The organism is Rhodobacter flavimaris, assembly GCF_021378075.1.
In the GTDB taxonomy this organism is placed as follows: Bacteria; Pseudomonadota; Alphaproteobacteria; order Rhodobacterales; family Rhodobacteraceae; genus Rhodobacter; species Rhodobacter flavimaris.
Genome location: NZ_JAJUOS010000008.1, coordinates 56,234 through 112,058 on the forward strand (window position 1 = coordinate 56,234; position 55,825 = coordinate 112,058).

Here is a 55,825-nt window from a genome sequence, read left to right on the forward strand (position 1 = left end):
ATCTGCTATCCACACCCTCGGTCGCGCAATGGGTGCTCTTTCGTCTCGATGGCGGGATCGACCATATCCTCGTAGATGAGGCGCAGGACACCAGCCCCGAGCAATGGATCGTCATCGAGCGCCTGACCGACGAATTTACCGCTGGCGAAGGCGCGCGCGGCGTGCAGCGCACGATCTTCGTGGTCGGCGATCGCAAACAGTCGATCTATTCGTTCCAGGGTGCGGATTTGCGGCGTTTTGAGGCGATGCAGAGCCACTTTTCGGCGAAATTCGCAGCCGTCTCGCGCCCCTTGCAGGAAACCGCGCTGCTGCATTCGTTCCGCTCTTCCGAGGCGGTTCTTCGGCTGACCGACCTGACCTTTGAGGGCGCCGCCGCGCAGGGCCTTGGTGGCGCACCCGAGCATATCGCCTTCCACAACCTGCTGCCCGGGCGCGTCGATCTGTGGCCGCCCGTCGAGAAGCCCGAAAAGCCCGAGGACGGGCATTGGGAAGACCCGGTGGATCAGCGCGGCGCCAGCGATGCGCCGCTGGTGCTGGCGCGCGCCATTGCGGCCGAGATCCGCGCGATGATCGACTCAGGCACGCAGATCCCCGGCAGCCCTGCGCCCCGCCCGGTACATGAGGGCGATTTCCTGATCCTGGTGCAGCGCCGCTCGGCGCTCTTTGCCGAGATCATCCGCGCCTGCAAGGCCGCCAAACTGGCGGTTGCGGGGGTCGATCGGCTCAAGCTTGGCGCGGAACTTGCGGTCAAGGATATCCGCGCGACGCTGGCCTTCCTGGCCACGCCCGAAGACGATCTTGCGCTGGCGGAGGCTCTGAAATCGCCGCTTTTCGGCTGGGGTGAGGCGATGCTTTACCGCCTCGCGCAGCCCCGCAAGGGCTACCTGTGGGAAGCACTGCGCAACAGCGACATCGCCCCGCACACCGTCGAAGTGCTGCAAGACCTGCGCGACAACACCGACTTCCTGCGCCCCTTCGACCTGATCGAGCGCCTGCTGACCCGCCATGGCGGCCGCCAGCGGCTGATCGCGCGGCTGGGGATCGAGGCGGAGGACGGCATCGACGAGCTGATCTCGCAGGCGCTGGCCTTCGAACAGATGGAGGTGCCAAGCCTCACCGGCTTCCTCGGCTGGCTCGATGCCGAGGATATCGAGGTCAAGCGCCAGCTTGAGGGCGGCGGTCGCGCGATTCGGGTGATGACCGTGCATGGCGCCAAGGGCCTTGAGGCGCCGATCGTCATCCTGCCCGACACAGCCAAGCGCAAGCCGCCGCAGGGCTCAGAGATCTTCCGCCTCAACGACCGGATCGGCGTCTGGAGCACGGCGAAGGCGGAAATGCCCGATGCGCTGGCACAAGCGCAGGCTGATGAGGTCGCCCGCGCCGAGGAAGAACGCATGCGTCTGCTTTACGTGGCGCTGACGCGGGCCGAGAAATGGCTGATCGTTGCCGCGGCGGGCGAGGTCGGCGCCGGGGGCGACAGCTGGTATTCGCTGGTGGCCGAGGGCCTTGCGCGGGTGGGTGCGCAGGAAAGTCAGGCAATCTCGCCGCAGGTGCGCGATCTGGGGGCGATCCGCAGGCTCAGCCATGGCGACTGGCCCGAGGCGGGCACGCCCGCCAACGCGACCGCCACGCAGGCACCCGACATTCCGGCTTGGGCCACCGACTCCGCCCCGCGGCCCGAGCGCGCGGTGCGGGCGCTCTCGCCCTCGGATCTGGGGGGCGCCAAGGCGCTGCCGGGCGATGCGGCCCTGCCCGAGGAAGAGGCCAAACGCTACGGACGCCAGCTTCACAGCCTGCTGGAGCACCTGCCCGGCTGGCCCGAGGATCGCTGGTCCGAGATCGCGCACAGCCTGCTTTCAACGGGCGAGGATGCGGCGGATTATGCCAAAATAGACACTATTCTGGCCGCGGCCAGGCATGTCTTGCTGCTGCCCGCGATGGCCCCGTTCCTCGCGCCCGATGCTTTCGCCGAGGTTGAACTGACCGCGAGCCTGCCGGAACTGGATGGCCAGCAAATCCACGGCATCGTCGATCGGCTGGTGATCACAGCGAATTGCGTGCGGGTGCTCGACTACAAGTCGAACGCCGTCGTGCCGGGCAGCCCCGAGAACGTGCCGCTTGGCATCCTGCGCCAGATGGCGGCCTATCGCGCCGCGCTGCGTCAGATCTACCCCGCGCATCGGATCGAGTGCCTGATCCTCTGGACACGCAGCGGGCAGCTGATGCCGCTGCCCCCCGCACAGTTAGATGCGGCATTGCGCACAGCCACCGCATCTTGACGGGCTGCGGGGTGGGCCCTACCTTCCCCCGCAACCGACCTTTCAGGAGAAGCCCCATGACCACCGCAGTCACCGATGCGACCTTCGATCAGGAAGTTCGCAAGTCCGATATTCCCGTCGTCGTCGATTTCTGGGCCGAATGGTGTGGCCCCTGCCGCCAGATCGGTCCCTCGCTTGAGGAGCTGTCCAAGGAACTGGCCGGCAAGGTAAAAATCGTGAAGGTCAACGTGGACGAGAACCCCGACAGCCCGGCGATGCTGGGTGTTCGCGGCATTCCGGCGCTGTTCCTGTTCAAGGACGGCCAGGTCGTTTCGAACAAGGTTGGCGCCGCGCCGAAGGCCGCGCTTCAGTCCTGGATCGAATCGTCGATCTGAGTCGACACCGACAATTTGCAAAACGGGCGCCTTCGGGCGCCCTTTTCATATCGGCCAGCCGCGCTTGCGCAGATGGTCCAGCAGCGCTGCTTCAAACTCGGGGCGGCCCGCGTTCAGTGCGCGCTTTTGCAGGAACCAGAAGAGATAGCTGTCGAATTCGGGGCGGGTCTTGAGGCTGGCGAAGGCCACGTCGATCCCGTCGCGCGGCACCGAGCCCGCGATATGGTGAAAGTCGATCCGCGCAAACAGGACTGCGGGCTTGTGGTGGAAATAGCCCTCGAAGGCGAGGCTGCTGTTTTGCGTGACGACAAAGCGGCAACCGCGCAGCGCCGCGTCCGAGCCGCCCTTTTGCACGCTCAGACGCGGATGGCGCGCGACCAATGTATCCAGCGCCGCGATTTCCTCGGCCGTGTAGCTCTCCCTCGGGTGCAGGGTCGCCATGACTGGCAGGTCAGTGCGCGCCAGGGTTTCCTCGAGCATCTTGACCGGACTCATTGCCTGAAAGCTGCGGGTTTCCAGCAGGCGTCCTTGCAGCGGGAGGAAGCAAAACCCCTCGTCTGAAGATGGCTTTCCACTGGAATAGAGCCTTTTTCGCCAGTCATCGGTAAAGCGCGTGGCCTCTGTGGCATCGACCGTCTCGGGCTGGAACTGCGCCTTGGCTACGGGCCAATCCCACCGGGTGGCAACGCGCTCGATCCGCCAGAAGGCGCCTACATAGGCCCGCCGACAGGTCAGCGCGCGATCATAGGTGGGCTCCTCCATGTGATACAGCGCATAGCCCTCGCGCCCCGGCGCGGCCAGCCGCTCGGCCAGTGAGCTTTCGCGCAGGTTCACCTGCCAGCCCGCGCCCTCAACCGCGCCAATCAGGCGACCAAAGAAATTGTGCTGACCCGCCCTGACCCGATCCAGTGTCGGCGCGTCGAGATAGATCCAGAGGAGGGGCGCGGTGCTCATGCCGGCAGGTTATCGCCGCCGCGATCTGGCCCGCAAGGCTTGCATGGCCCGCCCGCGCCCCTCATATCTGCACCAACACGGAGGAACACATGGCCGAAGACAAATTTCCGGGCTGGCACGGCACCACGATCATCGGTGTGCGCAAGGGCGGCAAGGTTGTGGTCGCGGGCGACGGGCAGGTCAGCCTGGGCCAGACCGTCATCAAGGGCACCGCGCGCAAGGTGCGCCGGCTCAGCCCCGGCGGGCGTGACGTGGTGGCGGGCTTTGCCGGTTCGACCGCCGACGCCTTCACCCTGCTTGAGCGGCTTGAGAAAAAGCTTGAGGCCGCTCCGGGGCAACTTGCCCGCGCCTGTGTCGATCTGGCCAAGGACTGGCGCATGGACAAATACCTTCGCAACCTCGAAGCCATGCTGATTGTCACCGACGGCGCCGATCTTTACGTCATCACCGGTGCAGGCGACGTGCTGGAGCCCGAGCATGACGTGGCCGCCATCGGGTCGGGCGGGAATTACGCCTTGGCCGCCGCGCGCGGGCTGATGGAAAGCGACCTTGATGCCGAGACCGTCGCGCGCAAGGCCATGGCGATCGCCGCCGACATCTGTGTCTATACCAACGGAAATCTGACGGTGGAGAGCATCTCGAAATGACCAATCTCACCCCGCGCGAAATCGTCTCGGAGCTTGACCGCTTCATCATCGGCCAGCAGGACGCCAAGCGCGCCGTGGCCGTCGCCCTGCGCAACCGCTGGCGCCGCAAACAACTGGCTGCCGACCTGCGCGAAGAGGTTTACCCCAAGAACATCCTGATGATCGGCCCGACCGGCGTCGGCAAGACCGAGATCTCGCGCCGCCTAGCCAAGCTTGCGAAAGCGCCGTTCCTCAAGGTAGAGGCCACCAAATTCACCGAGGTCGGCTATGTCGGGCGCGATGTCGAGCAGATCATCCGCGATCTGACCGATGCCGCCATGATCGAAACGCGCGAGCGGATGCGCGAGGATGTGAAGGCCCGCGCCCACAAGGCCGCCGAGGACCGCGTGATCGAGGCACTGGCGGGCACCGACGCGCGCGAGGCCACGCGCGAGATGTTCCGCCGCAAGCTGCGCGATGGCGAACTGGACGACAAGGTGATCGAACTTGAGATCGCTGATGCCTCGGGCGGGATGCCGCTTGGCGTCATGAGCGGCCAGCCCGGCATGGAAATGCAGATGCAGGGGCTGCAAGACCTGTTCAAGGCCTTTGGCGGCGCGCGGCGCACCCGGCGCAAGCTGACCGTCTCGGAAAGCTACGAGATTCTGATCTCGGAAGAGGCTGACAAGCTTCTGGATGACGAGGCGGTCAAGACTGCCGCGCTTGAGGCCGTGCAGGAATCGGGCATCGTCTTCATCGACGAGATCGACAAGGTCGCCGCCCGAGCTGAAACCCGCGGGGCTGATGTCTCGCGCGAGGGCGTTCAGCGCGACCTGCTGCCGCTGATCGAGGGCACGACCGTCAGCACCAAATATGGCCCGGTCAAGACCGACCATATCCTGTTCATCGCCTCGGGGGCGTTCCACATCGCCAAACCCTCGGACCTGCTGCCCGAATTGCAGGGCCGCCTGCCGATCCGGGTTGAGTTGCGCGCCCTGACCGAAGCCGATTTCACCCGCATCCTGACCGAGACCGACAACGCCCTGACCCGCCAGTACAAGGCGCTCCTGGCGACCGAGGAAGTCACCGTCACCTTCACCGAAGACGGCATCGCCGCCCTTGCCCGCATCGCCGCCGAGGTCAACCAGTCGGTCGAAAATATCGGCGCGAGAAGGCTCTATACCGTCATGGAACGGGTCTTTGAGGAGATCTCGTTCAGCGCGCCTGACCGCGCGGGCGAGACGCTGACAGTCGATGGCGCCTTCGTCGAGAAGAACCTCGGCGATCTGGCACGCTCGACCGATCTGAGCCGCTACGTCCTCTGAGGCCACTGGACGCCCCTTGGCGCTTTGCTATCTTGCCGCAAACGCCGGGGGGTCGATGCGCGCGCTTGTCATCATCGCATTAGTCGTCCTGTCCGCCTGCGCCCCGCGCGGGCGGCTGGACTATCACCCCGACCGCGAGGCCCCGGCGCGCGCAATCTTCGTGGGCAGCACGCGCGCCGATCTGCGCCACCCCGAAAGCCCCGAGGCCTTTGGCCGCAGCGAGGCGTTGCAACTGGGGCGCTTCGACGTCTCGGTGCCGCCGATGCATCAGCCGGGCGAGATCACCTACCCTTCGGCGCATGAGGCGCCCGATCCGCAGACCGATTTCCTCGTCTCGCGCGCCGCGATCTATTCCCAACCCACGGCCTTCCGCGCCGATCTGCGCCGGGAGCTTGCGCGCAATGGCGGCGAGGCGATCGTTTTCGTCCATGGCTACAACACGACCTTTGTCGAGGGGCTCTATCGCCTGGCGCAACTTGGCAAGGATTTCGAACTGCCGGGGGTGCTGTTGCATTACTCCTGGCCCTCGCGCGGGCATGTGATGGGCTATGCCTATGACCGCGACTCCGCGCTTTTCGCCCGCGACGGGTTTGAGGAGTTCCTGCGCGAGTTGCGCGCCGCCGGGGCGCGCCGGATCCTGATCGTGGGTCATTCCATGGGCGCCGCGCTGACCATGGAGACCCTGCGCCAAATGGCGATTGCCGGTGAAACAGAGACGATTTCGCGCCTTGCCGGGGTCGTCCTGATCTCGCCCGATATCGACGTCGACGTCTTCCGCGCGCAGGCCCGCCGGATTGGCAAACTGCCGCAGCCCTTCTTGATCTTTACCTCGCAGCGCGACAAGGCGCTTGGCCTGTCCTCGCGTATCAGCGGCGAGCAGACCCGGCTTGGCAACCTGCAAGACGTCTCGGCCGTGGCAGATCTGAAGCTGACGATCGTGGATGTCGGCGCGTTCAATACCGGCGAGGGACATTTCAACGTGGCGACCTCGCCGGCGCTGATCGCGCTTCTGGGCGAGACTGGGCGCGTGGCAGCCGTGCTGGAGGGCGAGCAGTCCGAGCACCGCAACCTGTTCTCGGGCGTGGTTCTGTCGGTGCAGAACGTCACGCAGATCGTCCTCGCCCCGGTCGAGGCGCTGGCGAACTAGCGGTTGCGGCGCAGATAGACGTAATAGGCGCCCGAGCCGCCGTGCTTCAGATGCGCCTCGCTGACCTGCATGACGGCCGCGCCAAGCGGCGGCAAGCGCAGCCATTGCGGCACCTGGTGGCGCAATACGCCCTGCCGCTGCGGAATCGGGCCTTCATCCAGACCGCGTTTGCCCTTGCCGGTAATCACCAGCACTAGGCGGCAGCCGCGATCCTGCGCATTCAACACAAAGCGGATCAGTTCGGGATGCGCCTCGGCCATGGTCATGCCGTGCAGGTCGATTTTGGCCTCGGGTTCCAGCTTGCCGCGCGTCATGGCGCGATGCGCCTTGCGATCCATCACCACCGGCTGACGTGCCAGATGCTCGGAGATCGAGGGCGCGAGATCATGCCGGAAGGCGAAATCCGGGGCCGACTGGCCGATGCGGAAATCCTTCACATCAGGGCGCGGCTTCTTGGGCGGAGGCGTAGGCTTACTCTCAAAAACAGGCTCTGTTTCAGCAGAAAATGGCTTTTTCGGGCGAAAGGCCTTGGCCGTTGCGGCTACGCGCGACCATAGCTCGCGCTCTTCCGGGGAAAGCTTGCGGCGGCGGCTCATGCGACCCTCCGCAGCACGATCATCGCGCCATGCGCATTTACCGCGCCCGCAGCCAGCCCCGCCTCGGGGCCGGAGCCAAGAAAGATATCGCCCCGCCCGGCACCCCGAATGGCCGAGCCGATATCCTGTGCCACGGTCAGGCGTGGCGCGAGGCCGGGGCAACTGACCCAGACCGGGCTGCCAAGCGCCACGATCTCGGGGTCAACGGCCAGGCTGCGGCCCGAGGTCACGGGCCGCCCCATAGCGCCGATGGGCCCGCTGTCCTCGGGCAGGTCGAGCACACGGAAGAACACGAAAGAGGGGTTGTGGTTCAGCAGATCGGGCACCTGATCGGGGTGCTGCTTGCACCAGTGCCGGATCGTCTGCGGCGTCATTTCCTCGACCGGAGCCACCCCGCGCCGCACGAGTTCCGCGCCGATCGAGCGATAGGGGTGCCCGTTCTTCCCCGCAAACCCAAGGCGCAGTGTGCCGCCCTCATCGAGCCGCACCCGGACGGAGCCCTGCACCTGCGCCAGAAACGCCTCGATGGCGCTTTCCAGATAGACCAGCTCTTGCCCGCCCATCATGTCGGTGGCGAGGATCTCGGAACGGCTGTGCCAGGGTTGCAGGGCATCGAGTCCCTCGGGTCGCGCGTAAAGCGGATGGTGAAACCGGGCCGAGGTATAGCGCGAGCCGGGCAGTTCGGGTTCGTAATAGGCGGTGAAATGGGCGCGCCCCTCGGGGACGACCTCATAGGGGCGGAAATAATGCTCGAACAGGGCCTTTTCGTGACCGGGCGCGGGGTCTGCCCCGTCCCAGCCAAAAAGATCTGCGGTCACGCAAAACGCCGCCCAAGCGGCGGCGTGGTCGTCGGTTTCCCAACCCTCGATCTCGGCCCAGTCGAGCGGCCGCATGGCTTAGCCGCCCGTGGCGACAAGCTGCCAGTTCGGATCGGCGCTGCCCATCTTGCGCGCAAAGGTCCACACGTCGCGCTGCTTGCGCGGAGTGCGCGGATCGCCCTCGACCACGTTGCCATTGGCATCGCGCGCCACCGAGATGACCTCGCCGAGAAAGCGCACGGTGATCTCGGCCTCGCGGCTCGCGGCGTCATACTCGGCCTCGGCCAGCGCCATTTCGCGCAGACCCATGAATTCGGCCTGGATATCCAGCCCCTGCTCGGCGCGCGCCTGAACGACGCCTTCGAAGGCCGCGTAGACCTCGGGCGACAGGAAGGGGCGGATTTTCTCAAGATCGCCGGTCTCGAAGGCCATCAGGATCATCTCATAGGCGCCGCGCGCCCCTTGCAGGAACGAGGTGACGTTGAAGCTCGGCTCGGCCTGCTTCATCTGCGCCAGCGCACGCGCCGCGGGCGAACCCTCGGCGACGTGATCGGTGATATCCTGATCAGGCCCGCCCTCGATCACCTCGAAGCCGCGACGCTGCGCGGGTTCGGGGCGCTCTTGCGGCGCATCCGGGTCTTCCCATCCGTCGCGCGTGCCCAGCACGTTCTTGAGGCGCAGGATCAGGAAGATCGCGATCCCGGCAAGGACGATCAGCTGGATGACAGCATTGGACATGGGTGCCTCGGACAGAGTGGGTTGGTATCGGAACTCTCCGAACCTATGTAGGATAGCGGCGCGTTCAAGTCCACCAACGCCCGAACCGACGTCAAGACCCGCGAAAGGATGCAATATGTGGATCTTTCTGGCCTTTCTGATCGTGCCGATGATCGAGATCGGTCTGTTCATCCAGGTTGGCGGCCTGATCGGCCTGTGGCCGACGCTGGCCATCGTGGTGCTGACGGCGATGCTGGGCACCGCGCTGGTGCGCAGCCAGGGCGCGCGGGCGCTCAATGACCTGAAAAGCTCGATGAACGAGATGCGCGACCCCGCGGCGCCGCTGGCGCATGGGGCGATGATCCTGTTTGCGGGCGCGCTCTTGCTGACGCCGGGGTTCTTCACCGATGCTTGCGGTCTGGCGCTGCTGGTGCCCGCCGTGCGCGAGGCAGTGCTGCGCTATGTCTCAAAGCGCGTCACGGTCACCAGCTTTTCGGTCAACCAGGGCTTCGAGGAACGGCCGCGCCAGCCCGGTCCGGGCGTGATCGACGGCGATTTTTATGAAATCGAGCCGGAAAACCGCCCGCCGCAGGGCCCCTCGGGTTGGACACGGCATTGAGACAGCGGGTCGAGGGTGCTACACCCTTGCCAAGTCGAACACGGAGACAAGAATGACCGAAGAAAATAACGGCGCCGCCCCGGTGCAGCCGCAGATGAAAATGCAGATCCTCGCCCAGTTCGTGCGCGACATGTCGTTCGAGAATGCCGTGGCGATGAAGGGCCTGCAGTCGGCCGACGTGCAGCCCGAGATGCAGGTGCAGGTCAGCCTCGACGCGCGCAAGCGCCCGCAGGACAACCAGTATGAGGTTATCACCAAGTTCAAGATCACCGCGACCAACAAGGCGACCAACACGGCCCTTTACCTGCTTGAGGTCGATTACGGCGGGATCTTCCACATCGAGGGCATCCCTGAAGAGCAGATGCACCCCTTCCTGCTGATCGAATGCCCGCGTCAGCTGTTCCCCTTCGTGCGGCGTATCGTCTCGGACGTGACGCGCGACGGCGGCTTCCCGCCCTTCAACCTCGACATGGTGGACTTCATGGCGCTTTACCGCGCCGAGCTGGCCCGCCGCGCCGAGACGCAAAAGCCGGCCGACGCGCCGGTATCCTGATCTCCGGGGCGCGGCAAGCTGCCTCAGGGACAAGGTGACCACATGACATTGGGCGCCGCCGTGCTTCATGCTACGGCGGCGCACCCGTTTCAGGCCGTAGGTATGACAGAACAGATCCCCGCATGGGTCGGCGACACGCTGGCCCCCATCGACAAGCTGGAGGTTCACCGAAAGGGGCTCCGCCACAAGGCGGTGTCGATCTTTGTCATGGATGGGGAAAAGGTGCTGCTGCAACGCCGCGCCTCGGGTAAGTATCACTCGGCGGGGCTGTGGTCGAACACCTGCTGCACCCATCCGCACTGGGGCGAGCGGCCCGAGCATTGCGCGATCCGCCGGCTTGAGGAAGAACTGGGCATCACCGGCCTTTACCCGGCCCATGCCGACCGGCTGGAATACCGCGCCGATGTGGGCAACGGGCTGATCGAGCATGAGGTGGTGGATATCTACCTTGCCTATGCCAAGCCCGGCATGGCCATCGCTCCCGACCCCGAGGAGGTCAGCGAGATCCGTTGGGTCGGGCTTTACGATCTGGCCGCCGAAGTGCGCCGCCACCCCGAGCGTTTCTCGCAATGGCTGGCGATTTACCTGGCCAGCCACATGGATCGCATCTTCGGAACGCTGGTGCGGGCCTGAAGGCGCGGGATTCTTGCCGATCAGTGCCAAAAGCCCCTGTGCGGCCCGGTTTGGCTCTGGAATCTTGGTCCCTTTGCTGCGAGTCTAAGCACATCAGTGGGAGGGGTGTGGCCGTGGTACCGATGAAAGCGATCTGCGTGGGATTTGCCGCAGCGGTTCTGGTCGCCCAACCCGGTTTCGCCCTTGATCAGTTCAGTTTCGAAACCCCCGGCGCGCCCGAGGATCTGCGCGAGCTTTTGCGCGGCGCCTCGCTGTCGCGCGATGCCTATGCCACCAAGAAAACCGAGGCGCAGGATATCTTCGCCGCCGCCCGCGCCGATTACTCCCGGCTGCTCGGGGCGCTGTACGATCGGGGCTATTACGGCCCGACGATCTCGATCCTGATCGACGGGCGCGAGGCCGCCGCGATCCCGCCGATGGACGCGCCCGAGACGATCCGCTCGGTCGTGATCCGCGTGACGCCCGGGCCGCAATTCCATTTCGGCGAGGCGCGCGTTGATCCGCTGGCACGCAAGACCGTCCTGCCCGACGAATTTTCGACCGGCAGCGTCGCACGCTCGGGCCTGATTTCCGACGCCGCCCGCGCCGGGATCGAGGGCTGGCGCGAGATCGGCCACGCCAAGGCGCGCATCGCCGAGCAGAAGATCATCGCTGACCACCGCGCCCAGGTGCTGAACGCGCGGGTCACGCTTGATGCAGGCCCGCAACTGACCTTCGGCCATATGGAAATGGAGGGCTACGACCGTCTGCGCCCCAAGCGCCTGGCCGAGATCGCTGGTTTCCCGAGCGGCAAGCGCTTCAGCCCCGACAAGCTTGACGATGTTCGGAACCGCCTGCGCCGCACCGGCATCTTCAGCTCGGTCTCGCTGACTGAGGCCGAGGAAATCGGCCCGAACGACACGCTTGATGCGCATCTGAGCGTGGTCGAAGACAAGCCCCGCCGTCTTGGCTTCGGGGCAGAATACTCGACCATCGACGGGCTGAACCTGAACGGCTACTGGATGCACCGCAACCTGTTCGGCGGTGGCGAGCGGTTCCGCGTCGATGCCGAGATCTCGCAGATCGGCGCCGCGACATCGGGGATGGATTACGCGCTCGGCGCCCGGATCGACCGCCCCGCGACCTTCACGCCCGACACCTCGGCCTTTCTCGAAAGCGAGATCGGACGGATCGAGGCCGAAGATTACACCGAGGACTATTTCTCGGCGGGTTTCGGGCTTGAGCATATCTTCAACCCGCGCCTGTCGGGCTCTGCGGGAATCGCCTATGAATGGTCGCAGGTCGATGACGACCTGGGGCACACCCGGTTCCGCCAGGTCGCCTTTCCGCTTGGCGCGACCTGGGACAATCGCGACAGCGCGACCGATGCAACCCGCGGCTATTTCGGCGATGTCGCGCTGACCCCGTTCGTTGGGCTTGGCGGCACCGGCTCGGGCGCGCGCATCGCGGGCGACTTCCGCGCCTATCGCGGCTTTGGCGAGAGCAACCGCTTTGTGATCGCCGGACGGGCGCAGATCGGCGGCGTCTTCGGCCCCGATCTTGCCGATACGCCGCGCAGCTACCTGTTTTATTCGGGTGGCGGCGGCACGGTGCGCGGGCAACCCTTTGAATCGCTTGGCGTGACCGAATTGGGCGGCGGCACGATCGAGACCGGCGGCACCCGGTTCATGGCCTTCTCGGGCGAGTTGCGCGCAGGCGTCACCGACTCGATCGGGGTCGTGGCCTTCTACGACCGCGGCTTTGTCAGCGCCGATGAGTTCTTCAGCGATTCGGGTGAATGGCACGCGGGCGCGGGCCTCGGGCTGCGCTACAAGACCGCCATCGGCCCGATCCGCCTCGATGTCGCGACCCCGGTCGAAGGCGACACCGACGAGGGCGTTCAGGTCTATATCGGCATTGGGCAGGCTTTTTGATGCGTAGATCCGTTTCCCTCCTGCTGCTGACGCTCTGGCCCGCCGTTGTCCCGGCGCAAGAAAGCACGCCCCCCGAACCCGTCAGCGCCGAGCAGACCGAGCGCGACCGCTCTTACCTGACCGGGCTGATCGAGGATAACCTCTCGGGGGCGGGGCGCTCGGTGCGGCTTGAGGGCTTTGCCGGGGCCCTTTCGTCGCGCGCGACCTTCGAAAGCCTGAGCATTTCCGATGAAAACGGCGCCTGGCTGACGATCCGCAATGGCGCAATGTCGTGGAACCGCACGGCGATCCTTGCCGGCCGCTTCGAGATCAAGGAACTCAGCGCGGCGGTGATCGAGCTGCCGCGCCTGCCCGCCGCGAGCGCGGAGGAAAGCGCCAACCCCGAGGCCAAGCCCTTCTCCTTTGCGCTGCCCGAACTGCCCGTTTCGGTCGATATCGGCACGCTGAAGGCCGATAAGGTGATCCTGGGCGAGGCGCTGATGGGTCAGGCCGCGACGGTCAAGCTGAGCGGTCAGATGCATCTGGAGGGCGGCGAGGGGAATACCCGGCTGAGCGTCGAGCGTATCGACGGCCAGAAGGGGATCGTCGCGCTGACCGGCGCCTATGCCAATGCCACGCGCCAGCTTGACCTCGACCTGTTGGTCGAAGAGGGCAAGGACGGCATCGCGGCGACGCTGATCGGGTTGCCCGGCACCCCGGCGATCTCGCTGGCGGTCTCGGGCTCGGACCCGATCGACAATTTCACCGCCGGCCTCGCGCTCAGCACCGAGGGCAAGCCGCGCCTGAGCGGCAAGGTCGCGCTCAGCTCGGTCGCAACCACCCCCGATGCCCCGGCCGAGAAGCATTTCAGCGCCAATCTGGGCGGCGATATCGCCCCGGTTCTGGCCCCCGAATATCGCGATTTCTTCGGCGCCAATGTCGCCCTTCTGGCCGAGGGCCACCGCGGCGCCGATGGCGTGCTGAGCCTGAGCAAGCTTGAGATCGACAGCGAGGCGCTGGACGTCGCGGGCACCGCCGACATCCTGCCCTCGGGCCTGCCCGGGCGCGCCGATCTGACGATCCGGCTGGGGCTCGACAGCGGCGAGGAAGTGCTCTTGCCGCTTGGCGGAGAAAAGACCTGGGTAAGGCGCGGCACGCTTGGCTTCAAATATGACAGTGCGCTCAGCGATGGCTGGACACTTGATGCGCGGGTGATGCAGCTGCGCCGCGCCGAGGGTGAGATCCTCAATACCCGCCTCAGCGGCTCGGGCCGGATCGGGCGCCCCAACGGGCAGAACCCGACGGTGGGCGGCACGATCAGCTTCGCCGCAGGCGGTATCGCGCCGGTTGATCCCGCGCTGCAGGAGGCGATCGGCAGCTTCATCAGCGGCAAGACGATCTTCTTCTGGCAAAAGGGCGGCGCGCTGAACCTGCAAAACCTGCGCGTGATCGGCCGGGATCTTGCCTTGGCCGGGCGGATGCGATTCGACGATCTGGCCTCGGGGCTTGATGTCTCGGGTGACCTGACCCTGCGCCAGGACGCGCTTGAGCATTTCTCGGCGCTGACGGGGCGCGATCTGGGCGGGGCGCTCGATGGGCGCCTGAGCGGCCGCTACACCCTGCTGACCGGCGCCTTCGACGCCGATGCCAGCCTTACGGGTCATGATCTGCGCAGTGGGCAGACGCAGCTTGACGGCCTGTTGCAGGGGCGCTCTGAAATCACCGTCTCGGCGCTGCGCGACGAGAACGGGATCACCCTGCGCAACCTCAATGCGACGGCGCGGCAACTTGTGGCGCAGGCCTCTGGCGTGCTGAACACCGGCGCAAGCGACCTGCGCGCCAGTGCCCGGATGGGCGATCTGTCGGTTATGGGCGGCGGTCTGCGCGGCGCGCTGCAAGCCGACGCGACCCTGACCGAGGCGAATGGCGCGCGCCAGATCGGCGTTCAGGCCAAGGGCGACCAACTGGCCATCGGTATGGCTGAAATCGACCGGATTCTTGCCGGGCAAAGCCTGATCGACCTGAGCGCGGAAGAGCGCGACGGCCATCTGCTCCTGCAATCCTTCACGCTGACCAACCCGCAATTGCGAGCCGAGGCGCAGGGCACCCTGACCGATGCGATCCGCAAGATCACGCTGTCGGCGCGGCTGGCCAATGCGGCCCTGCTGGCGCCGGGCTTCCCCGGTCCGCTAGAACTGAGCGGCTCGGTGATCGACGAAACCTCGGCCTATAGGCTGGACCTGAGCGCGACCGGCCCGGGCAACAGCCGCGCGACTGTCAACGGCACTCTGGCCGCGGACCTGAGCACCTCGGATCTGGCGATCAGCGGCGGGGCGGAAACGGCGCTGGTCAATGCCTTTATCGCGCCTCGCACCATTCAAGGGCCGCTCAACTTCGATCTGCGGATGCAGGGCAAACCCTCGCTGGCCGCGCTGTCGGGCCGCGCGACGGTGGATGGCGCGCGAATGGTGGCCCCGGCCATAGGCGTCACGCTGGAGAACCTCGCGCTTCATGCCGATCTGGCGGGCGCGCGCACCAGCCTGTCGGGCAATGTCGCGGTCAAGGGCGGTGGCAGTCTGTCGCTCTCGGGCGCAATTGGCCTGACAAGCCCGTTTCAAAGCGATCTGCGGGTCGAGATGAATGCCGCCCGCCTGCGCGACCCCGAACTTTACGACACCCGCATTTCCGGGCCGGTGACGGTGTCCGGCCCGCTCAAGGGCGGCGCGCTGATCGGCGGCACACTGACACTGGATGAAACCGAACTGCGCATCCCGTCGAGCGGGCTGTCGGGCATTGCCGATATTCCGGCGATTGATCATCTGGCCGAACCGGCTGCCGTTCACAGCACCCGCGCCCGCGCCGGAGTTCTGGCGGTTGAGGCGAAAGAGGCCGCGCGCTCGGGCGGGTTCGGGCTTGATCTGACCGTGCTGGCGCTGCGGCGGATCTTTGTGCGCGGACGCGGGCTGGATGCGGAACTCGGCGGCAGCCTGCGGCTGACGGGGACGACGAACAACATGGTCCCAATCGGGGAATTCTCGCTGGTGCGCGGGCGACTCGATGTTCTGGCCAAACGCTTTACACTTGATGAGGGCAAAATCGCGATGCAGGGCGCGCTGGAGCCCTGGCTCCTGTTCCGCGCCACCACCAAGCAGGATGACTACACCATCAACCTCACGCTGGAGGGCGCCGCCTCGGAGCCAGAACTGACCATTACCTCCTCGCCGGAATTGCCCGAGGAAGAGGTTCTCGCGCGGCTCCTGTTCAATCGCGGCCTGACGAACCTGTCGGCGCTTCAGGCCGTGCAGCTGGCGTCGGCGGTTGCCACGCTGGCTGGCAAGGGCGGTGCGGGCATCATGGCCAAGCTGCGCGAAGGCACCGGGCTTGATGATCTTGACGTGAGCACGGATGAGACCGGCGCCGCCTCGTTCCGGGCGGGGAAATACCTGTCGGAGAACCTTTACACCGATCTGTCGGTCGATTCCGAAGGCGAAACCGAACTGAACCTGAACCTCGACGTGACGCCGAACCTGACGGCGCGTGGATCGGTCGGGTCGGACGGCGCCAGCGGAATCGGGATCTTCTTCGAGAAGGATTACTGAGCAGCCGTGCGCGCCAGCCAGTCGCGGAACGCCACAAGCGGTGGCGAGGGCGTCACATCGGCGGGCCAGACGAGGTAATAGGTGCCCACGCCCGAGACGATCTCACCGGGGGTGCGCACCAGCCGCCCCTCCTCGATCTCGGGCAGGGCGAGGAACTCGGGCAGAAGGGCGACGCCGACACCATGCGCGGCCGCCTGCATCATCGGCGCGAACTGGTCGAACATGATGCCCTGCGTGTGCGGCGCCTCCAGCCCGTGATGGGCGAACCACGCACCCCAGGCATTCGGACGCGATTCCAGCTGCAACAGAGACTTGTCGAGCAGATCTTCTGGCCGCTGCATCGGGTTCGACGCCAGATAGCCGGGCGAGCAGGTGGCGATGATGCGCTCGTCAAACAGCGGCAGATGCTCGGCATCGGGCCAGGGGCGATTGCCGAAGTGGATGGCGGCGTCAAAGGTTTCCGAAGCGAAATCGAAGGGCCGCAGCCGGGTGCCGAGGTTCAGCGTCACGCCGGGGTTTTCGGCCAGGAACTGCCCCAGACGCGGCGCAAGCCACCGCGTGCCGAAGGTGGGCAGGATCGCAAGGCTCAGCACCCCGCCGCCCGGATTGGCCCGCAGCCCGAGGGACGCCCGCGCGATCAGCTCCAGCGCCTTACGTACGTCGCGCGCATAGGCCAGCGCGGGTTCGGTCGGCTTCAACCGCCGCCCCTCGCGCCGAAACAGTTGCACTCCAAGCTGTCCTTCGAGATTCTGAACCAGCCGGCTGACCGCCCCTTGTGTCAGACTCAGCTCGCGCGCGGCGGCGGCGGTCGAGCCAAGACGGCAGACCGCCTCGAAGGCGGCCAGCAACGAGACCGAGGGAATATAGCGCCGCGGCAGCGTCATGTATGTGTCCTATGCATATATTATGGCGATTATATCGGTGGAATACGCATTTAAACAGGCCCATAAAGCATCAAACGCCAAGGAGGACCCCGATGGCTCTGAAACCGAAAGATGCCCCCGATCTCGCCCGCTTCGACTGGGAAGACCCCTTCCGTCTCGATCTGCAACTGAACGAGGAAGAGCGGATGCTGCGCGATGCGGCCCGCGCCTATGCCCAGGAAAAGCTGCAACCGCGCGTGATCGCGGCCTATCGCAACGAAGAAACCGATCCGGCGATCTTCCGCGAAATGGGTGAGATGGGCCTTCTGGGCGTGACCGTTCCCGAGGAATACGGCGGGCTTGGTGCCTCTTACGTGGCTTACGGCCTTGTGGCGCGGGAAATCGAGCGCGTCGATTCGGGCTATCGCTCGATGATGTCGGTGCAAAGCTCGCTCGTGATGTATCCGATCTATGCCTATGGCAGCGAAGAGCAGCGCATGAAGTATCTGCCCAAGCTCGCCTCGGGTGAATACATCGGCTGCTTCGGCCTGACCGAGCCCGATGCCGGTTCGGACCCGGCCGGCATGAAGACCACCGCCAAGAAGACGGCGAATGGCTATGTGCTCAATGGCACCAAGATGTGGATCTCGAACGCGCCCTTCGCCGATGTCTTCGTCGTCTGGGCCAAGTCGGATGCGCATGGCGGCAAAATCCGTGGTTTCGTGCTCGAAAAGGGCATGAAGGGTCTCTCGGCACCGAAGATCGCAGGCAAGCTCTCACTGCGGGCTTCGGTGACCGGCGAGATCGTGATGGACAACGTCGAGGTCGGCGAAGACGCGCTCTTGCCGAACGTCGAGGGGCTCAAGGGGCCGTTCGGCTGCCTCAACCGCGCCCGCTACGGCATCGCCTGGGGTGTGATGGGCTCGGCCGAGTTCTGTATGCACGCCGCGCGCCAGTATGGCCTCGACCGCAAGCAGTTCAACAAGCCGCTGGCACAAACCCAGATCTTCCAGCTCAAGCTCGCCAACATGCTGACCGAGATCAGCCTCGGCCTGCAAGCCTGCCTGCGCGTCGGTCGCCTGATGGACGAGGCCAATGCCGCTCCCGAGATGATCTCGGTCATCAAGCGCAACAACTGCGGCAAGGCGCTGGAAATCGCGCGCCACGCCCGCGACATGCACGGCGGCAACGGCATCTCGGAAGAGTTCCAGGTGATCCGCCACATGGTGAACCTGGAAACGGTGAACACCTATGAAGGCACGCATGACGTCCACGCCCTGATCCTGGGCCGCGCCGTCACCGGGCTGCAAGCCTTCTACTGAGGCTTGTTGCCGGAACCTTGAACCCGCGCCCTTACCCGGCGCGGGTTTCTTCTTGCCTGGCGCGGCGCCGGGCCAGCCGCCGCTCGGCCAGTTCGGCATTCAGCGCGGCCCCCAGAAGCACCGAAAACGCGCTGAGATAGAGCCACATCAGAAGCGCGATCACCGCCCCGATCGAACCATAGACCCTGTTATAGCTGCCGAAGTTGGTCAGGTAATAGGTCAGCCCTAGCGAGGCGATCCCCCAGACGACCGTCGCCAGCACCGCGCCCGCGGTCAGGATCGGATCGCGATGCCCCTCGGTATTCGGCCCGTAGCGGTAAAGAATTCCCAAGGCGGTCAGCATCAGCAGCAGCATCGCCCCCCAGGGCAGACCCGAAAGGATCCAGGCGGTGGCGTCATGGAAGGGCAGGAAGTTGACCGCGACCGGCACGACGACAATCGTCGCCATCGCCACCAGCATCACGCCGACCAGCGCCAGCGTCATGATGTAGCCGATCAGGAAGTTCCACAGCGTGTTGCGCGGCTTGGTCGCGTGGATCACGTTCAACCCCTGCACCAGCGCGCCCACCCCCGCGCGGGCCGAGAACAGTGCGAAGGCCACGGACAGCACGGTGCCCCAGCCGAGCACCGCGCGCGGGCCGCTCATGAGCGCCAAGATCTGCTCGTTCAGGATGGCAAAAGCCTCGGGCGGGATGAAATCGTCGGCCACCTGAAGGTAGGACTGGATGATGCCCGGATCGGCAAAGGCGCTCCAGATCGCGATGGTGGCCGAGATCCCCGGAAACACGGCCAACATGGCGTAAAAGGCGACCCCGGCGGAAATCAGGCCGATGTTCGTGTCGAACATCCGTCCCATGAAGCTTAGCGCGAATTTGGTGACTGCCTGCACCCTGTCCCCCGGTTTTCCGCAGCATCGCGCAGGACGCCGCCAAGCGCAACTTGCGGCGGGCTCGCCCCTGTGGTCTGTTAGCGCGAACATGGAGGGGGATCATGCGAGGGCAGACCTGGGTTTGGTTTGGGGCGGCGTGGCTTGCGGCAACGTCGGCAGTGGCGCAGGATCTGCCGCGCGCGGTGACGGATGACGATTATGCGCCCGTAAACCGCGCCGAGGCTGAACTCGGGCAGCTGCTATTCTTCGACCCTATCCTGTCGGGAAACCGCAATATTTCTTGCGCAAGCTGCCACCATCCGCGCTTTGCGACCTCGGACGGTCTCAGCCTTGGCTTGGGTGAGGGCGCCGTGGGCCTTGGCCCGGATCGGCATGTGACCGACACCAACATCCCCGAGCAACGCATCCCGCGTAACTCGCCCGCCCTGTTCAACCTAGCCGCCAACGAATTCACTCGCCTGTTCCATGACGGCCGGATCGAGGCCGACCCGAGCCGCCCCTCGGGTCTGCGCACCCCGATGGAAGATGAGATGGTGACGGGCTTCGTCTCGATCCTCTCGGCGCAGACGATGTTCCCGGTGCTGTCGCCCGATGAGATGGCCGGGCACTATAGCGAGAACGAAATCGCCAAGGCTGTGCGCTCGGGGCGGATCACGGGCGAGGGCGGGGCGTGGGATCGGATCGCCGCGCGCATCGCGACAATTCCCGCCTATCAGGCGGGATTCGAGTCTGTTTATCCCGAGATCGCCGCCGGTCGCGCGCTGGACTTCACCGATATTTCCAACGCCATCGCCGCCTTTGTCGCTTTCGAGTGGCGCTCGGACACGAGCCCCTTCGATGCGGCCCTGCGCGGCGCGGCGCCGCTGACACCTGAGGCTGCCGCCGGGGCTAAACTTTTCTACGGGGCCGCCGGCTGCGCCGATTGCCACAGCGGCCCCTTCCTGACCGATCATCAGTTCCACGCCATGTCCGCCCCGCAGCTTGGCCCCGGTAAGGCCGAACGCTTCGAGTCCCATTCGCGCGATGAGGGCCGGGCCCGCGTCACCAACAGGGCCGAAGACCGCTTTGCCTTCCGCACGCCTTCTCTGCGCAACGTCGCCCGCACCGGTCCCTGGGGGCACGCGGGCGCGCATCGCGATCTGGCGTCCTTCGTGGCCGACCACGCAGCCCGCGCCGAGGGGCTCGCGCGCTATAAACCGCAGGCTATTCTGCCCGAGATGTCGGTCAGCAAAAACGACTGGGCGATCTTGGAGGATGCCGCCGCAAGGGCCGAAATAGCCGCCACCGCCAGCCCGGGCATTGCCTTAAGCGCCGAAGATGTCAGCGCGATCATCGCCTTTCTGGAAAGCCTGACCGACCCACAGGCAATCGCCGGACGCCTCGGCATCCCCGAAACGGTGCCAAGCGGTCTGTCGGTGGAGCGTTAGGGCCCTTTCGCGATCCGCGTGCAGCCGTTGACCTCGACGGGCAGCCACGCACTGGCGGAGCCATCGGGCCAGATTACGCGCACCTCGGCGGCTTGCGCGCTACCCAAACCGAAATGCAGTGGCAAAGCCGCGCCGCCCGCATGGCCACCACCGACGGTCACCTCTTGTGCCTGCACCTTCCCGTTCGCACGCAACTCGACCCACGACCCTATCGCGCGGCGGTTGGATGCGGGTAAAACAGGCTCTATTTCAGCCCAATTCGAGTCATTTTCGGTTGCGTTCCGCCATAGCTCCATCGGCGCGCGACGGTTCATCACCACCAGATCCAGCCGACCGTCCAAGTTCATATCCACCAGCGCCGCACCACGGGATCGCTCGGCCGTGGCGATCCCGGCCTTGTCAGCATATTCGGTGAAAGTGCCATCGGGCTGCTGGATCAGCAGGTTGTTCGGATCGTGGATCGCGTTCGACGGCATCTGATCGACATTGCCCTTGGCGATGAACAGATCCGCATCGCCATCATTATCCACATCGCCGAACTCGGCGTGCCACCCGGTCGAGGGCCGCCCGTCATCGCCCAGAAACGGGCGCTGCGCATAGGTGCCAAGCGCATAGGGCGCGTTTTCAAAATCCGCCCCGCGGTTGATCTGCAAAAGCTGATCGCCCATCGAGGTCATCATCACCTCGGGCAGACCATCGCCGGTGATGTCCCGGCTGGCGATTCCCATCCCCCAGAGCGAGATATGCGGCCAGCCCTCGCGCTCACGCAGGGGGGTAAGGCGGAACATCTGCTCATAGCCGCCGCGCACGTAATAGTGCCGGTCGTTCGAGATGCGCAGCTCGCGCTCGCCATTGCGCTGCCAATCGGTGAACAGGGCGGAAAGCGCGCAATATCCCGGTGAAATCGTTTCTGTTTCAGCAGGATTTGGCGGGTTCAGGCGCACAAGAAGGCTGTCGTCGCAGGCCTCGAACGGCCCTTCGGGATCGCGTCGATCGACGTAATTGCCAAAGAACAGCGTTGGCCAGTCGCGCCCGGCCTCCCAGGTCGCGGTGAAAGAGGTCGTCCAGTCGTCACTGACCGGCAGGCCCCAGGCCTCGGTCGCATCGGTGAAACCGCAGGCCCCGTCGCCGCGCAATAGCACGTTCGCGCCCACGCGCAGCACCGCCAGATCCAGGTTGCCGTCGCTGTCGATATCAAGCGGATAGGCGCCGGTCACATGGGTCATCTCGGGGATCGCGCCCAGATCGAAGCGCAGCGCACCGCCCGACTCGGAGCGGTTTATGAAGAGATGCGCGGCGCCCTCACCCCCCGCCGCAAACAGCTCCGGTCGCGCATCGCTGTTGCAATCGAAGACCGCGACACCGCCGCCGACGAAATGCTCCCAACCGCCGGAATAGACATGGGCCAGCGGCAAACCCGCCGCGTCATTGTTAAAAACAGGCTCTGCACCAGCAGGAAATGCGATCAGTGCCGCAAGAACCCATTTCATTGCGCGGCCATTTCCCGGCTGCTGCCGAGCAGCCTCTCGGTGACCTCATGCAGCGCCAGCGCGGCCGCGCCATGGGCCCAAAGCAGGTCTCCCCAAGCGTGGATCTCGATATTGGGGATGTCGCGCCCGGTATCGAGGCTCAGCTCCTCCATCTCGGCCATCGTCTCCTTGGCGTAGAGATAGTCAAAGCGCATCCGTTCGCCTGACAGGATGATCAGCTGCGGATCGAACAGGTTGACCACGTTCGACAGCCCAAGCGCGAGATACCGCCCCGCCCGCCGAAAGATCGAGCGCGCCGCCGAGTTCCCCGCCTTGGCATGGGCGTAAAGGCTTTCAAGCAGCGTCGTAACCGACTGCGTTTCCTTGTGCGTGAGATTCAGCGCCGTGCGCGCCTCGCGCACCAGCGCGTAATCGGCGACGTAAGCCTCAAGGCAGCCGCGCTGACCGCAGCGGCACAGCGCACCGTCGAGCTGAACCTTGGTGTGGCCCAACTCCATTCCCATGCCGCGCGCACCGCGATAGATGCGGTGATTGATCACGTAACCCATGCCGACGCCGTGCTCGATCGTGACCACGGCGAAATCCGACAGCGCGCGCCCGGCGCCGAACCAAAGCTCCGCCAGGGTCACCAGATTGGCGTCGTTATCGACGACCACGGGCACAGCAAGGCGCGCGCGTAGCGCGGTTGCCAGGTCAACATGTCGCTCAATCAGGACCGGGGACCAGTGCACGATGCCCTTTTCCGAATCGACGAAGCCCGGAACCCCCAGCCCAAGGGCGTTGATCGTGTCCGGCTCGATCCCGCCCTTGGCACAGACACGCGACAAAAGCTCGGCCGCGGCATCAAGCAGCGCATCCTGTTCCAACGCGCCGGGAGCGCGCTCGATAGCTTCGCCCGCGATCAGGTTGCCCGCGAAATCGACCAGAACGGCGGTGTGTTCGCGATCGGACAGCTTGATGCCCACGACATGGCGCGTGCCAGCGCGCACGCCCAAGGCCACGGCCGGGCGCCCGCGCGAGCTTTCTCCGTCGCGCAGCGTCTGGACCTCTTCGAGGAAGCCCGATTCGATCAGTTCCGAAGTGATGGTCGTGACCGAGGCCGGGCTGATTCCCAGCTCTTTCGACAGTTGCACCCGCGCGATTTGGCCGACCGCGCGGACACGTTCGAAGATCTGCTGGCGCAGCGGACGTGAGGGATCCGAGAGCGGGTCGATCAGCGGCCCGCAGCCCTTGTTGGCCTGCGTGGATTGAGGAATCGTTCGTATCTGCGCCATATTCGTTCGATCCACTAACTAAATACTGCACATGCAGCCGGTAATTGCCTCATTTTATGCCGCGTCGCAGCGCAAATCAGCAATGTTCTTACTCATTTCCAGTCTCTCCTGTTATTTTTATTTTGACAACTAAATTTATTACCGACATCCTTGTGACCACACTGGCGAATCTGCCGGGTGGGCCTTTGGGCCGAAAAGGGAGGAAAATATGCACAAGATTCTCGTGGCCGCCGTGGCGCTTTCGGCAGGCCTTTCAACCTCGGCATTCGCCGAAATGACCGTCGGCGTTTCCTGGTCGAACTTCCAGGAAGAGCGCTGGAAGACCGACGAAGCCGCGATCAAGGGCGCCCTCGAGGCGGCCGGCGCCAAGTATATTTCGGCCGATGCGCAATCGTCCTCGGCCAAGCAGCTTTCCGACATCGAGGCGCTGATGGCGCAAGGCGTGAACGCGCTGATCGTTCTGGCCCAGGATACCGCCGCGATCGGCCCCGCCGTGCAGGCCGCCGCTGACGAAGGCATCCCGGTCATCGCCTATGACCGCCTGATCGAAGACTCGCGCGCCTTCTACCTGACCTTCGACAACGTCGAGGTTGGCCGGATGCAGGCCCGCGCCGTTCTGGAGGCCGCGCCCAAGGGCAATTACGTGATGATCAAGGGCTCGCCCACCGACCCGAACGCGGACTTCCTGCGCGGCGGTCAGCAAGAGGTGCTGCAAGCCGCGATCGACGCGGGCGACATCACCATCGTCGGCGAGGCCTACACCGATGGCTGGCTGCCCGCCAACGCGCAGCGCAACATGGAACAGATCCTGACCGCGAATGACAACAAGGTCGATGCGGTCGTGGCCTCGAACGACGGCACCGCCGGTGGCGCGGTGGCCGCGCTGACCGCGCAGGGCATGGTCGTGCCGGTATCGGGTCAGGATGGCGACCATGCCGCGCTGAACCGTGTGGCCAAGGGCACGCAGACCGTCTCGGTCTGGAAAGACGCGCGTGAACTGGGCAAGGCCGCGGGCGAGATCGCTGTGGCACTGGCTGGCGGCACCGAGATGAAGGCCGTCGATGGCGCGATGGAGTGGACCTCGCCTGCGGGCACCACCATGACCGCAAAGTTCCTGGCCCCCATGCCGATCACCAAGGACAACCTGTCCGCCGTGGTCGATGCCGGCTGGATCACCAAGGACACGCTCTGCCAGGGCGTCTCGGGCGGCCCCGCCCCCTGCAACTGATTTGAACCGGGGCGCCGCTTGGCGCCCCCCTTCATAACGGCTGCGCCCTGACGCGGCCCTTTCCACGGAACAAATCCATGACCGATGCTGCAACGCCCTCTGGCGTTAAGAAAACGTCATTCTTCAAAGCGCTCGAGCTTGATACCCGTCTGCTTGGCATGATCGGCGCCTTCGTGCTGATCTGTGTGGTGTTCAACGTCATCACCGATGGCCGCTTCCTGACCGCGCGCAATATCTTCAACCTGTCGATCCAGACAGTCTCGGTTGCGATCATGGCAACGGGGATGGTTTTCGTTATCGTCACCCGACACATCGACCTCTCGGTCGGCGCGGTGCTGGCGATGTGTTCGGCGGTGATGGGCGTGTTGCAGGTCTGGCTTTTGCCGCAGACGCTGGGGCTTGGCATCGGTCACCCGCTGGTCGCGCCGCTGACCATCATCGGCGGGCTTCTGACCGGGACGCTGATCGGCGCGCTGAACGGCTGGCTTATCGGCTATCAGCGCATCCCCGCTTTCATCGTCACGCTTGGCGGCCTGCTGATCTGGCGCAACTTCGGCTGGTATCTTTCCGACGGCCAGACGCTCGGGCCGCTCGACCAGCATTTCATGCTGTTTGGCGGCATCGAGGGCACGCTTGGCACGATGCTGTCCTGGGCTTTGGGCGTGGTGTTCGCGGTCGCGGCGGTCTGGGCGATCTGGCGCGCCCGCGCGGCCCGCATCCAGCACGAATTCCCGGTCAAGCCGATCTGGGCCGAGGTCACCATGATGGGCATCGCCGTTGCGGCCATTCTGGGCCTGACCGCGATCTACAACGCCTATGAAATGCCGATCGGCCGCCTCAAGCGCATGTTCGCCGAGCGTGGCGAGGTGATGCCCGAGGGCTTCACCGCCTCCTATGGCATGCCGATCTCGGTGCTGATCCTGGTGATCGTCGCGGTGTCGATGACCGTTCTGGCCCGGCGCACCCGGCTTGGGCGCTACATCTTCGCCGCTGGCGGCAACCCCGACGCGGCCGAGCTTTCGGGCATCAACACCCGCCTGCTGACCGTCAAGATCTTCGCGCTCATGGGTTTCCTGTGCGGGCTGTCCGCTGTGGTCGCACAGGCGCGTCTTGCCAACCACGCCAATGACATCGGCACGCTCGATGAGCTGCGCGTGATCGCGGCGGCCGTCATCGGCGGCACGGCGCTGGCGGGCGGGATCGGCACGATCTACGGCGCGGTCCTTGGCGCGATCATCATGCAAAGCCTGCAATCGGGCATGGCGATGGTCGGCGTGGACGCGCCCTTCCAGAACATCATCGTCGGCGCGGTTCTCGTCTTCGCCGTCTGGATCGACATTCAATATCGCAAGCGCACGGGGGAAAAGGTATGAGCACTCGTGGAACCCCTCTGGTCGAGCTGCGTGACATCTCGATCGCATTCGGCGGCATCAAGGCAGTCGATCACGTCACCGTCGATCTTTACCCCGGTGAGGTCGTGGGCCTGCTTGGCCACAACGGCGCGGGCAAATCGACCCTGATCAAGTGCCTTTCGGGCGCCTATCAGATGGATGCGGGCGAGATTCGGATCAATGGCGAGAAGGCCGAGATCCACAACCCGCGCGATGCCCGCAAATACAATATCGAGACGATCTACCAGACGCTGGCGCTGGCCGATAACCTCGATGCGGCGTCGAACCTCTTTCTGGGGCGAGAGCTGGTCACGCCCATGGGCTTTGTCGATGACGCCCAGATGGAGGCCGAGACCCGCAAGATCATGGGCCGCCTGAACCCGAACTTCCGCAAGTTCAAAGAGCCGGTGAAGGCGCTTTCGGGCGGTCAGCGGCAGTCTGTGGCCATCGCGCGGGCGGTCTATTTCAACGCCAAGATCCTGATCATGGACGAGCCGACCGCCGCCCTTGGCCCCCACGAAACCCAGATGGTGGCCGAACTGATTCAGGAGCTGAAGGCCCAGGGCCTCGGCATCTTCCTGATCGAGCATGACATTCACAACGTCATGAAGCTCTGCGACCGCGCCTCGGTGATGAAGAACGGCCAGCTTGTCGGCACGGTCAATGTCAACGAGGTCACCGACGAGGACATCCTCGGCATGATCATCCTTGGCAAGAAGCCCGAAGGGGTGGCCAGCTGATGTATCTCGGTCTCGATCTGGGCACATCGGGGCTGAAGAGCATCCTGATCGACGATGCGCAGAACGTGGTGGCCGAGGCATCGGCCCCACTAAGCGTCAAACGTCCGCATGATGGCTGGTCCGAGCAGATGCCAAGCGACTGGATTGGTGCCGCCGAGTCGGTTCTGGGCAAGCTTGCCCGGCACGGTCTTGGTGCGCTGCGCGGGATCGGTCTGTCAGGGCAGATGCATGGCGCGACGCTGCTGGATGCGGCGGACGACGTGCTACGCCCCTGCATCCTGTGGAACGACACGCGCGCCCATGCCGAGGCGCGCGTGCTCGACGAAGACCCCGATTTCCGCGCGATCACCGGCAATATCGTATTTCCCGGCTTCACGGCGCCGAAGCTCGTCTGGGTCGCGCGGCATGAGCCCGCGATTTTCGCGCAAGTCGCGCGTGTGCTGCTGCCAAAGGATTACCTGCGGCTCTGGCTGACGGGCGAACATGTCGCCGAAATGTCGGACGCCGCTGGAACCAGCTGGTTCGACACCGGCCGCCGCGACTGGTCCGACGCTCTTCTGGCCAAGACCGGCATGACCCGTGCGCAGATGCCCCGACTGGTCGAGGGATCCGAGGTGTCAGGCATCCTGCGCCCCGAACTGGCCGAGCGTTTCGGGATCCCCAAGGGCGTCGTTGTCGCCGGGGGTGGCGGGGATAATGCCGCCTCGGGCATCGGGGTGGGCGTGGTCAAGGCCGGTCAGGCCTTTGTCAGCCTTGGCACTTCGGGCGTGCTCTTTGCCGCCAATGACGGCTATCAGCCCGATCCGGCGACGGCGGTGCATACCTTCTGCCACGCCCTGCCGGGCACCTGGCACCAGATGGGGGTGATCCTCGCGGCGACCGACGCGCTCAACTGGTTCGCGCGGCTGGCGGGCAGTGCCGCCTCGGACCTGACCGCCGATCTGGGCGGGCTGATTGCGCCTGAAAAGACCCTGTTCCTGCCCTATCTGGGCGGAGAGCGCACACCGCTGAACGATGCCGCCATCCGCGGCGCTTTCATTGGGCTTGAGCACGCAACCGACCGCACCGCCGCCACCCGCGCCGTGCTGGAGGGGGTGACCTTCGCCATCCGCGACTGTCGCGACGCGCTGGCCGCAACTGGCACCAAGATCGAAAGCCTGCTGGCTGTCGGGGGCGGGTCGCGCTCGCGCTACTGGTGCCAGGCCATCGCGACCGCGCTTGGCACGCCGGTCAGCCTGCCCGTCGCGGGCGACTTCGGCGGTGCCTTTGGGGCCGCGCGCCTTGCCCTGATGGCCGCCACCGGCGCGGGCGCCGAGATCGCCACACAACCCACTATTTCCGCTGTAATAGAGCCTGTTTTGGCCCTCAGCGACGCATTTGACGAAGGCCACGCCCGCTATCGCCGGGCAGCAGCCGCAATCCGAGGACTGACATGACTGACTTCTTCAAGGGCATCCCCCAGATCCGCTTCGAGGGCGCTGAAAGCGACAATGAATTCGCCTTCCGCCACTACAACCCCGACGAGATGCTCGCGGGCAAGCGCATGGAGGATCACCTGCGCTTTGCCGTGGCCTACTGGCACAGCTTTGCCTGGCCGGGCGGCGACCCCTTCGGCGGTCAGACCTTCGAGCGGCCCTGGTTTGGCGACTCGATCGCGCTGGCCAAGATGAAGGCCGATGTGGCGTTTGAGATGTTCGACATCCTGCAAGCGCCCTTCTTTTGCTTCCACGACGCCGACGTTCGCCCCGAAGGTGCGGATTTCGCCGAGAACACCCGCAACCTCGAGGAAATCGTCGATTACATCGGCACCAAGATGGAGGGCTCGAAAACCCGCCTGCTCTGGGGCACGGCCAACCTCTTCTCGAACCGCCGTTTCATGTCGGGCGCCGCCACGAACCCCGACCCCGAGGTTTTCGCCTGGTCGGCGGCGACCGTGAAAACCTGCATGGACGCGACGCAGCGCCTTGGCGGGGAAAACTACGTCCTGTGGGGCGGGCGTGAGGGCTATGAGACGCTGCTCAACACCGATCTGACGCGCGAAAGCGAGCAGATGGGCCGCTTCCTGAGCATGGTCGTCGATTACAAGCACAAGATCGGCTTCAAGGGCGCGATCCTGATCGAGCCGAAGCCGCAGGAGCCCTCAAAACACCAATACGATTATGACGTCGCGACCGTTTACGGCTTCCTCAAGCGCTTTGGCCTTGAGAACGAGGTGAAGGTGAATATCGAGCAGGGCCACGCCATCCTTGCCGGTCACAGCTTCGAGCATGAGATCGCGCTGGCGGCGAGCCTTGGCATCTTCGGCTCCATCGACATGAACCGCAACGATTACCAGTCGGGTTGGGATACCGACCAGTTCCCGGATTCGGTGCCCGAGATGGCCCGCGCCTATTACGAGATCCTGCGGGCGGGCGGATACACCACCGGCGGCACCAATTTCGACGCCAAGATCCGCCGCCAGTCGCTCGACCCCGAGGATCTGATCTTGGCGCATGTCGGGGCGATGGATGTCTGCGCGCGGGCATTGAAGGCCGCAGCGGCGCTGCTGGCCGATGGCGGGCTCGAGGCAAACCGTCAGGCGCGTTACGCCGGGTGGGACGCGCCGGAAAACCGCACGCTGCTGAGTTCGGATCTGGCCAGCATCGAGGCTCGGGTGCGCGCCCAAGGGATCAACCCGCAGCCCCGCTCGGGTCGGCAGGAGCGGCTTGAGAACCTTTGGAACCGCTTCGTCTGAGGCACCAAAGAACCAGAAGGGCCGGCTTTCCGGCCCTTTTTGCTTGCTGGCTTGGCTTTTGGCGCCCCAAAGGGTAAGCGGGGCGCGAACCTCCGGCCACTCCTCCCCCGGCCGGTCAACCAGACAGGACAGAGATGCAGACCGTTTCCCCGGGGAACGGCAAGGGACAGAATTTGGGCTTTTCCATCGACACCTACCGCCGCCAATGGACCTCGAACATCCGCGCCGACGTGCTTTCGGGCCTTGTCGTGGCGCTGGCACTGATCCCCGAGGCCATCGCCTTTTCCATCATCGCGGGCGTTGACCCGAAAGTGGGCCTTTACGCAAGCTTCTCGATCGCCGTGATCACCGCGATCACCGGCGGGCGGCCCGGGATGATCTCGGCGGCGACGGCGGCGACGGCGGTGCTGATGGTCACGCTGGTGCGCGATCACGGTCTGGAATTCCTGCTGGCCGCGACGATCCTGACCGGCGTGCTTCAGGTCGGCGCGGGGCTGCTGCGGCTTGGCTTCGTGATGAAATACGTCTCGAAATCGGTGATGACGGGGTTCGTGAACGCGCTCGCCATCTTGATCTTCATGGCGCAATTGCCCGAGCTGGACCCGCGCAACGTCCCCGTCCTGACCTATCCGCTCGTCGTGGCGGCGCTTGCGATCATATACCTCTTCCCGCGCCTGACGCGGGCGGTGCCCTCGCCTCTGGTGGCCATCGTCGTGCTGACGATCTGCGCGATTGCCTTTGGCTGGGACGTACGCACCGTGGGCGACATGGGCGCGCTGCCCGACACGCTGCCGATGTTCCTGCTGCCCGATGTGCCGCTGAACTTTGAAACCCTGCGGATCATTTTCCCCTATTCGGTCGCCGTCGCGGTCGTGGGCCTTCTCGAAAGCCTGATGACGCAGAACCTTGTGGACGATCTGACGGACACGCCCTCGGACCGGAACATGGAGTGCATCGGCCAGGGCCTTGCCAATTTCGGCACCGGCTTCATCGGCGGTATGGCGGGCTGTGCGATGATCGGCCAGTCGATGATCAACGTGAAATCGGGCGGGCGCGGGCGGCTTTCGAACTTTACCGCGGGCGTCATGCTCTTGGTCTTCTGCGTGGTGCTTGGCGAATGGGTCAGCCAGATCCCGATGCCCGCGCTGGTGGCGATCATGATCATGGTCTCGGTCGGCACCTTCTCATGGTCGTCAATCGGGCAGCTTAGAACCCATCCGCGCAGCTCGTCGGTGGTGATGCTGGCCACGGTGGTCACCGTGGTCTGGACGCATAACCTTGGGATCGGCGTGCTGGTGGGCGTGCTTTTGTCGGGGATCTTCTTTGCCGCCAAGATCGCGCAGCTTTTCCGCGTGACCTCAAGCGTCACGCCCGACGGACGCCACCGCACCTATCACGTCGAGGGCCAGATGTTCTACGCCTCGGTCGAGGAGTTCATGCGCGCCTTCGATTTCCGCGAGGCGCTGGAGCGCGTGACCATCGACGTCAGCCGGGCGCATATCTGGGATATCTCGTCGGTGCAGGCGCTTGATATGGCGGTCTTGAAATTCCGCCGCGATGGTGCCGAAGTAGAGGTGACGGGGCTGAACGAGGCCTCGGAAACCATTCTGGACAAGCTGGCGATTCACGATAAACCCGGCGCGGCCGACAAGCTTATGGCGCATTAAGGAGCAGCCCCCATGACGGACAAGATCATCGCTTTCGTGGACGGCTCGATCTATTCGGCCAGCGTCTGCGAGCACGCCGCCTGGGCGGCCGAGCGCCTGGGCTGCGGGGTCGAGATCCTGCACGTTCTGGGCCGCCGCGATGCGCCGCAAAGCGCCGACTTGTCGGGGCAGATCAAGCTGGGAGCGCGCTCGGCGCTGATGTCGGAACTCGCCTCGCTCGATGAGCAGCGCGCCAAGCTGGTCGCACATCGCGGGCGCGCCATTCTTGAGGATGCGCAAGAGATGGTGCGCCATGCCGGGGTCGAGGATGTCTCGATCCAGCTGCGCAATGGCGACCTGATCGAATCGCTGACCGAGCGCGAGGGCGACGCCCGCCTGATCCTGATCGGCAAGCGCGGCGAGGCGGCGGATTTCGCCATCGACCATCTGGGCTCGAACATGGAGCGGATCGTGCGCACCGCGTCGCGGCCGGTGCTGGTGGCCTCGCGCGCGTTCAAGCCGATCCAGAAGGTGCTGGTGGCCTATGACGGCGGCACATCGGCGATGAAGGCGGTCGATCATCTGGCGCGCTCGCCGCTTTGTGCGGGGCTGGATGTGACCGTCGTCACCGTGGGCAGCGCCACGCCCGCGGTCGAGAAGGGTCTGGCCAATGCAGCCGCGCTGCTGCGCGCGGCGGGGATCGAGGCACAGACCCGCGTTCAGCCCGGCCAGCCCGAGACCGCGCTTGGCAAGCTGGTCGATGACGAGGGCTTCGACATGCTGGTGATGGGCGCCTATGGCCATTCGCGCATCCGCAACCTGATCATCGGCTCGACTTCGACGGCGATGGTGCGCTCGTGCAAGGTGCCGGTGCTGATGATCCGCTAAGGCGGGTCAGTCCAGCGTCTGGCGGAACCGGCTGAGCGCGAGCAGCGTGAAGGCGATGGCGAAACCCGCCAGCGCCAACAGTGGCGAAGCGATGGCCGCCAGATCGGCGCCTTTCAGCATCACGCCCCGGATCAGCCGCAGGAAATGCGTCAGCGGCAGGGTCTCACCGATCCAGCGCGCCCAGGTGGGCATCCCGCTGAAGGGGAACATGAAGCCCGACAGCAGGATCGACGGCAGGAAGTAGAAGAACGTCAGCTGCATCGCCTGCATCTGCGTGCGCGCAAGCGTCGAGAACACGTAGCCCAACACCACCAGCGCCATCACGAAGACGAAGACGCCGAGCAGAAGCAGCCAGATGCTGCCCGCGAAGGGCACGCCGAAGATGACGCGCGCGGCGACCAGAACGACCACCACCTGCACTGCGCCCACCACGAAGAAGGGCAGCACCTTGCCCAACATGATCTCGATCGGCGTGACCGGCATCGAAAGCAGGTTCTCCATCGTGCCGCGCTCGGTCTCGCGCGTGAGGGCCATGGCGGTCATCATCACCATGGTCATCTGCAAGATCACGCCCAGAAGGCCGGGCACGATATTGTATTGCGTCAGCCCCTCGGGGTTGTAGCGGCGATGGATGACCACATCGACCTTGGTGGCCTGGTTCTCGGCGCTGGCGGCCTCGGTGCGTGCCTCGCGCAGAAGGGCCTCATTGGCAACGGTGCCGATCGTGTTGATGGCGCCCGAGGCCACGGCGGGGTCGGTGGCATCGGCCTCGATCAGGATCTGCGGATGCTCGCCGCGCTCAAACCGGCGACCGAAATCCGCGGGCATGGTGACGACAAAGCTGACTTCGCCCGCCGCGATCAGCGCCTCGGCCTCGGCGGCGGTGGCGGCGGGGTGGGTGAAGCGATAATAGCCCGTCAGCTCCAGCGCCGTGACCATCGCGCGGCTGTAGCGGTCCTGCACCGGCACGACGAGCGCGGCTGGCAGATCCTTGGGGTCATTGTTGATGGCAAAGCCGAACAGCATCAGCTGCATCAGCGGCACGCCCAGCATCATCGCGAAGGTGATCCGGTCGCGCCGCATCTGGATCGATTCCTTGCGGATGATCGTGCGCAGCCGCTGCCAGGAGAAGAACGCGCTCATTGCATGTTATCCTGCGATGCACCCATCAGCTGGATGAAGACATCCTCAAGGCTCGTCTCGGCCTCGAGCAGTTTCGAGTGGGTGGCCTCGGCGGCGGCATGGGCGGCCTTGCGCACGGCGGGGCCATCGCGGCCGATGACATGCAGGCTGTTGCCATAGGGCGCGACCTGCTCGACGCCGTGCATGGTGCGCAACATGCGCTGTGCCTCGGCGATGCGGGGGCCTTCCAGCACCATCGTGGTCAGACCCGCGTCGCGCACCACCTCGGCCACGGTGCCCTGGCTGATCAGCTTGCCATAGGAGATGTAGTTGATGCGATGGCAGCGCTCGGCCTCATCCATGTAATGGGTCGAGACAAGGACGGTCAGCCCCTCGGCGGCGCGCTGGTGGATCTCGTCCCAGAACTCGCGCCGGGCTTTCGGATCGACCCCGGCGGTGGGTTCGTCCAGCATCAGCAGTTTGGGGCGATGCATGATGCAGGCCGCCAGCGCCAGCCGCTGCTTCCACCCGCCCGAGAGCGACCCGGCCAGCTGCCCCTTGCGGCTGGTCAGGCCCAGATCGGCCAGGGTCGAGGCCACCGCCCCGCGCGGCAGATCGAACACGCCCGCGACGAATTGCAGGTTCTCTTCGATGGTCAGGTCTTCGTAGAAGCTGAACTTCTGCGTCATGTAGCCGACCTCGCGCTTGATGGCGCGCTGATCGTGCAGGATGTCATGGCCCAGCACGCGGCCCTCACCCTCGTCGGGCGTCAGCAGGCCGCACATCATGCGGATCGTTGTCGTCTTGCCTGAACCGTTCGGCCCAAGGAAGCCCACGATCTCGCCCCGCGCGACATTCATCGAAACGTGATCGACCACGGTGCGCTCGCCAAAGCGCTTGACCAGACCGGTCACGGCAATGGCGGGCTCGGCGGTCATTTTGCGGCCTCGGCGAGCGAGACATCGACGATCTGCCCGGGCTTAAGGCTAGCCTCACCCTCGGGCAGGGCCTCGACCAGGTAAACCAGCTTCTGGCGGTTTTGCAGCGAGTAGATCACCGGCGGGGTGAACTCGGGGCCGTCGGCGATATAGCTGATGCGGGCGTGCAACCCCTCGGCGCAGCCATCGCAATGCACCGAGAGCCGCGTGCCGGTCGAAAGCGCGGCGATCTCGCCCTCGGGGATATAGAGGCGCAGCTTGATCGCACCGTCGGGCAGCAGCGAGAAAACCGGCGCCGAGGGGCCGGCCATCTCGCCCGGCATCCGCAGGATATCCGAGACCACGCCCGCAGCCGGGGCGGTCAGGTCTCGCTTGGCCAGCGTCCAGCGCGCCTTGTCGAGATCGGCGCTTGCGGCCTGCACGGCGGCCTCGGCGGCGGCGATTTCCTCGGGGCGGGCGGGCAGGCGGGCGACGGCCAGGTTCGCCTCGATCTGCGCGACGCTGGCGCGGGCGACCGAAACCGCCGTTTCCGCATCCTCGCGCTGCGCCTCGCTGGCCGCGCCGCGCGCCTCAAGCGTGCTGAGCCGCGCAAGCTGGCGTTCATATTCGGCAAGTTGCGCCGTGGCCGAGGCCAGCGAGGCCTCGATCACCTGGATCTCTTCGGGGCGGCGGCCTTCGCGAAGGTTGCGAAGCTGGCTTTCGGCCTGGGCCAGCGCGGCCGCGGCCTGCGCCACACTCAGTTCGGCATCGCGCCGCTCTTGCCGGGCCAGCACATCGCCCAGTTCGAAACGCTGGCCCCGCGCCACCGCAAGGCTTTCAACCTGCGCCGTTGCAAGCGGCGCCAGCAGGACGTGATCGCCCTCGACATAACCGGTGCCAAGCGGGCTGGTCGCCACACAAGCGCCGATCAGGGCGGAGAGGATCGGGACCGAGCAAATGTCCATCGTCAATTCCCTTCGGTTTCGCGCAGCATGGCGTTGAAATTCCCGACGATTACATCGGCGACCTTGTCGGCGGCCTCGGGGCCATATCCCGTCCAGCCCAAGCGGCGCGTGACGACAGGGCCTGCGAGGCGGAAATAGAGCACCTGCCCGATGAAGCTGAATACGCGCAGGCGCACTGCCTCGGATTCGGCGGGGTGGCCGCTGGCCAGACCCCAAAGCGCGCAGATCCGCGCATGGGTCGGCATGATCAGGTCGCGGTAGATGATGTCGGCGGCCTCGGTTTCCTCGGTGATCTCGCGCAGCGCGAAGGCCACCAGATCGCGCACCTTATCGCTGCCCAGAATGAACCCCACCATCTTGCGGATCGTGTGGCGCAATACCTCGGCTGCCTGCTGTGCGGTGAGATCGGGCAGTTCGGGCTGATCGGCCACGACGCCACCAACGCGGTAAACGAATTCGCGCGCGCAGGCCTCGCGCAGGCCGTTCTTGCCACCGAAGTAATAGGCGATGGAGGCGACATTGGCGCCCGCCTTTGCAGCGATCTCGCGCGTTGAGGTCGCGGCGAAGCCCTGACGGCCAAACAGGGCCACGCCCGCCTCGATCAGGGCGAGCGCGGTGCCATCGGGGCGAGGGGTTGATTGGCCATGATCTGTCATGCCCCAATCATAATCAAACGATTGATTAAATCAAGCGACGCCCTGTGTTTCGGACATTGTGCCACAGGCCTGCGCCCGGCTCCGCAGGAAGAACTCGGCAATCGTCTGCGCGTATTGGTCCGAGGAAAGCACCCCGCCCAGACCGTTCAGCGCCCGATCCGCGACATCGGCGGGCAGGATCGCACGCCGCGCCTCGATCAGGGCGCGGGTGAACTCGGGGGTGAATTCGGGATGCGGCTGGAAGGTCAGCGCCTGATCGCCATAGGCCAGCGCCGCGTTCTCGCAAAAGGCATTCGAAGCGATGACCCGCGCGGCGCGGGGCTTCACCGTCACCTGATCTTGATGCCAGGCGAGCAGGCTGTCGCACGCGCCCTCCTCGGTCGCGTAATCCACGGCACCCACCGCCCAGCCACCGTCGAACTTCTCGACCCGGCCGCCCATCGCCTGCGCAATGATCTGGTGGCCGAAACAGATGCCAACCATCGGCACCGCCTTGACGAAGCAATAGCGGATGAAGGCCTCAAGCGGTGCAATCCAGTCGTGGTCTTCATAGACGCCAAAGCGCGAACCGGTGATCAGCCAGCCGTCGGCCTCGTCAGGGTCGCTCGGCAGCACGCCGTCAAGCACGGGCCAGGTTTGAAACTCAAACCCGTGCCCCGCCAGAAGGCGGTGAAAGAAGCTGTCATAATCGCCGAACTGCTCGCGCAGCTCATCGGGCGAGCGGCCGGTCTGTAGAATACCGATCTTCATGATGTCTCCGAATGGGCCGGAGCGGCTGCCCGCTCCGGTCAGGTCAATGCGATTGGGCTTCGCTTTTCTGCATCTGCCAGGCGGCGACCAGGATCACCGCCGAGATCGACACGATGATCAGCGTCGCCAGCGCGTTCACCTCGGGGCTGACCCCAAGACGCACTTTCGAGAAGATCACCATCGGCAGGGTCGACGCCCCCGGCCCCGTCACGAAGCTGGCCACGACAAGGTCATCAAGGCTGATCGTGAAGACCAGAAGCCAAGCCGAAATCAGCGCGGGCGCCAGTGCGGGCAGCGTCACGTCGAAGAAGACCCGGATCGGGCGCGCGCCCAGATCCTGCGCGGCTTCCTCGATCGAACGGTCGAGCGAACCCATCCGCGAGCCGAGCACCACGGTCGCATAGGCCGCGCCAAAGGTGGCATGGGCAATCACGATGGTGTCCACCCCACGCCCGGCGGGCCAGCCGACCAGCGATTCCAGCGCCACAAACAGCAGCAGCAGCGACAGGCCGATGATCACCTCGGGCATCACCAGCGGCGCAGTCACCGCCCCGCTCAACATCATGCGCGCCGGGAAACGGCCGAACCGGGCCAGCGCGTAGGAGGCCAGCGTGCCGATCACCGTCGCAATGGTGGCCGACATCAGCGCTACCTTGAGGCTGACCCAGGCGGCGTCGAGGATCTGCTGATCTTGTAGCAGCGCGGCATACCACTTGGTCGAGAAGCCGCCCCAGACCGTCACCAGCTTGGATGCGTTGAAGCTGAAGATGATCAGCGACAGGATCGGCGCGTAGAGGAAGACGAACCCCAGGAAGGCCGTCATGCGAAGGCTGAATGAGCGACGCATCAGTTTGCCTCCTCTTTGCCCGACTGGGTGCGTTGCAAGATCGCGATCGGCATCACCAGCACCACCAGCATGACAATCGCCACAGCCGAGGCCACCGGCCAGTCACGGTTCGAGAAGAACTCGTTCCACAGCACCGAGCCGATCATCAGCGTGTCAGGTCCGCCAAGCAGCGCGGGGATGACGAACTCGCCCACCGCCGGGATGAAGACCAGAAGCGAACCCGCGATGATCCCCGGCACCGACAAGGGCAGCGTCACATTGAGGAAGGTCACGAAGGGCCGCGCACCCAGATCGGCCGAGGCCTCCAAGAGCGCCTCATCCAGCTTCACCAGCGTGGCGTAAAGCGGCAGGATCATGAAGGGCAGGTAGCTGTAGACGATGCCCAGATAGACCGCGAAATCGGTTTGCAGCAGCACCAGCGGCTCGTCGATCACGCCCATCGACATCAGCACGTTGTTGATCACGCCATTGCCCTTGAGAATGCCGATCCACGCATAGACGCGCAGCAGGAACGAGGTCCAGAACGGCAGCACGACCAGCATCAGCAGGATATTCCGGCGATGCTGCGGCGCGCGCGCGATGACATAGGCCATCGGGTAACCGATCAGAAGCGTGATCACCGTCGCGGCCGCCGCGATCTTGAGCGAGCCGAGATAGGCCATCAGGTAAAGCGGGTCTTCGGCCAGGAAGAGGTAATTGCCGAAGTTAAGCGAGACGTTCAGCACGCCCTCGGCCCATTCCCAGATCGGCAGATAGGGCGGGCGCGCGATGGCCGATTCCGACAGTGAGATCTTGGCCAGCACCACGAAGGGCAGCAGAAAGAACAGCGTAAGCCACGCCAAGGGCGCCGCGACCACGAAGGCCCGCCCCTTCGCGCCGACCCATTCCAGCAACGCGCGCGGTGTCATGCCGTCACCACGACGCTTGCCGCGCCGTCCCATCCGATCTGCACCGCCTCGCCCGCGCGGATCGCATCGTCATCCGAGCGGCGGCGGTTCGTCTGGCTGACCTTGACCTGCTTGCCGGTCGGCAGGGTGACGTGGAAAACAGACAGGTTGCCCATGTAGGACACGTCATCCACCGTGGCCGCTAGCCGGTTGGCCAGGCTCTCGGGCAGGGCGCGTTCGATCGCGATCTTCTCGGGGCGCAGCGCCACGGCGACCGACTGGCCTTTGACGCCGCTGATCCCGTGCGAAACAAGGATATCGCTGTCGGTGTCGCCCGAGTGGATCACCACATGATCGTCGGCATCCTCGGCGATCTTGCCCTCGAAGATATTCACCGAGCCGATGAAATCCGCGACAAAGCGCGTGTTGGGATATTCATAGACGTCATGCGGCGTGCCGATCTGCACGATCTGCCCGGCGGTCATCACACCCAGGCGCGATGACAGGGTCATCGCCTCTTCCTGGTCATGGGTCACCACGACGAAGGTCACGCCGAGCGTTTCCTGAATCTTGATCAGCTCGCGCTGCGTTTCCTCGCGCAGCTTCTTGTCGAGCGCACCGAGCGGCTCGTCGAGCATCAAGAGCTTCGGGCGCTTGATCAGTGAGCGCGCCAGCGCCACGCGCTGACGTTGACCGCCCGAAAGCTGGTGCGGCTTGCGCGCGGCCAGCCCGTCAAGCTGCACGAGCGAGAGCATCTCGGTCACTCGGGTCGCGATCTCGGCGCGCGGCACGCCGTCACGCTTGAGGCCATAGGCGATGTTCTTCTCGACGCTCATATGCGGGAAGAGCGCATAGGACTGGAACATCATGTTGGTGTCGCGCTTGTGCGGCGGCACGCCCGACATATCCTCGCCGTCGATCAGGATCTGGCCCGAGGTCGGCATCTCGAACCCCGCCAGCATCCGCAGCAGCGTGGACTTGCCGCAGCCCGACCCGCCCAGAAGGCAGAACAACTCGCCCTGGTAGATGTCGAGCGAGACATCGTTCACCGCCGTGAAAGCGCCGAACTTCTTGGTGACGTTGCGGATCTGCAAGAACGGCTTGGCATTCGGATCCTCCCACGGCTTGAGCGCGCGGGCCGAGGTTGCTTCGGTCATTTTCTTTCCCTGTCAGAAATGCAAAGGCCACCCCACGGCGGGGGTGGCCGATCCGATCATTGTCCGGTCTTGAGCGAGGTCCAGGCGCGGGTCAGCGAACGGTCGTAGCGCTGGCTGTGCGGCTTGGCCGAGTACATCTTGGCCATGACCTCGGGCGCCGGGTAGATGCCGGGGTCGTTGCGGACCGCCTCGTCCACCAGCTCGGTCGCCTTCTGGTTGGCGTTGGCGTAGTAGACGTAGTTGGTGATCGCGGCCGAAACCTCGGGGCGCAGGAAATAATCGACGAACTTGTGTGCGTTCTCCGGATGCGGCGCATCCGAGGGGATCACCAGCATGTCGAAGCCCACCAGAGCGCCCTCTTTCGGGATCTCGTAGGCCACGCGCACGCCCTGCCCGGCTTCGTCGGCGCGGTCACGTGCTTGCAGGATGTCGCCCGAGTAACCGACGGCAAGGCAGATGTCGCCATTCGCCAGATCGTTGATGTATTGCGACGAGTGGAAATAACGGATGAACGGGCGCACGCCCTTCATCAGCTCGGTCGCGGCCTCGAGGTCTTCGGCTTTTTCCGAGGTCGGATCGAGGCCAAGGTAGTTCAGCGCCGCCGCCGTGATCTCGGAGGGCGAGTCGAGCAGGGCGATCCCGCAATCTTGCAGCTTTTCTGCCTGCGCAGGGTCGAAAAGCGCCGACCAGCTGTCGATCTCTTCCGAGCCAAGACGCTCGGCCACCTTGTCGCGGTTATAGCCCAGACCGACGGTGTACATCATGTAGGGCACGCCATAGGCATTGCCCGGATCGTTGGCGGCGATGATCTCCAGCACCTTGGGATCGAGATTGCCGTAATTGGCGATCTGCGCGCGGTCGATTTCCTGAAACACGCCCGCCTGTGCCTGACGCGCCATGAACTCGAGCGAGGGCACGACGATGTCGTAATTGGTCGAGCCGGTCAGCATCTTGGCCTCGACGACCTCGTTGCTGTCGAAGACGTCATAGTTGACCTTGATCCCGGTCTCGGCCTCGAAATTCGCGATCGTGTCTTCCGCGATATAGTCCGACCAGTTGTAGATGTTCAGAACGGCTTCTTCTGCTGCCGCCACGCCTGCCGAAGCAAGCATGGCCACGCCAGCGGCCATGAGGTTTTTCATTTCGTGATCTCCCTGTGAAAACGCTGCGGCTCAGATGCCCAGACGATCGCGCGCGGCATACCACCACGAGCCGATGACCGAGTAAGGCACGCGGAACATCCGCCCGCCGGGGAACGGTATCCACGGCAGCTTGGCGAAGGTGTCGAACCGCGTCAGATCGCCGTTGATCGCCTCGGACAGGATGCGCCCGAAGGTGTGCGAGCCGGTAACGCCATGACCCGAGTAGCCATGTGCGAAATAGGTGTTCTGGCCGATCCGCCCCATCTGCGGCACGCGCGAGAACGACAGCGCGAAATTGCCCGACCAGGCATAGTCGATCTCGGTCCCGGCCAGTTGCGGGAAGACCTTGTTGAGGTTCTTCCAGAGCTTCGCCTTGATGTCCTTGGGATCGGCCCCGCCATAGACTGTGCCGCCGCCGAACAGCAGGCGATTGTCAGCCGAGAAGCGGTAGTAGTCGAGGATATAGCGCACGTCCTCGATGCAGACATCCGAGGGCATCAGCTCACGCGCCAGTTTATCGCCAAGCGGCTTCGTCGCCATCACCTGCGTCGAGACCGGCATGACGCGCCATTCCAGCGTCGGCACGACATGACCAAGGTAGGCATTGCCGCACAGCACCAGCGTCTTGCAGACGATCTTGCCGCTTGCGGTCTTCACCGAGGGGCGGGGGCCTTCGGTCTCGACCGAGGTCACCGGCGACATCTCGAAGATCGTGCCGCCCAGCTTCTCGATCGCCGCAGCCTCGCCCAGGGCGAGATTCAGCGGATGGATATGGCCGCCCTTATGGTCGATCATCCCGCCCGCGTAGATGTCCGAGTTCACATGCTCACGCATCTGCTCGGCGCTCAGCATCTCCTGGCTTTCGATGCCGTAAGAGCGCCAGAGCTTCCAGCGGTCTTCCAGTTCGCGCACATGCTTGGCGGTCAGGCCCGCGAAGACGTTGCCGTGTTTGAGGTCGCACTTGATGTCATAGGTGGCGATGCGCTCGCGGATGATATCGCCGCCCTCGGTCACGAGCCCCGCGACGAAGGTCGAGGTATCCTTGCCATAGCGGCGCTCGATCGTGTCGAGGCTGGCGTTCAGCCCGTTGACGATCTGCCCGCCATTGCGCCCCGAGGCGCCCCAGCCGATCCGCGCGCCCTCGATCACGGTGACCTTGTAGCCCTTTTCAAGCAGGTGCAGCGCGGTCGAGAGCCCCGAATAGCCCGCGCCGACGACGCAGATATCGGTTTCATGGATGCCCTGAAGCGCCGGGCGCAACGGTGCGGGGTTGGCCGAGGCCGCATAGTAGCTGCCGGTATGCGCGCCGGTGCCCGCATAGGGGTGCTTGGTCATGGTGGTCATCGCGTTCATCACACGGCCTCCAGATAGGAGTGATATTCGAAATCGGTTACATGGCGGGTGAAGCGGCGCAGTTCCTGCAGCTTGCACTGGATGAACATGCGCTTGAGGCGCTTCGAGTAGATCTGCTCGATATGCGGGCCCTTGTCGAAAGCCTCGATGGCCGAGGCCCAGTCGGGCGGCAGGGTTTCGAGCGTCTGCGAGTAAGCGTCACCAAGGATCGGCGCCGGCGGTTCCCACTGGCCTTCGATGCCCAGCAGCGCGCCACCCAGGATCGAGGCAAGCACGAGATAGGGGTTAGCATCGGCGCCAGCGACGCGATGCTCGATCCGGCGCGCCTTCGGGCTGCCGCCCGGAATGCGGATCGCGACAGTGCGGTTCTCGTAGCCCCAGGCGACCGAGGACGGCGCATGCGAGCCCGGCAGCAGGCGCCGGAACGAGTTCTCATGCGGCGCGAAGACCAGCGTGTTTTCCTGCATGGTGCGGATCAAACCGGCCACGGCGTGACACAGCAACTCGGTGCCTTCATCACCACCGTTGTCAAAGACGTTGCGGCCCTCGTCATCGACCAGCGAGAAGTGGACGTGCATCCCCGACCCGGCGCGATCGCCATAGGGCTTGGCCATGAATGTCGCGGCGAAACCGTGCTTGCGGGCAATGCCCCGCACAAGGCGCTTGAACAGCACGGCGTCGTCGGCGGCCTTCAGCGGATCATCGACATGCAGCAGGTTTATCTCGAACTGGCCTGCGCCGTTTTCCGAGATGGCCGCGTCCGCCGGAATGCCCTGCGCGGCGCAGGCGTCATAGACCTCGTTCAGGAAGGCGTCGAAATGCTGAAGCTCATCAAGCGAGAGCGCGCCATCCGAATCCAGACGCTTGCCGGTCACCGGCGAGCATGGCGGCTGCGGCGTGCGGCCCGAGGGATCGACGACGTAGAATTCCAGCTCGGTCGCCACGACCGGGGTCAACCCGATCGCCTTGAACCGCTCGACCACCATGTCCAGTGCACGACGCGGATCGCCGGTGAAGGGCTCACCGTTTTCCTGCCGCATCCAGAGTTGCGCGAAGGCCGCGGGGCGCGAGGTCCAGTCAACCGGGCTCAGCGCGCGGCCGGTAAAGTCACACAGGCCATCGGCATCGCCGGTATCCCAGACCAGCTCGTTGCCCTCGATGTCCTCGCCCCAGATATCCATCCCCAGAAGCGAAAGCGGCATCCGTAGGCCGCCACTGACGATCTTCTCTGCCTGATCGGCGGGGACGCGCTTGCCCCGCATGACCCCGTTGAGGTCGCAGATACAGGCAAAGATCGTCTCGATTTCCGGGCGTTCGGCCAGCCAGGCTGTCGCGTCCACGGTCTGCATGATAAGGCTCCCTGAGCATTTTGTGATATCGTTTGGACTGTTGTGATAGATTTCTACCCTTGAGTCAACTGCGAAACAAAGCCATGCTAGGGACAGCCAAACAAAGCGTCCGAGCCACCGCCCCATGAACCATTGCCCGCTGCCTGAAATTCCCCGCGCCGACGGTATGACGACCCAGGACTATGCCTATTACCGGCTGCGCAACGCGGTGATGGTGGGGGCGCTGAAACCCGGAACGGCGCTGACCTTTCGCGGTCTGGCAGAGCAATTCCAGCTAAGCCCCACCCCCATTCGCGAGGCCGTGCGACGGCTGAGCACCGAGAACGCGATCGAGGTTCTGGGCAACCGGCGCCTGCGCGTCCCCGAGATGACGCTTGGCAGGTTCGAGGAACTGGTGCAGCTGCGCATCGCGCTTGAGATCCACGCGGCCGAGCGGGCAATGCCTTATATCTCTGATATCGTTATTGAAAACCTTCGCGAACTTGACGATCAGATGGACAGTGCAATCGCGCAACGCGATCTTGATGCGCTGACCCGGATGAACCAGGACTTTCACAAGCGGCTTTATTGCCTCAACCCCGATCAGGCGGTGATGCCCCTGATCGAGAGCATCTGGTTGCAGCTTGGCCCCTTCCAGCGGCAGGTGATCGAGAACATCGACTCGATCAACGTGGTGGACCGCCACAAGGAGATGCTGGCCGCCATGCGCGCGCGTGACGTGATCGCGCTTTGCGCCGCCATCGAGAGCGACATCCGCGACGGATCGATCCGCTCGGGCCGCCAGATGCTGCGCAACCTGCAGACCGATATCGTCAGCTAAGCCGTCTCACACCGCCTAGGGCGCGAATCCGTGGCAGGCTTTCGGCCGTCAGCGGGAAGATTTCGAATTCCGTTTGACAAAATGTGATATCATTTGCTTATAAGCTATATCTCTTTCAAGCAAACGGACGCCCCTTATGACCCGCGAAGACTGGCACAACCGCGCCGCATCCCTTCAGATCGACGGCCGCGGCCTGATCGACGGCAAGCGCGTCGCATCGCTTTCGGAGGAAACCTTCGCCTCGATCAGCCCGATCGACGGCCGCCTGTTGACCAATGTGGCGCTGATGGGCGCGCAGGATGTCGATCTTGCCGTGGCCTCGGCGCGCCGCGCCTTCGAGGCGGGCGTCTGGTCGGGCCGCGCCCCGGCCGAGCGCAAGGCCGTGCTGTGCCGCCTTGCCGATCTGATTCGCTCCCATCGCGACGAGCTGGCGCTGCTTGAGACGCTCGACATGGGCAAGCCGATCGCGGACAGCACCTCGATCGACGTGCGCGCCACCTCGAACTGCTTCGACTGGTATGGCGAGGCGATCGACAAGATCTATGACGAGGTCGCGCCGACTGCCGCCAACACGCTGGCGCTGGTGACCAAGGAACCGCTCGGCGTCGTCGCTGCCGTAGTGCCGTGGAACTTCCCGATGCTGATGGCCGCCTGGAAGGTCGCGCCCGCGCTTGCCATGGGCAACTCGGTAGTGCTGAAACCGGCCGAGCAAAGCTCGCTCACCGCGCTGCGGCTGGGGGAACTGGCGCTTGAGGCCGGCGTGCCGCCGGGCGTGTTCAACGTGGTCACCGGCCTCGGCCCCGAGGTCGGCCGCGCGCTTGGCCTGCACATGGATATCGACGGGCTGTTCTTCACCGGCTCAACCCAGGTCGGCAAGTATTTCATGGAATATGCCGCGCAATCGAACCTCAAGAAGATCGGGCTGGAACTGGGCGGCAAAAGCCCCAACATCATCCTCAAGAGCTACCGAGACACCACGCATGCGGCGCAAACCTCGGCGCGGTCGGCCTTCTTCAACCAGGGTGAGATGTGCACCTGCCCAAGCCGCCTTATCGTCGAACGCGCCGTGCATGACGAGGTGGTCGAGGTGCTGGCCAAGACCGCCGCCGAGTTCGTGCCGGGCGATCCGCTCGACCCCGCCACCACGATGGGCGCGCTGGTCGATCACCGACATACCGAGCGCGTGCTGGGTTTTGTCGAGACCGCCCGCGAGGACGGCGCCGATCTGCGACTTGGCGGCACGCGCGAGCGCGCCGAGACCGGCGGCTGCTATGTCGCGCCCACGATCTTCGACAATGTCCGCAACGAGATGCGCGTGGCCCAGCAGGAAATCTTCGGGCCGATGCTTTCGGTCATCCCGGTGGATTCGGTCGATGAGGCAATCAAGGTTGCCAATGACAGCTGCTACGGCCTCGCCTCGGCGGTCTGGACCGACGATCTGAGCACCGCGCATCACGTCTCGCGCGGGATCCGGGCGGGTCTGGTCTATGTGAACTGCTACGATTGTGACGACATGACCGTGCCCTTCGGCGGCTTCAAGCAATCGGGCATCGGCCGCGACAAGTCGCTTCATGCGCTGGACAAATATGCCGAGCTGAAGACGACCTGGATCGCACTCGGTCGGTAACGACCTAATGTTGGCCTGCGCCCCATCGCAGGCCAGCTTCGTAGATGCTACTACGCGCGCTGAACGCTCAGCGAGGTCTTCACGATCTGCGGATCGCGCAGCGCCAGGAACCACGGGTCGGCGGCAAGCGCGCGGTCGACGATTTGCTGCACGATCTCCGGGCTGGCGGGGGACTGCACGGCGATAGCGATGCGGGTCTCGACCGGGGCGGCCGAGCCGGTGCCAAGACCCATCAGTGCGGCATCGTCGAAATCGGTCTCGATCACCACATCGACGGCTTCCAGCCGCACACCCTCGCGCGCGGCGAGCATCTTGATCGCGATGGCGACGCATCCCACGATGGCCGCGCGGGCGTGAAAGCCGGGCGACGGCCCTGCCGCGTCGCCGCCCATGCCCGGCCCCAGATCAAGGGTCGCGCGGAACTTGCCCTGCCCGACGTTGCAGGCCAGCCCCTCCTCAACCCGGCCCGAGGTGACAATGGTGCTACGCGCGGCGGCCAGATCGGCGGACATGCGCGCGATTACGGCGGTTTGCGCTTCGCGGATACGTTCGTCACGAGTGTCGATTGTCAGATCGCTCATGGTTTTCCCTTTCTTTTCAGGCGGCCTTGCGGCCATTGGCGTGCAGGAGGTGGTCGGCCAGCGCCATCGCGTCGGCCCCCACCCCGTCGATCAGCGCGGATTTGCGCGTCCGCAGGAAGGGCAGCCCAAGCACGTAAAGGCCGGGCGCCACGATCCCGTTGTCATGGGCCAGACGCCCCTTGCGGTCGAAAACGGGCAGGTGAAGCCAGCTGAAATCGGGCCGGAATCCGGTTGCCCAAACGATGGTTGAAACAGCGCCCGGCAGATCAAGCGACAGGCGCGGCCGCGCGGGCACCTGCGTCGGCGCGAACCGCTCGGGCAGCGGCAGGCCCGGCAGACCCGAGCGCGCGGCCCATGCGTCGAACTCGTCCAGCGCACGGTTCATCTTGAGGTCCGAGAGCGCCGCCGCATTGGCCAGCCCGCCCGAGAACAGAACCTGCCCTCCACGATGCGCAGCAAGACGGCCGACGATCTCGACGCCCTGCGCCTGTAGCGCGTTGAGGTCCAGAAACCGCGCCCGGCTATTGCCGACCAGTTGCAGCGAGGGCACGGCACGGGCGCGGGCGAGATCGTCCACCTCCTGCGTGGTCATGCCCAGAAGGCCGCTGTGCTCAAGCCACCACTGGATATCGCGCGCTCGGTAATGGCGCGGCATCCGCACATGGTGCCCGGCGCTCAGCGTGACCGGCCGTCCGGCGGCGCGCAGCTCGGCCGCGATCTGGACACCGCTGGCCGAGGCGCCCACCACCAGAACCCCGCCGGGGGGAAGTAGCTCGGGGGAGCGATACTGAAGCGGGCTGATCTGGGTGATCTCGCCCGGCAATTCATGCGCCCACGCGGGCAGGTTCGGGCGGTTGCAGGCGCCGCTGGCCAGAATAAGGTTACGGCAGCCCCACTCGCCCCGATCGGTTGCCACACGATAGCGCGCGCCCTCTTGCGTGACCGAGGTCACCGTGGTGCGGGCCTCGACCGTGGCGGCACAATGCGTCGCGTAGCTTTCAAGGAAACTGACGACCTCGGGCATGGTCATGAACCCGTCCGGGTCGGCGCCGCGATAGGCGAAGTCGGGCAGGCGGCTTTGCCAGTTCGGGGTCAGCAGGCGCAGGCTGTCCCAACGCTCGTGCCGCCAGGAATTCGCGACATCGCCGCGTTCGATCAGCACATGGGGAACCGAGCGCTCCGAAAGGCAGTGGCTCATGGCCAGACCAGCCTGACCGGCGCCGATGACAAGGGTGTCGATCTGTTTCATGGCACTATCCTTTCGGAGGTTTCGGGTCACGCGACGCTGACTTCGACCAGCGTCGGGTTGGTGAGGATGTCGAACACGGCCGAGCGCTTTTGCGATTGCGCCACCAGCGCCGCGATCTCGGCCTCGGTTGCGTCGGCGTCGATCTCGAACGTGACGCGAATGGCCGAAAAGCCGTTGCGGATCTCGGGGTCCATCCCGAGGATGCCCTGCACGTCGATATCGCCCTCGACAATGGCCCGGGCGGAGCGCAGCTGGATGCCGCGATGCTGGGCCACGGCGGCCAGACCGCCGGTCAGGCAGCTGGCAAGCGCGGCAAGCACGATCTCGGGCGGGGTCGGCGCGCGGTCAGCCGCGGCAAAGACCGCCGGGTGATCGGATTCGATCGAGAAGGTGCGGCGGCGCTTCTGTTCCTCGCCGAGGCCGAAGAAGCCGCCGATCACGTTGCGGCTGTAGGTGCCCTCGATCCAGTCGCAGGCGCTGCGGAAGGTAAAGCTGGCGGCGGCGGGCATCTGCTCGAACGCGCCGCGCGCGCCGATCAGGGCCTCGGTGTTGACGCCGTTGTTGACGAGTTTGGGATCTGCGTAGGTCATGGTCGTTCCTTTCAAGGGTTGGTTCAGGGTTGGGTGATGCGGTCGGTGCATCGGTTCGGGCCCGGAATGGGCCGGAATGTCATCGCGCGGTGATCAGCCACGAAGAGCTGTCCATCCACAGCCCGCCGTTGCGCTCCACAACCGAGCGGAAATGCGCGGCTAGCGCAGCTTCGATCTGGGGGCGGCGTTCCTCGGCCAGGGCGCCCGCGGCGCGAAAGATCTCGCCCGCCGGGCCGATGGCCAGTTGGAAGGCAACGGCATCGGCAATATCGCGCCCCACCAGAACCTTCGCGTCGATCCGCTGGAACTCGATGTCGCGAAACCCGGCGGCTTGCATCTGCGCGCGGGTGGTCTCTTCATCGGCCATAGAGAAGGGGCCGGGGCCGCAGGTGGCCGCATCCGCGTCGGGGGCGGGCAGGAACTGGCGGACGATATCGCGCGCCTCAATCAGCCAGGGGTTATCGGCCCGCGCACGCCAGACGATATGCGCCAGCGTCCCGCCGGGGGCGAGGCAGGCGCGCATCGCCCGCAGACCGGCTACCGGATTGGCGAAGAACATCGTGCCGAAGCGCGAGAAGACGAAATCGAACAGCCCTTCGTTCAGGCCGCGCTCCACATCCCCCGCGATGAAGCGGACATTGTCGGCGCGGGCACGGCGAACCTCGTCGCGGGCGCAGTCGAGGAAGGCCTCGCAGCAATCCACGCCGACAACCTCGCGGGCGGTTCGGGCAAGCTGTATCGCGGTGTCGCCAAAGCCGCAGCCGACATCGAGCACACGGCCACCGGCGGGCAAGTTCAGCGCGGGGAAGACGGCCTCGGAGTGGCGCGAAAGGCCACCGACCAGGACATGACGGAAACGCACGAACTTCGGCGCGAGGATCTGGTTCCAGAAATCGACAAGCTCGGAACTCGGGGCGACGGGCGGGATGGGCGATTGCAGGCTCATTGTATCTCTCCTGATCCGGGGTTAGCGGCGCCAATGGGCGGGGGCGTCCCAACGGGGCATCTCGTCGTGCACACGTGCCTGGGCGCGGGGTTGGGCGACGCTCACGGGGATCATCGCGGCGATCTGGCGCGGCAGGACGGCGCGGATCAGCTGGTTCAGGTGTTTGGTCATTTCGGTCTCTCCCTTGTGGCGGCGGGTGTTCCGTTCGCCGTTGAACAAGGAATGCCACAGGGCCTCGCGCCGAGATACTTCAGCGCCGGAAGCAACCCGCTACAGAAATCGCAGAAACGTGCTACAGTTTGTGAAGTTCGCTCCGAAACGCGCACCGAACAGGGGGAGAGAATGAACTACAACCAGTTTTGTCCGATCTCGAAGGCCGCCGAGATTTTGGGAGAGCGTTGGAACATCTTGATCCTGCGCGAAGTGCTGATGGGCGGGCGCCGGTTCAACACCTTGCAGCGGGGTCTGGGCGATATCTCGCCCGCGCTGCTTACCAAACGCCTCAAGCAGCTCGAAGAGCAGAACATGATCATCCGGCGCCGCATTCCGGGGCAGAAGGGGTTCGAATACTTCCCCTCCGAGGCCTGCGAGGCGCTGATGCCCGTGCTGTTCGCGCTTGGCGAATGGGGGATCATCTGGGCCAAGAACACGATCCTCGATCAGGATTTCGACGCCGAGTTACTCATGCTGTATCTTGAGCGCAGCATCGACCGCGAGAAGATCAAGGGCCAGGAAACCGTCATCAAGTTCCGCTTCACCGATCTGAGCGAGCAGCGCGACTGGTGGTTGGTGGTCAAGCCCGAGACAAGCGAGGTCTGCCTGAAAGACCCGGGCCGCGATGTCGATGTCTATTTCAACTGCACGGTGCGGACGCTGTCGGATATCTGGATGGGTGATCGCAGCTACCGCGACGCGCTGCGCGAGGGCGACCTGATGATGGATGGCGACCCGGTGCTGATCCGCACTGTCAGCACTTGGCTGCGGTCGGGGATCTTCGCAAACTCCCCGCGCGAGGCGGTTTCCGCCGCCTAGCCCTGGATCGGCGTCGCGGTGAACAGGATCTGCCCGCGCGGCAGCATCGTGTCATGGCGCCTCACGGCCCAGCCCGTGGTCGTGGCGATATGCGCCACATCGCTTTCCAGCACATGGTAGGGCGCGCGCAGATCATGCGTCACCACCCCGTCGGGCTGGCGATAGGGGCGCGCCGCGGTCTCGGCATCGGGGGCGAGGAAGACGGTGAACAGGAAGCGCTCCAGCGCCGGGAAGCGGTGCAGGTTGGTCAGCGCGCGGCGCAGATAGGCCATGGGCAGGTGCGGGAAGACTGCGAAAGCGATGGCATGGGTGATCGTGTCTGGGATCTTGGGAAACTGGAACGCATCGTCGCGCACCAGATGCGACTTGCTCAACCGCGCGGGGTCGGCCAGCTCGGCCGCATGGCCTGCCAGCATCATCTCGCGCGAGGGGTCGGTGGCCCAGTAATGGCCCGGCTCCAGATAGGGCACCGCCTTGCATCCAAGCCGCAGCGAGCCTGCGCCGATATCCAGCAGGTGGTGATGCGGCAGCAACCCCGCCTCTTGCAGGATCGCCATCTGCGCGCGGCCCGTTTCCTCCCACCGGCCGCCGACGATATCGCGGTGCCGGCCCTCGGCCAGCGCCTTTTCGTAAAATCCCTGCGCCTGGTAGGGCGAAACACTCATGGCCGATCCCGCCCCATCGTGGATGATTGCGGTCAGAAATGCGCCTTGGGTTCGTCGGGCTTGCCTGCCGCCAGCGCCAGGATGCCGCCGACGATGCAGAACCCGATCGGGAACATGGTGAAGACGCCAAAACCGAAGGCGTTATACATCAGCGCGCCCGCGACCAGCATCAGGATGCCACCCCAAAGCGCGCGGATCTTGGCCATCGCGCCACCGGCAATCGCGGCAAGGGGCGCAAAGAAGCTCGTAATCCGGATCAGCTGGGCATTGTCGACCTGACCGAACATCTCGCCCACCTCGGCGTGCTTCTCCACAACCTCGGTGTAGCCGTAGCCGAAGAAGCCGACGATCATCGCGATCAGCCCGCCGATCACCCCAAGCACCAGTGCCGCGTTACGCATAGGCCTAATCCTTCCATCTTGGGGCAAGTGATCGCCCATTCCCCCGAGATAGGCCCTCCCCCCCGGCAGGATCAAGGGGCCACGGCGCGGGCGGGGCATTTCACAGCATCGATCGGGCCGTTTCCGGCGGCACTGTGTTTTTCTGCACGCGCGGGCTCAGGCGCCGCGGCCCTTGAAACCCTTCATGCTTGCGTAGATCCCCATGAACCTGCCGACCACGAGGTCAAAGAGGCGCGTGGGCAAAAGCCCGCGAACCAGCGGCAGCGTGTACACCAGACCCGGCATCCGCAACAGGATGCGATTGCGCTCAATCGCGCGGATGATCTTTGCGGCGGTGGGCTCGGGCTTGAGGATCGGGATGATCGGCGAGGTCACGCCGTGGAACATGCCCGTGTCGATGTAGTAGGGCGTGACGGTGGTGACCTTCACGCCGGTGCGGGCGGCCTCCATCTCAAGGCGCAGGGAATCCGACCAGCCGATGACCGCCCATTTGCTGGCGCAATAGACCGACATATTGGGGTTCGCCACCATTCCCGCCGCCGAGGCGATGTTGACGATATGCCCGCGCCCCTGCGCGATCATGGCCGGCAGAAGGGCGCGCGCCAGATGCATCAGCGCGGCGCTGTTTACCGCCATGGTGCGGTCGATCTCGGCATGGGTGTGATCGGCGAAAGGCTTGCCGACGATGATCCCGGCATTGTTGACGAGGATATCGACGGAATGGTCGAGCGCCGCCACGGCCTCAAGAACCACAGCGGTATCCGTTACATCGACCTGTGCAAAGCTGGCCTTGTCGCCCAACCTCGCCCGTGCAGTTTCGATATTCGCGGCGCTGACGTCCCAGACGATCAGCTTCGCGAGGCCCTTCTGAAGAAGCATCTCGCCCATCAGCAGCCCGATCCCAGACGCGCCACCGGTGACAAGCGCGGTGCTGCCGCTAATCTGCGTCATGTTCCCCTCCCCAAAGGTCTTCAGCGCCCCAGAAATCTAATCGCCAGGTCGGCCAGCCTCCCGAAGGGCGGCCCCATATGTTCGAAGGCGTTCAGGAAGCCCGGCTTGTAGACCGCGCGGGCGTGGCTGAACCGGCGGAACCCGTCGCGCCCGTGATAGGCGCCCATGCCGCTGTCGCCGACACCGCCGAAGGGCAGCCCGTCCTGCGCGATATGCAGCAGCGTGCCATTCAGCGTCACCCCGCCGGAGATCGCGCCATCAAGGATCTTTGCCCGCGCCGCCCTGTCATTCGTAAAGGCATACAGCGCCAGCGGCCGCGAGCGCGCATTGATGAACGCCAGCGCCTCGTCCAGATCGCGATAGGCGATGATGGGCAGGACCGGCCCGAAGATCTCCTCGGTTAGCAGCAACGAGCCCTCGGGCGCATTCAGCACCACCGTCGGCGGCACCTTGCCGTTTTGCCCGGCACCGCCGACCTGGAGAATAGTCGCGCCCGCGTCGCGCGCGGCATCAATCGCGGCAACAAGGCGCTCGCGGTGGCGTGCGGTGATGACATTGGTGAATTGCGCATCAGTCTGCGGGTCAGGATAGGCCCTCTGCACCGAGGCGAGAATTTCGCGGGCCAGCGCCTCGGCCTTTTCGGCAGGGGCCAGCACGTAATCGGGGGCGATACAGGTCTGTCCGGCATTCGTGAACTTGCCCAGCAAAAGCGAGCGCACAGCTTTCTCCAGCGGGTAATCCGGCGCGATAATCGCGGGCGATTTTCCTCCCAGTTCCAGCGTGACCGGGGTCAAATTGGGCGCCGCCGCCGCCATCACCTTGCGCCCGACCTCGGTCGAGCCGGTGAAGAACAGATGATCGAATGGCAGGGCCGCGAAAGCCTGCGCGACCTCGACCCCGCCGGTGACAACCGCCACCTCGTCCGGCTGGAAATGCGCGGACACCAGCCGCGCCAGCAGCCTTGAGAACTCGGGCGACAGTTCCGAGGGTTTGATTAGCGCGCGATTGCCCGCCGCAAGCGCATCCACCAGCGGCCCCAGAGCAAGCAGCAGCGGATAGTTCCAGGGCGAGAGGATGCCGATGACGCCAAGCGGTTCATGCCGCACCCAAGCGCGCGAGGGCTGGAAGGTCAGCGCGACCGGACGCCGCTCATCGCGCATCCAGCGGCGAAGCGAACGCGAGGCGTGGCGGAGCGCGGTCAGCAGCGGCACGATCTCCATCAACTCGGTCTCGGCGCGCGCGCGTCCGCCAAAATCCGCGTCGATCGCGGCGGCGATCTCGTCCCGGCTCTCGATCACAAGGCGTTTTAGCGCGGAAAGCCGGCGCTTGCGCGTTTCCGCATCCGGAATCCGGTCACGCCGCGATGCTGCGCGCAGGCTGGCAAATGCTTCCGTCAGCTCGTCCTGCACGCGGTCGTTCCCCCCACCATCTTCAGGCCGCATGCCCGCGCGGCACGAAAGCCCGACCGCCGTTCAAGCCGCTTCGTTCAGGAAGGTATAAAACTTGAGGATGTCGTCAAGTTTATTCTGCGCGCATTCCGTGGATCCCGCCGATAAGCAATCCGGTCACAAGATCCGCGACCTTGGCTGTATCAGTTTCGGCATCATCGCCCAGTAGCAACACCGCCTCGATTCCGTTCGAGATGATAAGCCGCGCGATCAGGTCGGTCTCGGAGGAGGACAGCGCATGTCCCGGCATCCCGCGTGCGATATCGCCCCGAAGATCCTGAACGATGCCTTCCGACCCGCTTGCACCGTAAAGCCTGCTGCGGATGTGGTGCTGATTCATCGCGATGAAAGCGCGCGCGCCGTCCAGCCCCAGGATGTAGTCAAGCAGCGCGGCATAGGACAGCCGCAGCATGGTTTCCAGATCGTCCGCTCGCGCCCGCGCCTCGGCAGAGATCGTCCTGATATCCTGCGTCAGATCCTCAAGGATACGGTCGAACACCGCCTCCTTGGTTCCGTAGTAATTGTAGAACGTGCCGGTCGAGATGCCGCTGGCCCTGACGATGGCCGACACCGTCGCGCCCTCTAGCCCGTATTGCACAAAGGACTGCCACGCCCCGGCGCGGATACGTTCATGCGTCTGCTGCGCCGTCGCCTCGCGTTTCTTCGACGGCCGGAGCTTGCGTGCAGGGGTCATCGCCGAGCTTCCATCTCTGATCATGATGCCGCGCTCCTTCAGATGTCACGCGCCAAGCCGCACGGCCATCCATTTATTGCCTTGGCCCTTGTCGGGCACGCAGGCGCGCTCTGTCAACGATTTGGGCGGTATTGCCGGGTTAGCCGCGACCGCATCGCAGTGGTGAATGGCCCGCGACAGATCATCATGCTTGGCAGCCGATATCGCGATGGGCGGCGTGTGCGCGAGAAAGGCGCTAACAGATGCTAGGGAAATCGGGAAAATTGGTCGGAGCGAGAGGATTCGAACCTCCGACCCCCTGCTCCCGAAGCAGGTGCGCTACCAGGCTGCGCTACGCTCCGACCGTGTGGAGGCGAGTTACCGACTCCGTCCGGCATTTGCAAGGGGGATTCTGCGTCTTTTCCGTTACCTTGTGCCGCTGCGGCCCGTCAGGTTCAGCGCGCGCTGCAACAGCGACGAGCGCGGCGTTGTCACGGTTTCCGTGCGGCCCCGCGTTTCCAGTACGGGCCGGTTTTGCGACACGTTCGCGGTGCTTTCGCGCCAGACGATATAGGTGCCCGAGGCGATGACCACGCCGGCGCCAAGCATCGTCGGCCCGTCGATCCCCTCGTCAAAGAAGAACCAGCCGTAGACCACCGCCCAGACGATCTGGGAATATTGCATGGGCGCGACGATCGCGGCCTCACCTTCGCGGTAGGCCAGAATTTGCAGGAAGGCCCCGGTCAGGCCAAACAGGGCAACCACTGCCAGAAGCCCCAGATCGCGCAGCTCCAGCGGCACCCAGACCAGCGGCAGCGCCGCCCCCATGGCCAGGAAGTTGCCCAGAAGCGGAGAGAGCAGCAGCACGACCGAGCGTTCCTCATGGCCGATCTTGCGGATGATGATTGCGGCGACCGAGCCGCAAAGCGCAGCGGTCAGTGCCGCGATATGGCCAAGGCCCAATTCGGCCTGCCCCGGACGCACGACGATCAACACCCCGATCAGGCCGATGATGACCGCCGCCCAGCGATGCAGGCCCACCTTTTCGCCCAGAACCGGGATCGCAAGCACGGTGATCAACAACGGCATCGCGAACAGGATCGGGTAAACCTGCGCCAGCGGCAGATGCGAGAAGGCGTAAAACGCGCTGACCCCGGTAATGACGGTGCAAACCGCGCGCACCAGAACCCACCAGGGATGGATCGGGCGCAGATGACCCTCGCGCTTGTCGTTAAGCAGGATGAGCGAAAGGATCGGAAAGCTGAGCAGCGCGGCGAAGAACACGATCTGAACGGCCGAGTATCTCTCGCCCAGTGTTTTCACCACGGCGTCATGCGTCGCGTAGATCGCCATCGCCAAAAGGGCGAGCACCGCTCCCTTGCCGTTGGATCTGCCAGCGTGCATCGCAACCCTCCTGTTAGCGCTCGCATAAACGGATCGCGGGTCGCGTGACAAGCGCTTAATGAAGAACGGCGCGGATTTCCCCGCGCCGTTCCAAATCTGTCAGCCCGTGATCAGAGGCTTGCGTCGAGCGCTTCGATGATCTTGGCGCCCATCTCGACGGTCGAAACCGGGGTGCCGCCTTCGGGGCCCATCAGGTCCGCGGTGCGCACGCCATCGGCCAGAACCTTCTCGATTGCCTTCTCGAGACGGGTCGCCTCATCGCCCTGATC

53 protein-coding genes and 1 tRNA gene (2 of these 54 cut by a window edge) are annotated in these 55,825 nt (G+C 65.0%); 22 read left to right on the forward strand and 32 right to left on the reverse strand.

All coding sequences use genetic code 11. The features are described 5' to 3' along the window. Nucleotides 1-2,279, forward strand: partial view of a double-strand break repair helicase AddA gene (gene addA / locus LZA78_RS11380; protein WP_233677059.1) — the 3' portion only. The gene continues 1,099 nt to the left of window position 1, outside the view; only the last 2,279 of its 3,378 coding nucleotides appear in the window; its start codon lies beyond the left edge, outside the window; the stop codon is at nucleotides 2,277-2,279. Between the two features lie 56 nt (nucleotides 2,280-2,335). Further along, the gene (trxA, locus tag LZA78_RS11385) at nucleotides 2,336-2,653 is read left to right on the forward strand and encodes a thioredoxin (protein WP_218630040.1); all 318 of its coding nucleotides are present in this window, start codon (nucleotides 2,336-2,338) and stop codon (nucleotides 2,651-2,653) included. A gap of 45 nt (nucleotides 2,654-2,698) precedes the next feature. On the opposite strand, the gene LZA78_RS11390 is transcribed toward trxA, so the two are convergent. Further along, a complete protein-coding gene (locus LZA78_RS11390; protein ID WP_233677060.1) occupies nucleotides 2,699-3,607 on the reverse strand; it encodes a hypothetical protein in 909 nt (302 codons plus the stop codon). Nucleotides 3,608-3,696: 89 nt separating this feature from the next. Between LZA78_RS11390 and hslV the strand changes: the two genes are divergently transcribed. Genes hslV through LZA78_RS11405 form a run of 3 tightly spaced genes read left to right on the forward strand, consistent with a single transcriptional unit; the run spans nucleotide 3,697 to nucleotide 6,705 of the window. Further along, nucleotides 3,697-4,254, forward strand: coding sequence for an ATP-dependent protease subunit HslV (gene hslV, locus LZA78_RS11395; RefSeq protein WP_233677061.1), 558 nt, complete (start codon nucleotides 3,697-3,699; stop codon nucleotides 4,252-4,254). Further along, nucleotides 4,251-5,558 carry an ATP-dependent protease ATPase subunit HslU gene (gene hslU, locus LZA78_RS11400; protein WP_233677062.1) on the forward strand — a complete coding sequence of 436 codons (1,308 nt, stop codon included), beginning with the start codon at nucleotides 4,251-4,253 and terminating at the stop codon, nucleotides 5,556-5,558. The genes hslV and hslU overlap by 4 nt, the downstream gene beginning before the upstream one ends. Before the next feature lie 55 nt (nucleotides 5,559-5,613). After that, complete coding sequence (locus LZA78_RS11405) at nucleotides 5,614-6,705, forward strand: alpha/beta hydrolase (RefSeq protein WP_233677063.1); 1,092 nt, start codon at nucleotides 5,614-5,616, stop codon at nucleotides 6,703-6,705. Here the strand turns inward: LZA78_RS11405 and LZA78_RS11410 are convergent. From LZA78_RS11410 to LZA78_RS11420, 3 genes are read right to left on the reverse strand one after another with little or no spacing between them, the layout of a single operon-like run. Then, nucleotides 6,702-7,301, reverse strand: a complete 600-nt coding sequence (locus LZA78_RS11410) for a Smr/MutS family protein (protein WP_233677064.1) — start codon at nucleotides 7,299-7,301, stop codon at nucleotides 6,702-6,704. The two genes, LZA78_RS11405 and LZA78_RS11410, sit on opposite strands and share 4 nt — an antisense overlap. Then, nucleotides 7,298-8,194: a murein transglycosylase A gene (mltA, locus tag LZA78_RS11415; protein WP_233677065.1), complete on the reverse strand. Its 897-nt coding sequence runs from the start codon at nucleotides 8,192-8,194 to the stop codon at nucleotides 7,298-7,300. Before mltA ends, LZA78_RS11410 begins: the two co-directional genes overlap by 4 nt. Before the next feature lie 3 nt (nucleotides 8,195-8,197). Beyond that, a complete protein-coding gene (locus tag LZA78_RS11420) occupies nucleotides 8,198-8,857 on the reverse strand; it encodes a Tim44/TimA family putative adaptor protein (protein ID WP_233677066.1) in 660 nt (219 codons plus the stop codon). A gap of 115 nt (nucleotides 8,858-8,972) precedes the next feature. Between LZA78_RS11420 and LZA78_RS11425 the strand changes: the two genes are divergently transcribed. From LZA78_RS11425 to LZA78_RS11445, 5 genes are all read left to right on the forward strand, one after another. Next, nucleotides 8,973-9,455 carry an FxsA family protein gene (locus tag LZA78_RS11425; protein ID WP_233677067.1) on the forward strand — a complete coding sequence of 161 codons (483 nt, stop codon included), beginning with the start codon at nucleotides 8,973-8,975 and terminating at the stop codon, nucleotides 9,453-9,455. 52 nt (nucleotides 9,456-9,507) lie between these two features. Next, nucleotides 9,508-10,008: a protein-export chaperone SecB gene (gene secB / locus LZA78_RS11430; protein WP_233677068.1), complete on the forward strand. Its 501-nt coding sequence runs from the start codon at nucleotides 9,508-9,510 to the stop codon at nucleotides 10,006-10,008. Nucleotides 10,009-10,110: 102 nt separating this feature from the next. Then, entirely contained in the window at nucleotides 10,111-10,641 is a 531-nt protein-coding gene (gene idi, locus LZA78_RS11435) for an isopentenyl-diphosphate Delta-isomerase (protein WP_233677069.1), read from the forward strand. 122 nt (nucleotides 10,642-10,763) lie between these two features. Then, nucleotides 10,764-12,554, forward strand: a complete 1,791-nt coding sequence (locus LZA78_RS11440) for an autotransporter assembly complex protein TamA (protein WP_233677184.1) — start codon at nucleotides 10,764-10,766, stop codon at nucleotides 12,552-12,554. Continuing rightward, complete coding sequence (locus tag LZA78_RS11445; protein ID WP_233677070.1) at nucleotides 12,554-16,132, forward strand: translocation/assembly module TamB domain-containing protein; 3,579 nt, start codon at nucleotides 12,554-12,556, stop codon at nucleotides 16,130-16,132. The genes LZA78_RS11440 and LZA78_RS11445 overlap by 1 nt, the downstream gene beginning before the upstream one ends. On the opposite strand, the gene LZA78_RS11450 is transcribed toward LZA78_RS11445, so the two are convergent. Continuing rightward, nucleotides 16,126-17,016, reverse strand: coding sequence for a LysR family transcriptional regulator (locus tag LZA78_RS11450; RefSeq protein WP_233677071.1), 891 nt, complete (start codon nucleotides 17,014-17,016; stop codon nucleotides 16,126-16,128). The genes LZA78_RS11445 and LZA78_RS11450 overlap by 7 nt on opposite strands. A gap of 92 nt (nucleotides 17,017-17,108) precedes the next feature. On the opposite strand from LZA78_RS11450, the gene LZA78_RS11455 reads away from it, so the two are divergent. Further along, nucleotides 17,109-18,317 (forward strand): acyl-CoA dehydrogenase, encoded by a 1,209-nt coding sequence (locus LZA78_RS11455; protein ID WP_233677072.1) that lies wholly within the window; start codon nucleotides 17,109-17,111, stop codon nucleotides 18,315-18,317. Between the two features lie 31 nt (nucleotides 18,318-18,348). Here the strand turns inward: LZA78_RS11455 and LZA78_RS11460 are convergent, their stop codons facing one another. Then, on the reverse strand, nucleotides 18,349-19,206 hold the full coding sequence (locus tag LZA78_RS11460; RefSeq protein ID WP_233677073.1) for a YihY/virulence factor BrkB family protein: 858 nt from the start codon (nucleotides 19,204-19,206) through the stop codon (nucleotides 18,349-18,351). A gap of 101 nt (nucleotides 19,207-19,307) precedes the next feature. Between LZA78_RS11460 and LZA78_RS11465 the strand changes: the two genes are divergently transcribed. Next, entirely contained in the window at nucleotides 19,308-20,633 is a 1,326-nt protein-coding gene (locus LZA78_RS11465; RefSeq protein ID WP_233677074.1) for a cytochrome-c peroxidase, read from the forward strand. On the opposite strand, the gene LZA78_RS11470 is transcribed toward LZA78_RS11465, so the two are convergent. Both LZA78_RS11470 and LZA78_RS11475 read right to left on the reverse strand, forming a co-directional pair. Next, nucleotides 20,630-22,123 (reverse strand): CRTAC1 family protein, encoded by a 1,494-nt coding sequence (locus LZA78_RS11470; RefSeq protein ID WP_233677075.1) that lies wholly within the window; start codon nucleotides 22,121-22,123, stop codon nucleotides 20,630-20,632. The genes LZA78_RS11465 and LZA78_RS11470 overlap by 4 nt on opposite strands. Further along, nucleotides 22,120-23,397, reverse strand: coding sequence for an ROK family protein (locus LZA78_RS11475; RefSeq protein ID WP_233677076.1), 1,278 nt, complete (start codon nucleotides 23,395-23,397; stop codon nucleotides 22,120-22,122). Before LZA78_RS11475 ends, LZA78_RS11470 begins: the two co-directional genes overlap by 4 nt. A 208-nt stretch (nucleotides 23,398-23,605) precedes the next feature. On the opposite strand from LZA78_RS11475, the gene xylF reads away from it, so the two are divergent. The 7 genes from xylF (at nucleotide 23,606) to LZA78_RS11510 (ending at nucleotide 32,024) form a co-directional block, all read left to right on the forward strand. Next, on the forward strand, nucleotides 23,606-24,625 hold the full coding sequence (gene xylF, locus LZA78_RS11480) for a D-xylose ABC transporter substrate-binding protein (protein WP_233677077.1): 1,020 nt from the start codon (nucleotides 23,606-23,608) through the stop codon (nucleotides 24,623-24,625). A 77-nt stretch (nucleotides 24,626-24,702) separates the two neighbouring features. Then, the gene (locus LZA78_RS11485; protein WP_233677078.1) at nucleotides 24,703-25,998 is read left to right on the forward strand and encodes a sugar ABC transporter permease; all 1,296 of its coding nucleotides are present in this window, start codon (nucleotides 24,703-24,705) and stop codon (nucleotides 25,996-25,998) included. After that, nucleotides 25,995-26,756 (forward strand): ATP-binding cassette domain-containing protein, encoded by a 762-nt coding sequence (locus LZA78_RS11490; protein WP_233677079.1) that lies wholly within the window; start codon nucleotides 25,995-25,997, stop codon nucleotides 26,754-26,756. The genes LZA78_RS11485 and LZA78_RS11490 overlap by 4 nt, the downstream gene beginning before the upstream one ends. Further along, a complete protein-coding gene (gene xylB, locus LZA78_RS11495; protein WP_233677080.1) occupies nucleotides 26,756-28,192 on the forward strand; it encodes a xylulokinase in 1,437 nt (478 codons plus the stop codon). Before LZA78_RS11490 ends, xylB begins: the two co-directional genes overlap by 1 nt. Beyond that, nucleotides 28,189-29,490: a xylose isomerase gene (xylA, locus tag LZA78_RS11500; protein WP_233677081.1), complete on the forward strand. Its 1,302-nt coding sequence runs from the start codon at nucleotides 28,189-28,191 to the stop codon at nucleotides 29,488-29,490. The genes xylB and xylA overlap by 4 nt, the downstream gene beginning before the upstream one ends. 134 nt (nucleotides 29,491-29,624) lie before the next feature. After that, the gene (locus tag LZA78_RS11505) at nucleotides 29,625-31,157 is read left to right on the forward strand and encodes a SulP family inorganic anion transporter (protein ID WP_233677082.1); all 1,533 of its coding nucleotides are present in this window, start codon (nucleotides 29,625-29,627) and stop codon (nucleotides 31,155-31,157) included. Nucleotides 31,158-31,169: 12 nt separating this feature from the next. Next, nucleotides 31,170-32,024, forward strand: a complete 855-nt coding sequence (locus tag LZA78_RS11510) for a universal stress protein (protein WP_233677083.1) — start codon at nucleotides 31,170-31,172, stop codon at nucleotides 32,022-32,024. A 6-nt stretch (nucleotides 32,025-32,030) separates the two neighbouring features. On the opposite strand, the gene LZA78_RS11515 is transcribed toward LZA78_RS11510, so the two are convergent. Genes LZA78_RS11515 through LZA78_RS11565 form a run of 11 tightly spaced genes read right to left on the reverse strand, consistent with a single transcriptional unit; the run spans nucleotide 32,031 to nucleotide 43,169 of the window. After that, complete coding sequence (locus tag LZA78_RS11515; RefSeq protein WP_233677084.1) at nucleotides 32,031-33,167, reverse strand: ABC transporter permease; 1,137 nt, start codon at nucleotides 33,165-33,167, stop codon at nucleotides 32,031-32,033. Beyond that, nucleotides 33,164-34,084, reverse strand: coding sequence for an ABC transporter ATP-binding protein (locus LZA78_RS11520; protein ID WP_233677085.1), 921 nt, complete (start codon nucleotides 34,082-34,084; stop codon nucleotides 33,164-33,166). Before LZA78_RS11520 ends, LZA78_RS11515 begins: the two co-directional genes overlap by 4 nt. Beyond that, a complete protein-coding gene (locus LZA78_RS11525) occupies nucleotides 34,081-35,028 on the reverse strand; it encodes an HlyD family secretion protein (protein ID WP_233677086.1) in 948 nt (315 codons plus the stop codon). Before LZA78_RS11525 ends, LZA78_RS11520 begins: the two co-directional genes overlap by 4 nt. Before the next feature lie 2 nt (nucleotides 35,029-35,030). Further along, a complete protein-coding gene (locus LZA78_RS11530) occupies nucleotides 35,031-35,684 on the reverse strand; it encodes a CerR family C-terminal domain-containing protein (RefSeq protein ID WP_233677087.1) in 654 nt (217 codons plus the stop codon). A 30-nt stretch (nucleotides 35,685-35,714) separates the two neighbouring features. After that, nucleotides 35,715-36,434 carry a type 1 glutamine amidotransferase gene (locus LZA78_RS11535; RefSeq protein WP_233677088.1) on the reverse strand — a complete coding sequence of 240 codons (720 nt, stop codon included), beginning with the start codon at nucleotides 36,432-36,434 and terminating at the stop codon, nucleotides 35,715-35,717. A 43-nt stretch (nucleotides 36,435-36,477) separates the two neighbouring features. After that, on the reverse strand, nucleotides 36,478-37,281 hold the full coding sequence (locus tag LZA78_RS11540) for an ABC transporter permease subunit (protein WP_233677089.1): 804 nt from the start codon (nucleotides 37,279-37,281) through the stop codon (nucleotides 36,478-36,480). After that, the gene (locus LZA78_RS11545) at nucleotides 37,281-38,189 is read right to left on the reverse strand and encodes an ABC transporter permease subunit (RefSeq protein ID WP_233677090.1); all 909 of its coding nucleotides are present in this window, start codon (nucleotides 38,187-38,189) and stop codon (nucleotides 37,281-37,283) included. The genes LZA78_RS11540 and LZA78_RS11545 overlap by 1 nt, the downstream gene beginning before the upstream one ends. After that, nucleotides 38,186-39,325, reverse strand: coding sequence for an ABC transporter ATP-binding protein (locus LZA78_RS11550; protein WP_233677091.1), 1,140 nt, complete (start codon nucleotides 39,323-39,325; stop codon nucleotides 38,186-38,188). The genes LZA78_RS11545 and LZA78_RS11550 overlap by 4 nt, the downstream gene beginning before the upstream one ends. A 56-nt stretch (nucleotides 39,326-39,381) precedes the next feature. Next, nucleotides 39,382-40,467: a polyamine ABC transporter substrate-binding protein gene (locus LZA78_RS11555; RefSeq protein ID WP_233677092.1), complete on the reverse strand. Its 1,086-nt coding sequence runs from the start codon at nucleotides 40,465-40,467 to the stop codon at nucleotides 39,382-39,384. 30 nt (nucleotides 40,468-40,497) lie between these two features. After that, nucleotides 40,498-41,820, reverse strand: a complete 1,323-nt coding sequence (locus LZA78_RS11560) for an NAD(P)/FAD-dependent oxidoreductase (protein WP_306798977.1) — start codon at nucleotides 41,818-41,820, stop codon at nucleotides 40,498-40,500. Next, the gene (locus LZA78_RS11565) at nucleotides 41,820-43,169 is read right to left on the reverse strand and encodes a glutamine synthetase family protein (protein ID WP_233677093.1); all 1,350 of its coding nucleotides are present in this window, start codon (nucleotides 43,167-43,169) and stop codon (nucleotides 41,820-41,822) included. The genes LZA78_RS11560 and LZA78_RS11565 overlap by 1 nt, the downstream gene beginning before the upstream one ends. 166 nt (nucleotides 43,170-43,335) lie before the next feature. Here LZA78_RS11565 and LZA78_RS11570 point away from each other — a divergent pair, with 166 nt between their 5' ends. Together LZA78_RS11570 and LZA78_RS11575 are read left to right on the forward strand one after the other, a co-directional pair. Next, the gene (locus LZA78_RS11570) at nucleotides 43,336-43,989 is read left to right on the forward strand and encodes a GntR family transcriptional regulator (RefSeq protein ID WP_233677094.1); all 654 of its coding nucleotides are present in this window, start codon (nucleotides 43,336-43,338) and stop codon (nucleotides 43,987-43,989) included. A gap of 136 nt (nucleotides 43,990-44,125) precedes the next feature. Next, a complete protein-coding gene (locus tag LZA78_RS11575; RefSeq protein WP_233677095.1) occupies nucleotides 44,126-45,616 on the forward strand; it encodes an aldehyde dehydrogenase in 1,491 nt (496 codons plus the stop codon). A 50-nt stretch (nucleotides 45,617-45,666) separates the two neighbouring features. Here the strand turns inward: LZA78_RS11575 and LZA78_RS11580 are convergent, their stop codons facing one another. The 5 genes from LZA78_RS11580 to LZA78_RS11600 form a co-directional block, all read right to left on the reverse strand. After that, complete coding sequence (locus LZA78_RS11580; protein ID WP_233677096.1) at nucleotides 45,667-46,197, reverse strand: OsmC family protein; 531 nt, start codon at nucleotides 46,195-46,197, stop codon at nucleotides 45,667-45,669. Between the two features lie 16 nt (nucleotides 46,198-46,213). Further along, nucleotides 46,214-47,446, reverse strand: a complete 1,233-nt coding sequence (locus LZA78_RS11585; RefSeq protein ID WP_233677097.1) for an NAD(P)-binding domain-containing protein — start codon at nucleotides 47,444-47,446, stop codon at nucleotides 46,214-46,216. 26 nt (nucleotides 47,447-47,472) lie between these two features. Further along, nucleotides 47,473-48,036 (reverse strand): OsmC family protein, encoded by a 564-nt coding sequence (locus tag LZA78_RS11590; RefSeq protein WP_233677098.1) that lies wholly within the window; start codon nucleotides 48,034-48,036, stop codon nucleotides 47,473-47,475. 79 nt (nucleotides 48,037-48,115) lie between these two features. Beyond that, nucleotides 48,116-48,982, reverse strand: coding sequence for a class I SAM-dependent methyltransferase (locus LZA78_RS11595; RefSeq protein WP_233677099.1), 867 nt, complete (start codon nucleotides 48,980-48,982; stop codon nucleotides 48,116-48,118). Between the two features lie 21 nt (nucleotides 48,983-49,003). Next, nucleotides 49,004-49,153: a hypothetical protein gene (locus LZA78_RS11600; protein WP_233677100.1), complete on the reverse strand. Its 150-nt coding sequence runs from the start codon at nucleotides 49,151-49,153 to the stop codon at nucleotides 49,004-49,006. 171 nt (nucleotides 49,154-49,324) lie between these two features. Here LZA78_RS11600 and LZA78_RS11605 point away from each other — a divergent pair, with 171 nt between their 5' ends. Beyond that, nucleotides 49,325-50,014, forward strand: a complete 690-nt coding sequence (locus tag LZA78_RS11605; protein ID WP_233677101.1) for a winged helix-turn-helix transcriptional regulator — start codon at nucleotides 49,325-49,327, stop codon at nucleotides 50,012-50,014. On the opposite strand, the gene LZA78_RS11610 is transcribed toward LZA78_RS11605, so the two are convergent. The 8 genes from LZA78_RS11610 to leuB form a co-directional block, all read right to left on the reverse strand. Further along, entirely contained in the window at nucleotides 50,011-50,679 is a 669-nt protein-coding gene (locus LZA78_RS11610; RefSeq protein WP_233677102.1) for a class I SAM-dependent methyltransferase, read from the reverse strand. The two genes, LZA78_RS11605 and LZA78_RS11610, sit on opposite strands and share 4 nt — an antisense overlap. A gap of 32 nt (nucleotides 50,680-50,711) precedes the next feature. Next, nucleotides 50,712-51,080, reverse strand: a complete 369-nt coding sequence (locus tag LZA78_RS11615) for a hypothetical protein (protein WP_233677103.1) — start codon at nucleotides 51,078-51,080, stop codon at nucleotides 50,712-50,714. Between the two features lie 156 nt (nucleotides 51,081-51,236). Further along, on the reverse strand, nucleotides 51,237-52,031 hold the full coding sequence (locus LZA78_RS11620) for an SDR family oxidoreductase (RefSeq protein ID WP_233677104.1): 795 nt from the start codon (nucleotides 52,029-52,031) through the stop codon (nucleotides 51,237-51,239). Between the two features lie 20 nt (nucleotides 52,032-52,051). Continuing rightward, the gene (locus LZA78_RS11625) at nucleotides 52,052-53,473 is read right to left on the reverse strand and encodes a coniferyl aldehyde dehydrogenase (RefSeq protein WP_233677105.1); all 1,422 of its coding nucleotides are present in this window, start codon (nucleotides 53,471-53,473) and stop codon (nucleotides 52,052-52,054) included. Nucleotides 53,474-53,552: 79 nt separating this feature from the next. After that, nucleotides 53,553-54,197, reverse strand: a complete 645-nt coding sequence (locus LZA78_RS11630) for a TetR/AcrR family transcriptional regulator (RefSeq protein ID WP_233677106.1) — start codon at nucleotides 54,195-54,197, stop codon at nucleotides 53,553-53,555. Nucleotides 54,198-54,437: 240 nt separating this feature from the next. Continuing rightward, nucleotides 54,438-54,514, reverse strand: a tRNA-Pro gene (locus tag LZA78_RS11635). 64 nt (nucleotides 54,515-54,578) lie between these two features. After that, nucleotides 54,579-55,556, reverse strand: a complete 978-nt coding sequence (locus LZA78_RS11640) for a DMT family transporter (protein ID WP_233677107.1) — start codon at nucleotides 55,554-55,556, stop codon at nucleotides 54,579-54,581. 110 nt (nucleotides 55,557-55,666) lie between these two features. Next, nucleotides 55,667-55,825, reverse strand: the final stretch of a protein-coding gene (leuB, locus tag LZA78_RS11645) for a 3-isopropylmalate dehydrogenase (protein ID WP_233677108.1). It continues 948 nt past the right edge of the window; only the last 159 of its 1,107 coding nucleotides appear in the window; its start codon lies off the right edge, out of view — the gene reads right to left on this strand; it ends in the stop codon at nucleotides 55,667-55,669.

Coding starts and splice junctions, on each gene's coding strand:
- trxA (WP_218630040.1), top strand. CDS start 2,336: ATGACCACCGCAGTCACCGATGCGACCTTCGATCAGGAAGTTCGCAAG.
- LZA78_RS11390 (WP_233677060.1), bottom strand. CDS start 3,607: ATGAGCACCGCGCCCCTCCTCTGGATCTATCTCGACGCGCCGACACTG.
- hslV (WP_233677061.1), top strand. CDS start 3,697: ATGGCCGAAGACAAATTTCCGGGCTGGCACGGCACCACGATCATCGGT.
- hslU (WP_233677062.1), top strand. CDS start 4,251: ATGACCAATCTCACCCCGCGCGAAATCGTCTCGGAGCTTGACCGCTTC.
- LZA78_RS11405 (WP_233677063.1), top strand. CDS start 5,614: ATGCGCGCGCTTGTCATCATCGCATTAGTCGTCCTGTCCGCCTGCGCC.
- LZA78_RS11410 (WP_233677064.1), bottom strand. CDS start 7,301: ATGAGCCGCCGCCGCAAGCTTTCCCCGGAAGAGCGCGAGCTATGGTCG.
- mltA (WP_233677065.1), bottom strand. CDS start 8,194: ATGCGGCCGCTCGACTGGGCCGAGATCGAGGGTTGGGAAACCGACGAC.
- LZA78_RS11420 (WP_233677066.1), bottom strand. CDS start 8,857: ATGTCCAATGCTGTCATCCAGCTGATCGTCCTTGCCGGGATCGCGATC.
- LZA78_RS11425 (WP_233677067.1), top strand. CDS start 8,973: ATGTGGATCTTTCTGGCCTTTCTGATCGTGCCGATGATCGAGATCGGT.
- secB (WP_233677068.1), top strand. CDS start 9,508: ATGACCGAAGAAAATAACGGCGCCGCCCCGGTGCAGCCGCAGATGAAA.
- idi (WP_233677069.1), top strand. CDS start 10,111: ATGACAGAACAGATCCCCGCATGGGTCGGCGACACGCTGGCCCCCATC.
- LZA78_RS11440 (WP_233677184.1), top strand. CDS start 10,764: ATGAAAGCGATCTGCGTGGGATTTGCCGCAGCGGTTCTGGTCGCCCAA.
- LZA78_RS11445 (WP_233677070.1), top strand. CDS start 12,554: ATGCGTAGATCCGTTTCCCTCCTGCTGCTGACGCTCTGGCCCGCCGTT.
- LZA78_RS11450 (WP_233677071.1), bottom strand. CDS start 17,016: ATGACGCTGCCGCGGCGCTATATTCCCTCGGTCTCGTTGCTGGCCGCC.
- LZA78_RS11455 (WP_233677072.1), top strand. CDS start 17,109: ATGGCTCTGAAACCGAAAGATGCCCCCGATCTCGCCCGCTTCGACTGG.
- LZA78_RS11465 (WP_233677074.1), top strand. CDS start 19,308: ATGCGAGGGCAGACCTGGGTTTGGTTTGGGGCGGCGTGGCTTGCGGCA.
- LZA78_RS11470 (WP_233677075.1), bottom strand. CDS start 22,123: ATGAAATGGGTTCTTGCGGCACTGATCGCATTTCCTGCTGGTGCAGAG.
- LZA78_RS11475 (WP_233677076.1), bottom strand. CDS start 23,397: ATGGCGCAGATACGAACGATTCCTCAATCCACGCAGGCCAACAAGGGC.
- xylF (WP_233677077.1), top strand. CDS start 23,606: ATGCACAAGATTCTCGTGGCCGCCGTGGCGCTTTCGGCAGGCCTTTCA.
- LZA78_RS11485 (WP_233677078.1), top strand. CDS start 24,703: ATGACCGATGCTGCAACGCCCTCTGGCGTTAAGAAAACGTCATTCTTC.
- LZA78_RS11490 (WP_233677079.1), top strand. CDS start 25,995: ATGAGCACTCGTGGAACCCCTCTGGTCGAGCTGCGTGACATCTCGATC.
- xylB (WP_233677080.1), top strand. CDS start 26,756: ATGTATCTCGGTCTCGATCTGGGCACATCGGGGCTGAAGAGCATCCTG.
- xylA (WP_233677081.1), top strand. CDS start 28,189: ATGACTGACTTCTTCAAGGGCATCCCCCAGATCCGCTTCGAGGGCGCT.
- LZA78_RS11505 (WP_233677082.1), top strand. CDS start 29,625: ATGCAGACCGTTTCCCCGGGGAACGGCAAGGGACAGAATTTGGGCTTT.
- LZA78_RS11510 (WP_233677083.1), top strand. CDS start 31,170: ATGACGGACAAGATCATCGCTTTCGTGGACGGCTCGATCTATTCGGCC.
- LZA78_RS11515 (WP_233677084.1), bottom strand. CDS start 33,167: ATGAGCGCGTTCTTCTCCTGGCAGCGGCTGCGCACGATCATCCGCAAG.
- LZA78_RS11520 (WP_233677085.1), bottom strand. CDS start 34,084: ATGACCGCCGAGCCCGCCATTGCCGTGACCGGTCTGGTCAAGCGCTTT.
- LZA78_RS11525 (WP_233677086.1), bottom strand. CDS start 35,028: ATGGACATTTGCTCGGTCCCGATCCTCTCCGCCCTGATCGGCGCTTGT.
- LZA78_RS11530 (WP_233677087.1), bottom strand. CDS start 35,684: ATGACAGATCATGGCCAATCAACCCCTCGCCCCGATGGCACCGCGCTC.
- LZA78_RS11535 (WP_233677088.1), bottom strand. CDS start 36,434: ATGAAGATCGGTATTCTACAGACCGGCCGCTCGCCCGATGAGCTGCGC.
- LZA78_RS11540 (WP_233677089.1), bottom strand. CDS start 37,281: ATGCGTCGCTCATTCAGCCTTCGCATGACGGCCTTCCTGGGGTTCGTC.
- LZA78_RS11545 (WP_233677090.1), bottom strand. CDS start 38,189: ATGACACCGCGCGCGTTGCTGGAATGGGTCGGCGCGAAGGGGCGGGCC.
- LZA78_RS11550 (WP_233677091.1), bottom strand. CDS start 39,325: ATGACCGAAGCAACCTCGGCCCGCGCGCTCAAGCCGTGGGAGGATCCG.
- LZA78_RS11555 (WP_233677092.1), bottom strand. CDS start 40,467: ATGAAAAACCTCATGGCCGCTGGCGTGGCCATGCTTGCTTCGGCAGGC.
- LZA78_RS11560 (WP_306798977.1), bottom strand. CDS start 41,820: ATGAACGCGATGACCACCATGACCAAGCACCCCTATGCGGGCACCGGC.
- LZA78_RS11565 (WP_233677093.1), bottom strand. CDS start 43,169: ATGCAGACCGTGGACGCGACAGCCTGGCTGGCCGAACGCCCGGAAATC.
- LZA78_RS11570 (WP_233677094.1), top strand. CDS start 43,336: ATGACGACCCAGGACTATGCCTATTACCGGCTGCGCAACGCGGTGATG.
- LZA78_RS11575 (WP_233677095.1), top strand. CDS start 44,126: ATGACCCGCGAAGACTGGCACAACCGCGCCGCATCCCTTCAGATCGAC.
- LZA78_RS11580 (WP_233677096.1), bottom strand. CDS start 46,197: ATGAGCGATCTGACAATCGACACTCGTGACGAACGTATCCGCGAAGCG.
- LZA78_RS11585 (WP_233677097.1), bottom strand. CDS start 47,446: ATGAAACAGATCGACACCCTTGTCATCGGCGCCGGTCAGGCTGGTCTG.
- LZA78_RS11590 (WP_233677098.1), bottom strand. CDS start 48,036: ATGACCTACGCAGATCCCAAACTCGTCAACAACGGCGTCAACACCGAG.
- LZA78_RS11595 (WP_233677099.1), bottom strand. CDS start 48,982: ATGAGCCTGCAATCGCCCATCCCGCCCGTCGCCCCGAGTTCCGAGCTT.
- LZA78_RS11600 (WP_233677100.1), bottom strand. CDS start 49,153: ATGACCAAACACCTGAACCAGCTGATCCGCGCCGTCCTGCCGCGCCAG.
- LZA78_RS11605 (WP_233677101.1), top strand. CDS start 49,325: ATGAACTACAACCAGTTTTGTCCGATCTCGAAGGCCGCCGAGATTTTG.
- LZA78_RS11610 (WP_233677102.1), bottom strand. CDS start 50,679: ATGAGTGTTTCGCCCTACCAGGCGCAGGGATTTTACGAAAAGGCGCTG.
- LZA78_RS11615 (WP_233677103.1), bottom strand. CDS start 51,080: ATGCGTAACGCGGCACTGGTGCTTGGGGTGATCGGCGGGCTGATCGCG.
- LZA78_RS11620 (WP_233677104.1), bottom strand. CDS start 52,031: ATGACGCAGATTAGCGGCAGCACCGCGCTTGTCACCGGTGGCGCGTCT.
- LZA78_RS11625 (WP_233677105.1), bottom strand. CDS start 53,473: ATGCGGCCTGAAGATGGTGGGGGGAACGACCGCGTGCAGGACGAGCTG.
- LZA78_RS11630 (WP_233677106.1), bottom strand. CDS start 54,197: ATGATCAGAGATGGAAGCTCGGCGATGACCCCTGCACGCAAGCTCCGG.
- LZA78_RS11640 (WP_233677107.1), bottom strand. CDS start 55,556: ATGCACGCTGGCAGATCCAACGGCAAGGGAGCGGTGCTCGCCCTTTTG.